Annotated in this window: 52 protein-coding genes and 1 pseudogene (2 of these 53 running past the window's edge); 38 read left to right on the top strand and 15 right to left on the bottom strand. The window is 56.8% G+C overall.

Going from position 1 to position 57,671, the window contains the following annotated elements:
• Positions 1–230 carry the 5' end (the start) of an AAA family ATPase gene (locus tag J7394_RS04260; protein WP_209251240.1) on the bottom strand. Its footprint begins 1,156 nt before the window's first position, so the window shows 230 of its 1,386 coding nt (coding positions 1–230); its start codon is at positions 228–230; the stop codon falls past the left edge of the window.
• Positions 231–810: 580 nt separating this feature from the next.
• On the opposite strand from J7394_RS04260, the gene J7394_RS04255 reads away from it, so the two are divergent.
• The 7 genes from J7394_RS04255 (at position 811) to J7394_RS04225 (ending at position 10,105) form a co-directional block, all read left to right on the top strand.
• Positions 811–2,073, top strand: coding sequence for a replication initiation protein (locus J7394_RS04255; RefSeq protein ID WP_209251183.1), 1,263 nt, complete (start codon positions 811–813; stop codon positions 2,071–2,073).
• 714 nt (positions 2,074–2,787) lie between these two features.
• A complete protein-coding gene (locus J7394_RS04250) occupies positions 2,788–3,918 on the top strand; it encodes a LacI family DNA-binding transcriptional regulator (protein ID WP_209251181.1) in 1,131 nt (376 codons plus the stop codon).
• Positions 3,919–3,939: 21 nt separating this feature from the next.
• Positions 3,940–5,295 carry an ABC transporter substrate-binding protein gene (locus J7394_RS04245; RefSeq protein ID WP_209251179.1) on the top strand — a complete coding sequence of 452 codons (1,356 nt, stop codon included), beginning with the start codon at positions 3,940–3,942 and terminating at the stop codon, positions 5,293–5,295.
• Between the two features lie 58 nt (positions 5,296–5,353).
• On the top strand, positions 5,354–6,589 hold the full coding sequence (locus J7394_RS04240; protein ID WP_209251177.1) for a carbohydrate ABC transporter permease: 1,236 nt from the start codon (positions 5,354–5,356) through the stop codon (positions 6,587–6,589).
• Positions 6,589–7,797: a carbohydrate ABC transporter permease gene (locus J7394_RS04235; RefSeq protein ID WP_209251176.1), complete on the top strand. Its 1,209-nt coding sequence runs from the start codon at positions 6,589–6,591 to the stop codon at positions 7,795–7,797. The genes J7394_RS04240 and J7394_RS04235 overlap by 1 nt, the downstream gene beginning before the upstream one ends.
• A 5-nt stretch (positions 7,798–7,802) precedes the next feature.
• Positions 7,803–9,050, top strand: coding sequence for a hypothetical protein (locus tag J7394_RS04230; protein WP_371811932.1), 1,248 nt, complete (start codon positions 7,803–7,805; stop codon positions 9,048–9,050).
• Positions 9,050–10,105: an ABC transporter ATP-binding protein gene (locus tag J7394_RS04225; RefSeq protein WP_209251174.1), complete on the top strand. Its 1,056-nt coding sequence runs from the start codon at positions 9,050–9,052 to the stop codon at positions 10,103–10,105. Before J7394_RS04230 ends, J7394_RS04225 begins: the two co-directional genes overlap by 1 nt.
• A 587-nt stretch (positions 10,106–10,692) precedes the next feature.
• Here the strand turns inward: J7394_RS04225 and J7394_RS22860 are convergent.
• The 4 genes from J7394_RS22860 to J7394_RS04205 form a co-directional block, all read right to left on the bottom strand.
• Positions 10,693–11,037: a hypothetical protein gene (locus J7394_RS22860; protein ID WP_247748034.1), complete on the bottom strand. Its 345-nt coding sequence runs from the start codon at positions 11,035–11,037 to the stop codon at positions 10,693–10,695.
• 323 nt (positions 11,038–11,360) lie between these two features.
• A complete protein-coding gene (locus tag J7394_RS04215) occupies positions 11,361–12,143 on the bottom strand; it encodes an ATP-binding cassette domain-containing protein (RefSeq protein WP_170429655.1) in 783 nt (260 codons plus the stop codon).
• Positions 12,143–13,213, bottom strand: coding sequence for an ABC transporter permease (locus tag J7394_RS04210; protein WP_209251173.1), 1,071 nt, complete (start codon positions 13,211–13,213; stop codon positions 12,143–12,145). The genes J7394_RS04215 and J7394_RS04210 overlap by 1 nt, the downstream gene beginning before the upstream one ends.
• A gap of 116 nt (positions 13,214–13,329) precedes the next feature.
• Positions 13,330–14,349, bottom strand: a complete 1,020-nt coding sequence (locus J7394_RS04205; RefSeq protein WP_209251172.1) for a sugar ABC transporter substrate-binding protein — start codon at positions 14,347–14,349, stop codon at positions 13,330–13,332.
• A 176-nt stretch (positions 14,350–14,525) separates the two neighbouring features.
• Between J7394_RS04205 and J7394_RS23110 the strand changes: the two are divergent.
• Positions 14,526–14,723: pseudogene (locus tag J7394_RS23110) on the top strand (winged helix-turn-helix domain-containing protein); the annotation flags it as partial.
• A 57-nt stretch (positions 14,724–14,780) separates the two neighbouring features.
• Positions 14,781–15,737: an ROK family protein gene (locus J7394_RS04200; protein WP_371811940.1), complete on the top strand. Its 957-nt coding sequence runs from the start codon at positions 14,781–14,783 to the stop codon at positions 15,735–15,737.
• Between the two features lie 392 nt (positions 15,738–16,129).
• Here J7394_RS04200 and J7394_RS04195 read toward each other — a convergent pair whose 3' ends face one another.
• Positions 16,130–17,371 (bottom strand): cytochrome-c peroxidase, encoded by a 1,242-nt coding sequence (locus J7394_RS04195; RefSeq protein ID WP_209251171.1) that lies wholly within the window; start codon positions 17,369–17,371, stop codon positions 16,130–16,132.
• A gap of 45 nt (positions 17,372–17,416) precedes the next feature.
• Here J7394_RS04195 and J7394_RS04190 point away from each other — a divergent pair, with 45 nt between their 5' ends.
• Positions 17,417–17,887, top strand: a complete 471-nt coding sequence (locus J7394_RS04190) for a tetratricopeptide repeat protein (protein WP_209251170.1) — start codon at positions 17,417–17,419, stop codon at positions 17,885–17,887.
• 4 nt (positions 17,888–17,891) lie between these two features.
• On the opposite strand, the gene J7394_RS04185 is transcribed toward J7394_RS04190, so the two are convergent.
• The 7 genes from J7394_RS04185 to J7394_RS04155 form a co-directional block, all read right to left on the bottom strand.
• Positions 17,892–18,596 (bottom strand): phytanoyl-CoA dioxygenase family protein, encoded by a 705-nt coding sequence (locus J7394_RS04185; RefSeq protein ID WP_209251169.1) that lies wholly within the window; start codon positions 18,594–18,596, stop codon positions 17,892–17,894.
• A 73-nt stretch (positions 18,597–18,669) separates the two neighbouring features.
• Positions 18,670–19,737, bottom strand: a complete 1,068-nt coding sequence (dctP, locus tag J7394_RS04180; protein ID WP_170523676.1) for a TRAP transporter substrate-binding protein DctP — start codon at positions 19,735–19,737, stop codon at positions 18,670–18,672.
• A gap of 24 nt (positions 19,738–19,761) precedes the next feature.
• Positions 19,762–21,051 (bottom strand): TRAP transporter large permease, encoded by a 1,290-nt coding sequence (locus tag J7394_RS04175; RefSeq protein WP_170526402.1) that lies wholly within the window; start codon positions 21,049–21,051, stop codon positions 19,762–19,764.
• Positions 21,052–21,639 carry a TRAP transporter small permease gene (locus J7394_RS04170; protein ID WP_209251168.1) on the bottom strand — a complete coding sequence of 196 codons (588 nt, stop codon included), beginning with the start codon at positions 21,637–21,639 and terminating at the stop codon, positions 21,052–21,054.
• Between the two features lie 53 nt (positions 21,640–21,692).
• On the bottom strand, positions 21,693–22,208 hold the full coding sequence (locus tag J7394_RS04165; protein ID WP_170487878.1) for a flavin reductase family protein: 516 nt from the start codon (positions 22,206–22,208) through the stop codon (positions 21,693–21,695).
• On the bottom strand, positions 22,208–23,098 hold the full coding sequence (locus J7394_RS04160; protein WP_209251167.1) for an aldo/keto reductase family oxidoreductase: 891 nt from the start codon (positions 23,096–23,098) through the stop codon (positions 22,208–22,210). Before J7394_RS04160 ends, J7394_RS04165 begins: the two co-directional genes overlap by 1 nt.
• Positions 23,098–24,252: an LLM class flavin-dependent oxidoreductase gene (locus J7394_RS04155; RefSeq protein ID WP_209251166.1), complete on the bottom strand. Its 1,155-nt coding sequence runs from the start codon at positions 24,250–24,252 to the stop codon at positions 23,098–23,100. Before J7394_RS04155 ends, J7394_RS04160 begins: the two co-directional genes overlap by 1 nt.
• A gap of 105 nt (positions 24,253–24,357) precedes the next feature.
• Here J7394_RS04155 and J7394_RS04150 point away from each other — a divergent pair, with 105 nt between their 5' ends.
• Entirely contained in the window at positions 24,358–25,068 is a 711-nt protein-coding gene (locus J7394_RS04150; RefSeq protein ID WP_209251165.1) for a GntR family transcriptional regulator, read from the top strand.
• Positions 25,069–25,080: 12 nt separating this feature from the next.
• Entirely contained in the window at positions 25,081–26,178 is a 1,098-nt protein-coding gene (locus J7394_RS04145; RefSeq protein ID WP_209251164.1) for a Gfo/Idh/MocA family protein, read from the top strand.
• 317 nt (positions 26,179–26,495) lie between these two features.
• Here the strand turns inward: J7394_RS04145 and J7394_RS04140 are convergent, their stop codons facing one another.
• Positions 26,496–27,173, bottom strand: coding sequence for a type 1 glutamine amidotransferase domain-containing protein (locus J7394_RS04140; protein WP_209251163.1), 678 nt, complete (start codon positions 27,171–27,173; stop codon positions 26,496–26,498).
• Between the two features lie 257 nt (positions 27,174–27,430).
• Between J7394_RS04140 and J7394_RS04135 the strand changes: the two genes are divergently transcribed.
• The 6 genes from J7394_RS04135 to J7394_RS04110 all read left to right on the top strand — a co-directional run bounded on the left by J7394_RS04135 (position 27,431) and on the right by J7394_RS04110 (position 32,039).
• On the top strand, positions 27,431–28,009 hold the full coding sequence (locus J7394_RS04135; RefSeq protein WP_209251162.1) for a TetR/AcrR family transcriptional regulator: 579 nt from the start codon (positions 27,431–27,433) through the stop codon (positions 28,007–28,009).
• Positions 28,010–28,301: 292 nt separating this feature from the next.
• A complete protein-coding gene (locus J7394_RS04130; protein WP_209251161.1) occupies positions 28,302–28,523 on the top strand; it encodes a hypothetical protein in 222 nt (73 codons plus the stop codon).
• Between the two features lie 212 nt (positions 28,524–28,735).
• Positions 28,736–29,371: a YdeI/OmpD-associated family protein gene (locus tag J7394_RS04125; RefSeq protein WP_209251160.1), complete on the top strand. Its 636-nt coding sequence runs from the start codon at positions 28,736–28,738 to the stop codon at positions 29,369–29,371.
• 67 nt (positions 29,372–29,438) lie between these two features.
• Positions 29,439–30,338, top strand: coding sequence for a histone deacetylase (locus tag J7394_RS04120; RefSeq protein ID WP_371811939.1), 900 nt, complete (start codon positions 29,439–29,441; stop codon positions 30,336–30,338).
• Between the two features lie 341 nt (positions 30,339–30,679).
• Complete coding sequence (locus J7394_RS04115) at positions 30,680–31,141, top strand: GNAT family N-acetyltransferase (protein ID WP_209251158.1); 462 nt, start codon at positions 30,680–30,682, stop codon at positions 31,139–31,141.
• A 526-nt stretch (positions 31,142–31,667) separates the two neighbouring features.
• Positions 31,668–32,039 carry a hypothetical protein gene (locus J7394_RS04110; protein WP_209251157.1) on the top strand — a complete coding sequence of 124 codons (372 nt, stop codon included), beginning with the start codon at positions 31,668–31,670 and terminating at the stop codon, positions 32,037–32,039.
• A gap of 275 nt (positions 32,040–32,314) precedes the next feature.
• Here J7394_RS04110 and J7394_RS04105 read toward each other — a convergent pair whose 3' ends face one another.
• Complete coding sequence (locus J7394_RS04105) at positions 32,315–34,279, bottom strand: CocE/NonD family hydrolase (protein ID WP_209251156.1); 1,965 nt, start codon at positions 34,277–34,279, stop codon at positions 32,315–32,317.
• Between the two features lie 164 nt (positions 34,280–34,443).
• Here J7394_RS04105 and J7394_RS04100 point away from each other — a divergent pair, with 164 nt between their 5' ends.
• The 20 genes from J7394_RS04100 to J7394_RS04000 all read left to right on the top strand — a co-directional run.
• A complete protein-coding gene (locus tag J7394_RS04100; protein WP_209251155.1) occupies positions 34,444–35,106 on the top strand; it encodes a helix-turn-helix domain-containing protein in 663 nt (220 codons plus the stop codon).
• Positions 35,103–37,142, top strand: coding sequence for an NADH:flavin oxidoreductase (locus J7394_RS04095; RefSeq protein WP_209251154.1), 2,040 nt, complete (start codon positions 35,103–35,105; stop codon positions 37,140–37,142). Before J7394_RS04100 ends, J7394_RS04095 begins: the two co-directional genes overlap by 4 nt.
• A 108-nt stretch (positions 37,143–37,250) precedes the next feature.
• Positions 37,251–37,943, top strand: a complete 693-nt coding sequence (locus tag J7394_RS23105; RefSeq protein ID WP_209251153.1) for an XRE family transcriptional regulator — start codon at positions 37,251–37,253, stop codon at positions 37,941–37,943.
• A 93-nt stretch (positions 37,944–38,036) separates the two neighbouring features.
• Positions 38,037–39,596: an ABC transporter substrate-binding protein gene (locus tag J7394_RS04085; protein WP_209251152.1), complete on the top strand. Its 1,560-nt coding sequence runs from the start codon at positions 38,037–38,039 to the stop codon at positions 39,594–39,596.
• Positions 39,597–39,647: 51 nt separating this feature from the next.
• Positions 39,648–40,592: an ABC transporter permease gene (locus tag J7394_RS04080; protein ID WP_209251151.1), complete on the top strand. Its 945-nt coding sequence runs from the start codon at positions 39,648–39,650 to the stop codon at positions 40,590–40,592.
• The gene (locus J7394_RS04075) at positions 40,573–41,451 is read left to right on the top strand and encodes an ABC transporter permease (protein WP_371811928.1); all 879 of its coding nucleotides are present in this window, start codon (positions 40,573–40,575) and stop codon (positions 41,449–41,451) included. Before J7394_RS04080 ends, J7394_RS04075 begins: the two co-directional genes overlap by 20 nt.
• A complete protein-coding gene (locus tag J7394_RS04070) occupies positions 41,451–42,437 on the top strand; it encodes an ABC transporter ATP-binding protein (protein ID WP_209251147.1) in 987 nt (328 codons plus the stop codon). The genes J7394_RS04075 and J7394_RS04070 overlap by 1 nt, the downstream gene beginning before the upstream one ends.
• The gene (locus tag J7394_RS04065; protein WP_209251145.1) at positions 42,434–43,435 is read left to right on the top strand and encodes an ABC transporter ATP-binding protein; all 1,002 of its coding nucleotides are present in this window, start codon (positions 42,434–42,436) and stop codon (positions 43,433–43,435) included. The genes J7394_RS04070 and J7394_RS04065 overlap by 4 nt, the downstream gene beginning before the upstream one ends.
• Positions 43,432–45,450, top strand: coding sequence for a CocE/NonD family hydrolase (locus tag J7394_RS04060; RefSeq protein ID WP_209251143.1), 2,019 nt, complete (start codon positions 43,432–43,434; stop codon positions 45,448–45,450). The genes J7394_RS04065 and J7394_RS04060 overlap by 4 nt, the downstream gene beginning before the upstream one ends.
• A gap of 44 nt (positions 45,451–45,494) precedes the next feature.
• Positions 45,495–46,349 carry an alpha/beta fold hydrolase gene (locus J7394_RS04055; protein ID WP_209251141.1) on the top strand — a complete coding sequence of 285 codons (855 nt, stop codon included), beginning with the start codon at positions 45,495–45,497 and terminating at the stop codon, positions 46,347–46,349.
• A 16-nt stretch (positions 46,350–46,365) separates the two neighbouring features.
• The gene (locus J7394_RS04050; protein WP_247748033.1) at positions 46,366–47,829 is read left to right on the top strand and encodes a M81 family metallopeptidase; all 1,464 of its coding nucleotides are present in this window, start codon (positions 46,366–46,368) and stop codon (positions 47,827–47,829) included.
• Between the two features lie 769 nt (positions 47,830–48,598).
• Positions 48,599–49,882: an amidohydrolase family protein gene (locus tag J7394_RS04040; RefSeq protein WP_209251139.1), complete on the top strand. Its 1,284-nt coding sequence runs from the start codon at positions 48,599–48,601 to the stop codon at positions 49,880–49,882.
• A 25-nt stretch (positions 49,883–49,907) separates the two neighbouring features.
• Positions 49,908–51,038: a substrate-binding domain-containing protein gene (locus tag J7394_RS04035; RefSeq protein WP_209251137.1), complete on the top strand. Its 1,131-nt coding sequence runs from the start codon at positions 49,908–49,910 to the stop codon at positions 51,036–51,038.
• A gap of 61 nt (positions 51,039–51,099) precedes the next feature.
• Positions 51,100–52,617 (top strand): sugar ABC transporter ATP-binding protein, encoded by a 1,518-nt coding sequence (locus J7394_RS04030; protein WP_209251135.1) that lies wholly within the window; start codon positions 51,100–51,102, stop codon positions 52,615–52,617.
• On the top strand, positions 52,614–53,558 hold the full coding sequence (locus J7394_RS04025; protein ID WP_209251134.1) for an ABC transporter permease: 945 nt from the start codon (positions 52,614–52,616) through the stop codon (positions 53,556–53,558). The genes J7394_RS04030 and J7394_RS04025 overlap by 4 nt, the downstream gene beginning before the upstream one ends.
• A complete protein-coding gene (locus J7394_RS04020) occupies positions 53,555–54,526 on the top strand; it encodes an ABC transporter permease (protein WP_209251132.1) in 972 nt (323 codons plus the stop codon). Before J7394_RS04025 ends, J7394_RS04020 begins: the two co-directional genes overlap by 4 nt.
• Before the next feature lie 14 nt (positions 54,527–54,540).
• The gene (locus tag J7394_RS04015; RefSeq protein WP_209251130.1) at positions 54,541–55,890 is read left to right on the top strand and encodes a substrate-binding domain-containing protein; all 1,350 of its coding nucleotides are present in this window, start codon (positions 54,541–54,543) and stop codon (positions 55,888–55,890) included.
• Positions 55,887–56,510, top strand: a complete 624-nt coding sequence (locus tag J7394_RS04010; protein WP_209251128.1) for a helix-turn-helix domain-containing protein — start codon at positions 55,887–55,889, stop codon at positions 56,508–56,510. The genes J7394_RS04015 and J7394_RS04010 overlap by 4 nt, the downstream gene beginning before the upstream one ends.
• 2 nt (positions 56,511–56,512) lie before the next feature.
• Positions 56,513–57,295 (top strand): alpha/beta hydrolase, encoded by a 783-nt coding sequence (locus J7394_RS04005; RefSeq protein WP_209251127.1) that lies wholly within the window; start codon positions 56,513–56,515, stop codon positions 57,293–57,295.
• On the top strand, positions 57,292–57,671 hold the 5' portion of the coding sequence (locus J7394_RS04000; protein WP_209251126.1) for a fumarylacetoacetate hydrolase family protein. It continues 769 nt past the right edge of the window; 380 of the gene's 1,149 nt are visible here — the first part of the coding sequence; the start codon lies at positions 57,292–57,294; the stop codon falls past the right edge of the window. Before J7394_RS04005 ends, J7394_RS04000 begins: the two co-directional genes overlap by 4 nt.

The following is a 57,671-nucleotide window of genomic DNA, read 5'->3' as shown; positions in this document are numbered from 1 at the left end:
GGAGCAACCGGAATTAGATATTTTGTGATTTCCCAAATTGAAAATCGGCGCAGTCGCTTCTCGCCATCCGGGGCATAGCCTCTGCGGGCAAGGTCTTCGCGTCCTTTTGCACAAAAAGCCGCTGCTTTTGCGAATCGAGATGTGCCGATAGGATTGGGCAACTTCGTCGCTGCGATTTCCGGATCGAGGTTCAAATATGGGGGCAGGGGAGGTTGGTTGGTTTTGCTCACTGTCGATGCCTCAGAAAATGTTCGTCTTTGCGACGTATATCGGGAAATGTAGCGAACATTGTTGGCGATGACTATCCTCTTCCCGTATTTTTTCCACAGTTGATTGTAGCTAGAAGCGGTTTCGTGGCGAAACCACTCAAAATCAAAGAAAATCGACACAAAAAACGTTTTAGTATTTTAGAAGTTTTAGAATCTTTACTGAGTAGAAATGTAGTGAAAACAATGAAATAGATACACTTGAGTGCCCACTTACGGTTCTAAAGGAACCATTTTACGGGATCAAAGGTATCTGTTTACGGTACATCAGGTGCCAAGGATCAGGAAGTAGGGGACTGATTCTCGGGATACTGAAAATCTGCGGAAAAGAGACACTAATTAGATGGGTTTTCTCGCTGAGGACCGGGGACGAAGTCGGGATCGGACTCGGATTGATTCAATTTCTGTGGATAACTTGCGTGCATGATTCTTAAGGTACCTGAATACGGGATTGCCTTCATCCTGTGTTTGGGTACCCAAAAACTATTGAAGAAAAGGTACCTTATGTGTCAGGCTTCTGCAAAATGAGCAGCCGGGCAGAATCATGCCGGATACACAATTGAACATGGATCAGCTTTCGGGCGCTTTGCGTCGAGAGACTGTTAAGAAAAATGTCGCAGCGATACACATCAGCGGCAAACTTTCTCTGTTACAGAGAAAGCTTTCGAATGTTTTGTTGATGAACGCCTATGATGCCCTGACGACCGCGCAGTCCCACACGATTGATGCGCGAACGCTTGCTATGATGGTTGGGTACAATTCCAACGACTTTGACACTCTTCGAGCCAGCCTGCGGGCATTGGCGGAAACAGTTGCGGAGTGGGACATGCTGGATGAGCAGGGGCGCCAGGAATGGGGCGTTTCATCCCTGCTGAGTTTTGCCAAACTGAAGGGAGGAGTTTGCGAGTATTCATACTCACCCGCCTTGGCGCAAAAACTGTACGATCCGAAGATCTATGCGCTGATCAACGTGCAGATACAGCGAAATTTCAGTTCCGGGCATGGGCTTGCTTTGTATGAAAACTGCTACCGATTTGTGCGGACAGGGTCGACTGGTTGGTGGCCCCTGGACGTGTTCCGTAAGCTGATGGGTGTTGATGGCAGCGACTACTACGCCAGTTTCAAACATCTCAACGCAAAGATCATCAAACCAGCGGTCACGGAGGTGAACAAAAGCTCGGATATTTTGATCGAGCCCGAGTTTCAAAAGAAAGGTCGAACCGTCACCGACATCCGTTTTCTGATCAAAGGCAATCCGCAAAAGGCGATGTTTGAGATCGACGATAGTGATGGGGTGCGCAATCTCGCAGTGTACAAAACGCTGAGGAAGCAGGGTGTGTCAGATCGCTTAGCGCGGCAATGGATCGCGGAGCACGGCGAAGATTATGTCCAGAAGAAGCTCGATTACGTAAAAGGGCAGGGCGGTGTAAAATCGACTGTCGGATACTTGTCGGCTGCTCTGCGGGATGACTACGAAGATCCGAAAGACATTCCAACACCAGAGCCCACTCCCGAAGCCATCGAGGCAGCGCGAAAACGGGTCGCAGAAAAAGCCTCAGAAGAAAAGGCATATGCTGCCCGAACAGCTGAAAGGCAGGCAAGGGCGCGCAAACTTGCCATCGTGGAAGACCTGGTTTCGCGGCGAAACCCTACACAACGAGATGCAGACAAGCGGTTGTTCTTAGCAGGTTTGGACAATGATCTAGACCGAGAGCATTTTCGATCTCATGGCTGGCGTTCAGGCTTGAACGCCACTGCTATCTTCGATTTCTGGGAAGATCTTGAGCCAGAGGCATTCAACGTTTGAATTTTGGCAACTGACGGAAACATAGGCCAGTTTCTGTAGTGGTCAAAATGTGCTAAAATAGACTGTTATGATTGGAGCGTGCCGCGAGTTAAGTGTGGTAGGAAGGTTCGCTTGCACGCCATTTTGGGATGCCTCCGACGTCACTGGAATCGATGCGCAGTTTAGCTTGCCAGGGGTTGTTTCGCAAACAACGTCTTCATAGAGAAGAGCGGTGCAAGTGCATCTGGCATTCGAGACGCGAACTGGATCCAGAAGCGGTTCGGCTGCTCAACCAACACCCAAACGAACAGGCCTAGATATCTCAACAACACAATCGAGCAAGATTACGGATTCATCAAACGGCGCGTGCGGTAAATTTGCGGGTTTAAGTCTTTCAGATCGGCTTCAGCCACACTGGATGAAATAGAGGTAGCCAACATGATCCGGGCGAAACAATTCTCTAGCGAAAAAATCTCCGGCTTTCGGGTATTCGCTGAAATCTAGGGATAGCAGAATCTACCATGGCGCTGGCTCTGGGCGATCAACTCATTCGCGTCATAGTCCAGGCACGCCTTGGTCGCACCAACGCGATTGGTTCCGACTTTACGACCAATCCTACCATGTGTTCTCTAAATGTTCCGGATTAGTCTCAATAACGTCCAAAAAATAGCCAAGCTGCACGTTTTTTAACTTTTTTGTTGCCGAAACCGGTTTCGGTACGAACAAATAGCATGAATGACCGCGAATCTTTCATATCCACCGCGTGACCAGTCAGGTAACGCAACCGTCACGGGCCGGGTGAAACTGGACGAATTGGCGGCGCATCTGGGTTTGTCCAAAAGCACGGTTTCACGCGCGCTCAACGGGTATCCAGATATTTCTTCGGCGACGCGCGCACGGGTTGAAAAAGCGGCTCGGGTGTTGGGATATCGACCGCTCAGCCATGCGCAGGCGATCCGAACAGGACAAGTTCGTGCGATAGCTATGGTTATCAACAGCGAGGAGCCGGATCAGCACAATCCCTTCTTGCAGGATTTTCTGGCCGGAGCTTGCGCAGCGGCAAGTAGCCTCGACTGGACCATGACAATTTCCACGGCGACCTCCGAAAAAGACACATTGAAGGTGCTGAGCCGCCTCTACGAGGAACGGAAGGCCGACGGATTCATTCTCCCGCGGACAGCGGTTAAGGATGCACGTATTGGCCTGCTGCGCAGTCTTGGTGTACCTCATATCCTGTATGGGCGCACCGGCTATGGACAACCAAACAACTGGGACGAGACTTCGTGGTTCGACATTGCCGGGGAAAGCGCGATGCGTAACGCCGTTTTGCGATTGAGCGATTTGGGGCATACACGCATAGGCTTTGTCGGCAGCGATCCCAAGTTCAACTACGCGCATTTACGCCGTGACGGTTATGCCGAAGGTTTGCACGCTGCTGGTCTGCCCTTGGATCCGGATCTGATCCAAGACGGTGCGCGCACGCGTGAAGATGGCGCGGCGCAGGGACGGGTGCTGATGGCCTTGGATCAACCTCCAACGGCGATTGTCTTTGCGACTGATCTGGCCGCGTTGGGCTTCTGCGCAGATGCGCAGGATCAGGGGTTCGAGATCGGGCGCGACATCTCGGTGATTGGGTACGACGGTATTCCGGAGTGCCGTTACGCGCGCCCTGCACTGACGACATTTTCCGTCGATTCTCGTGCGGCCGGCGAACGGCTGGCGACCCTACTGATAAGGCAAATCCGTGGCGAAGCGGCTGCAGACTTGCGAGAGCTGGCCGAGGCCAACCTGATCGAAGGTGACTCTGACGGGCCACCAAATCTGACGTCAAACGAATTGGCGCGTAAACTAAACCATCTGACGTGAACATAACCGGGGAGGACACCGATGAAACTAACACCCAAAGCTGCGAAGCTGATGCTTGGCTCGTCACTTGCGCTGGCGCTGACAGCGCTATCCGTGCAGGCCGATACGATCCGTTTTTGGACCACCGAGGAGCAACCTGAACGTCTGGCCAAACAGCAAGAGATGGCGGACCAGTTTAAAGCCGAAACCGGTACCACGGTTGAGGTGATCCCGGTCACCGAAAGCGATTTGGGCACGCGCGCGACGGCCGCCTTTGCTGCGGGCGACCTGCCGGACGTTGTCTATCATACGCTGCAATATGCCCTGCCTTGGGCCGAGGCCGGTATTCTTGACACCGAAGCCGCGACTGAAGTGATCGAAGAACTGGGCGCTGACACTTTTGCCCCCGGTGCCTTGGCGATGGCTGCATTCAACGACGAAACCGCCTCGGTTCCGGTTGATGGCTGGACCCAGATGGTCGTTTACCGCAAGGACCTGTTCGAAGAGGCCGGTCTGGAAGCCCCCAACAGCTTTGCCGATATTCAGGCCGCGCTTGAGGCCCTACACAACCCGCCGGAAATGTACGGCTTTGTCTCGGCGACCAAGGTTGACGAGAACTTCATGAGCCAGGTGCTGGAACATGTCTTCCTCGCCAATGGCGTCTCGCCCGTTGGCCCCGACGGGTTCCAGCCGCTGGACGAAGCCAAGACCACTGAGGTTCTGGATTTCTACAAAGCAATCTCCAAGGCGTCGCCTCCGGGTGAACTTTTCTGGAAGCAATCGCGCGAGCTGTATTTCGACGGCAAGGCCGCAATGATCATCTGGTCGCCTTTCATCCTTGACGAACTGGCCGGTCTGCGTGACAGCGCCCCGCCAACCATCAATGACGACCCGACCTCGCGCGATCTGGCCAGCAAGACTGGCATCGTGACCAAACTGTCCGGCCCGTCGAATCCCGATGGTGCGGCCTGGGGGGATGTACGGTACTTCGGCATCACCAACGACGCCGATACCGATGCGGCGATGGAGTTCGTGAAATTCGCCATGGACGACGGCTACACCCAGACGCTGGCAATCGCGCCTGAGGGCAAGTTCCCGGTCCGTCGTGGCAATGCCGACAACCCGACCGCGTTCTCGGAAGCCTGGTCAGAGCTGCCTGTTGGTGTCGACCGCAAAGCGCCCCTGGGTGATCTGTACGAACAATCCATGATCGACGAGATCGTCGGCGGTCTGGATGTGGCGCAGCGCTGGGGCGTGGCCGAAGGCCAACTGGCGCTGGCATCGAAGATGATCAACAGCCAGGCCATAAACCGCGTCGTTCGCCAGTATATTGACGACGAAATCGACGCGGCCGCAGCCATTGCGGCGATGAACGAAGAGTTGGCCAAGGTTCAATAACCACCCGGCACCTGCAGCGGCGTGCGCGCCGCTGCCCCTAAACCCTTCGAGGTAACCCATGACTTCGGCCTCCCCACCGACAGGAACCGGGGCGTTAGCCAAACGCGAGGCGCGTCTGGCTTGGACGCTGCTGGCTCCGACCATCATCAGTGTATCGCTGGTTGTGATCCTGCCATTGCTGGCGATCTTCTGGATCAGCTTTAAACCCTTCACCCTGTCTGACCTGCGCCCGCCTGCACCGGTCGTGCGTGAAAGTCTGCGCGGATCGGGTGATGATCTGCGGATCGAATACCGCCTGCGCAACTCCAGTCAGGATATTGCGATCGATGGCGTGACAGTCCGGGATGTCCTGCCCGATGGCGTGACGCCAATTGGCGACGTTGCAGCCCCCTGCGTGCTGAACGGGAAAGAGCTGTTCTGCGACTTTGGTACGCTGGAAGGCGGCCAACGCGAGCGCATTCGCGTTCCCGTTGCGGTCGATGGCGACCCGGACGCCTTCGAAGATCTGGTTGAATGGTCTGAACCAACAGTCACCGGCAGCGGCCCTAGTGTCCTGACAAATTTCGAGTTCAGCCTCGAGAACTTCGCCCGTGTGTTTGACGGCGACGAGTTTTGGGGCGTGCTTTGGGTCACCCTGTTCTACACTGTCTTCGGCACCATCGGCGCGCTGGTCATGGGCCTGTTCGCCGCCCTTTTGCTGAACAAAAGCTTCCAGGGGCAGGGCATTATCCGGGGTCTTTACCTGTTTCCCTACGTTGCCCCCGTCATCGCCGTGGCCTTTACCTGGGTCACGCTGTTCGACCCCTTCTCGGGCTCGGCCAATGCGCTGCTGGTGCAGATGGGGCTGAGCAGCGAGCCGATCAACTTCTTCGGGGAACGCCCACTGGCGTTGATCATGGTCACCGTCTTTGAAATCTGGCGTTACTTCCCGCTGTCCTTCCTGTTCATTCTGGCGCGGATGCAGTCCATCGATTCCAGCATGTACGAAGCGGCGGATATGGATGGGGCCTCACCGTTCCAGAAGTTCTGGCTGCTGAGCATCCCGCAATTGCTGGGCATCCTGTCGGTCCTGTTCCTTCTGCGCTTCATTTGGACGTTCAACAAGTTCGACGACATCTTCCTGCTGACCGGCGGTAACGCGGGCACCCGCACGCTGACTGTGAATGTCTATGAACAGGCCTTTGCGGTGTCGAACATTGGGGCAGGCGCGGCTGTGGCCGTGGTGATCCTGATGTGCCTGATCGCCTTCAGCTTTGTCTTCTTCAAATTCATCAGCCGTGAGGAGGGTCTGTGATGCGTCAAGGGTATATCACCGGCCCAATCCTGGGCGCGCTGTGGCTGGTGGTGATTGCTACCACCATCGCGGTCACAATGTCCTTCGCCACTGGTGCGGCCTTCCGTCCGCAGGTTCTGCTGAGCCTGATCTGGGGCGCGTTGGCCGGTTTGGCGTATGTCCGCTTTCCCGTTCGTCATGCCACGGCGCGTCTGGGCGTGTCGGCCCTGTTGGGTCTGACCTGCCTGACCGGTTTTGGCCCGGTTCTGATCGGCTCGGACACAACTCTGCTGGCGTTATCGGCCACCGTGGTTTCGATCGCCGTGGTGATGCATCTTTCGATGGCTGAAATCCTGAAAGAGCTGCCCTTTGGCGAACTGACCCGTCACGAGTTCGAAGACGCCGTGATCCGGTTCTGTACCGGTTTCGGCTATATCTTCTTCACGGCCATCGTGGTCATCCCCTTCTACGTGATGGTGATGACCAGCTTGAAATCGCAGCAGGCGCTGTTGCAGAACCCGCTGGATTTCTCGCTGGATCTGGATCAGGGTTGGGCGCTATTCCGCAGCTATACGGAACTGTTCCGCGACTTCAATTTCGGCTCGTACCTGTGGACATCCTTCTACGTCTCGGTTCTGACGGTCTTCATCACACTGGCCTTCAGCATTCCGGGGGCCTATGCGGTCGCGCGGTTCCGGTTCAAAGGGCAAAAGGCGTTCTCGCGCTCGATCCTGCTGATCTACATGGTGCCGATGATCGTTCTGGCGCTGCCGATCTATATCGCCTTTTCGCTGACCGGCCTGCGCAACTCGATCCTAGGCATCGTCATGATCTACCCGGTCACCACGATCCCGGTCGCGCTGTACATGCTGCAGGGGTATTTCCGTGGACTCCCGACCGAGGTGGAAGAGGCTGGCTTGATGGATGGTCTCTCGCGCTTGGCGGTGATCTGGAAGATCACCCTGCCGCTCAGCCTGCCGGCGCTGGCTTCGGTGTCGCTCTATGTCTTCATGATCGCCTGGAACGAATTCCTACTGGCCTTCATGCTGCTGGATGATCCCTCGAAATTCACTCTAACCCGAGGCGTCACAATGCTGAACTCCTCGGAAATCCCTCGCCAACACCTCATGGCTGGCGCGGTGATTGCCACTGTTCCAATCATGGCCCTGTTCCTGGGGCTTGAACGTTTCATGACCAAAGGCCTGACGGCTGGCTCGGTCAAAGGATGACAGAAATGAACCACTTTACTTCGCCGACAGAGTCAGCACGCAATATCCTGATCGCCAATGATCGGGGTGGCTATACGATCCCGACCAGCGGGCTCTATCCCTACCAATGGAACTGGGACAGCGCGATCGCCGCGCTGGGCTTTGCCGAGTTCGATATCGACCGCGCCTGGACTGAGCTTGTGACGCTGTTCTCGGGCCAGTGGGAGGACGGCATGGTCCCCCACATCCTGTTCCACAAAACGGATCCGGGCTATTTCCCAGGACCGGATGTCTGGGGCGGCATCGGGCCGATTGCCTCCTCTGGCGTAACCCAGCCACCGCTGGCGGCTACCATGGCCCGGCGGGTATGGGAGAAAGACCGCGCGGCTGGTGAAGCCCGCCTCCGCGCCCTGTTCCCCGCTATGCTGGCCTGGCATCGGTGGTTCATGACATGGCGTCTCGATGACCACGGCGCGGTTTGCACCACCCACCCTTGGGAGGCTGGGCGCGACAATGCACCGGACTGGGACGACGCAATGGCGAGCATTGATGCCTCAGACGTGGGCGAATACCAGCGTCGCGACACTAGCCACGTCAACAGCGCCGACAGGCCCACCAAATACGACTATGACCGCTACATCAAACTGGTCCAGATTGGACGTGAAGCGGGCTGGGATCAGCAGCAATTGATGGAGAAGAACCCGTTCCGCGTCGCCGATCCGACGATGAGTTTCACAACTCTACGCGCCGCCCGCGATCTGCTGGCGATAAGTGAGGAGTTGGGGATCAGTGCCGAAGGCCTCGGTGAAGACGTAGACCGGCTCGAGGCAGGCGCAAAGTCACTGTGGAACGAGGCTTTGGGCACCTTTGATTCACGAAATGCGCATACGGGCAAATGGGCTGAAAGCGTCTCAAATGCGAGCTATCTGTGTTGGTATGCAGGCATTGAATCTCAGCAAATGTTGGACCGTTTGAAAACTGTTTTGACCACGGTCCCGCACCCAATCCCTAGCTATGATCACAAATCGCCCAAGTTTGACGAACGCCGATATTGGCGTGGGCCAACATGGGCGTTCATGAACATGCTGACGGGGTTCGGTCTGAAGGATATGGGCCACGGAGTTGAGGCCGAAGCACTACGCCTGAAAACCGGTCGTCTGATCGCTGGCCAGGGCTTTGCCGAATATTACGACCCGATTACCGGCAGTCCTGCCGGGGGCAACTCGTTCACATGGACCGCTGCCGTCTGGCTGCATTGGGCAGGGAGGAACTGATGGGCAGCATTGAGCTCAATTCCGTCGAAAAATGGTTCGGCGAAGTGCAGGTGATCAAAGGCATCGACCTAAAGATCGAAGAGGGTGAGTTCGTAGTCTTCGTAGGCCCGTCGGGCTGTGGTAAATCGACCCTGTTGCGGATGATCGGTGGGCTCGAGGACATCTCGCGCGGGTCACTTTTGATCAATGGGGATGACGTCACCGACAATCCGCCCTCTAAGCGCGGGCTGACCATGGTGTTCCAGTCCTACGCTCTTTATCCTCACCTGACGGTAGCCGAAAACATGGGGTTCTCGCTGAAAGTGGCGGGCGTATCCAAGGGTGAAATCGCCGAACGCGTGGGTAAAGCCGCCGAGGTGCTCAAGCTGGAACCTTATTTGGAGCGCAAACCTAAAGACCTGTCCGGTGGCCAGCGTCAGCGCGTGGCGATCGGTCGGTCTATTGTGCGTGACCCCACCGCATTCCTGTTCGATGAACCGCTGTCCAACCTAGACGCCGCTCTTAGGGTCGAGATGCGGTATGAGATTGCCAAGCTTCACCAGAGCCTGAACCGCACCATGATCTATGTGACTCATGATCAGGTCGAAGCGATGACACTGGCTGATCGTATCGTGGTGCTGGAATTCGGCAAGATTGCACAGGTCGGGACTCCACGCGAACTATACGAACGCCCCGCCAACCTGTTCGTGGCGCAGTTCATCGGCAGTCCAAAAATGAACGTTATTCCCTGCACCGTGTCTGGCGATCAGTTTCAGCTGGAGAACGGTGGAGGCGGCCCGTTTGATCGGACTGGTACAGCCACGATGCTGGGCATCCGCCCGGAACATATCAGTGTGGTCGAACCTGGCTCGGGTCACAGCGACGGAAAGGTCGAGGTGGTCGAGTATCTTGGCGCCGATATGTTCGTTATCGTCGATTGCGGGTTTGAAGAGAAGGTGACGGTTCGCCTTGGCGGGGACACGCAGATCAAAGCCGGAGCGCAAATCGGCTTGTATTTTGCACCCGAGAAACTGCAATTTTTCGATGCGGCGGGGCAGACAATCAGTCCCCGATGAACGGGTGTGACACTTTTGAGGTGGCTAGGGATGTGTCGCAAACTTATGGAACAGCCAGAGCCAGCGACTTACTGGACGCGTCTATCCTGCGATCTCGGCAAATAGCCGAAAACCAGCCGATGTGGAGCTGGAGAATTGCCACTTCAGGATCATGTTGGGGATCTCAATACCGTCCAATGCAGCCGAGGCAGATCGGAACGCGTACATGTGCCGTGTGCAACACTTTTTAAGGCGATGATCCTGCTCGACCACGCTGTTCAAACACTTGGCCCTGACCGTTTGGGTTTTGGCTGAGCAACCAAACTGATTGTGGATTTTGTTCACTTCTCAAATGCGCGCATAGCCATCATTGGCGAATACTCAATGACCCACCTCTTGAGAGTGCCGTGGTCTGACTGCACGCCGTTTGCGGCCATGAAATACTCAATGCCACGCAGAATACGGCAGAAAGAACTACAGGATGTGGAAAACGCCAGACCACGCGTGTTTGCATGTAGGGTCTGATAGTTTGCGACGCTTCCGTTAGATTGCACCTCGACCCGCATGGAGTTGCTGCTAAAAAGGATGGGGGAAGCCTATGCCCGGGTTCAGAACACGTAGCGCATCCCGAATTCGGTGTAGTTCTGGCTCAATGTAAGATCGGCCTTCCGGCTGTCACGGATGACAAGTTCTGCGTTGGGCAGATCGTTGGTTTTCGCGCGTTGTAGCGCGGTTTCCGGGTCAAATCCGTGCTTAATCCAGCGCTGCCGCAATCTGCTTTCGAGTTCTTCCAATGTGGGGCTGACAAAAACCGTTGCGGTGAAAACATCCTCCAACGTCGTCCACGGGTCGCTTTTCATCAAAAGGTAGTTTCCTTCCACAACTACGATCGGAGTTTCAGGGTGAACCGCAATTGCATTGGCGATGGCAAGGTCCATTTGGCGGTCGAACATGGGATGAAAGACTTCATGTCGCGCGGATTGCAGTGCCTTAATTGCCTTACAAAACCCAACTGCATCAAAGGTTTCCGGTGCACCTTTTTTGGCCCGTAAGCCGCGTGTTTCCAAAACGCGATTGTCCAAATGGTAGCCATCCATGGGTACCAGCGTGGCCGAAGGAACCGCGGACCTCTGTTGCGCGTTCAGCGATTGCACGACGGCTTCCGCTAAGGTCGACTTTCCGGATGCAGGGGGGCCGGCGATTGCAACAATCGTCCGAACCCCAACCTGCCTCCGGGAGGAGATCATGTCGCAAACTTGCTTTGCATCCTGTTCGATCACGCTGCGTCCTCTTTTGGGGGTTCCTTGGCACCAGTCATGAAGGCCACGGCGTCGGACATCGTATAATCCTTGGGGTCGATCGTACAAAGACGTTTGCCTAACCGGTGCACATGGATGCGATCGGCGACTTCGAAGACATGTGGCATGTTGTGGCTAATCAGGATGATCGGAATGCCACGCGCCCTTACGTCCTGGATCAGCTCAAGCACTTTGCGGCTTTCCTTCACGCCCAAAGCCGCCGTCGGTTCGTCCATGATGATGAACTTGGTCGCAAAGGCAGCTGCGCGCGCAACGGCAACGCCTTGGCGCTGGCCGCCGGATAGTGTCTCTACCGCCTGATTGATTGACTGCACGGTCATCAGCCCAAGCTCTGTCAGTTTTTCGCGGGCGAACTTTTCCATGGCAGGCCGATCCAGCTGACGCATGTATTTGCCCATGAATCCCTGTTTGCGAATCTCGCGCCCCATGAACATGTTGTCTGCAATCGACAGGGCAGGGGACATGGCAAGCTGCTGATAGACGATCTCGATCCCCATATTCCGGGCATCGATCGGCGAGGTGAAGTTGACCTTTTTGCCTTCTATGAGGATCTCGCCTTCGTCAGGGATCGTGGCACCGCAGATCGCCTTGACGATGGATGACTTGCCCGCGCCGTTGTCTCCGATCACCGCAAGGATTTCGCCTTGCCGCAGTTCAAAATCGGAATGGTCGATGGCGGTAACGTGGCCATAGCGCTTCACGATCCCGCGGCCTTGGACGACTGGAGTTGTGTCTGACATTAGCCCGATACCTTTCTGATCCACTGGTCGACTGCGACGGCTGCGATGATGAGGAGTCCGATAAGCAGGAAGGTCCACTGTGCGTCCGCGCCCAGAAGCCTGAGCCCCAGAGTAAACACGCCGACGATGAGAGCCCCGAACAGGGACCCCAGAATGGAGCCTCGTCCACCGAACAATGATATACCACCAATCACAACCGCAGTGATGCTTTCGATATTGGCCAATTGACCGGATGTTGGGGAAACCGACCCGATGCGCCCGATCAGCGCCCAGCCCGCAAAAGCACAGATCAGACCGGACAACATATATACGGACATCAGCGTTTTGTGCACGTTCACACCAGATAGCTCTGCGGCCTCAGGGTCGTCCCCCACCGCATAGACATGCCTACCCCAGGCCGTGTGTTTGAGCGCGTAAGCCAGCACGAAAATCAGAACGAGCATGAATATCACGCCAACCGTGAAGGTCGCGCCACCGACGCTGAATTTTGTTCCAAAGAATTGCAGGAACGGGGCGTTGGCCTCAATATCCTGACTGCGAATTGTTTCGTTTGCGGAATACAGGAAGTTTGTCGCCAGAACGATCTGCCACATGCCGAGCGTGACAATAAATGGTGGCAGCTTTACGCGACTGACCAGCCATCCATTGAGAGCCCCGATCAGGGTTCCCATTGCCAGCCCGCACATCACCGCAATGGGCACGGGGATGCCATAGCGGAAGGTGAACTGACCCATAATGACGGATGAAAACACCATGATTGCACCGACGCTTAGGTCGATGCCGGCAGTCAGAATGACAAGGCTTTGTGCCGCGGCCACGATGCCGACGATCTGAACCTGCTGCAGGATCAGCGTCATCGCAAAGGGTGAAAAGAATTTTGATCCCAGTAGCAGGCCGAAAATTATGATCGCGCCAACCAGAACGATCAAGGGCACAAAGGATGGATTGACGTGGAGAAGATGCTGCAACTTCCCCAGAACACCACGCCGGTGATCTTCAAACTCCGCAACGGTTTCTGACGCGTTGGCGGCGGTTTCGAATTCCTGGGCGTTTTGGTTTGCTTCAGACATATCTCCCCCTTTTCGTGGCTGGCATCGCGTCCACGAAATCAGTGTACAGGAAGTTTCGGTTTGCTGGTGAAAGGATTGATGAGGCGCTGCGGCGCGCCTCACCTAAAGAGCTGTCTTTAGCCCCAGCAGAGATCCAGGCCTTCTGCGACCGACAGCGACTCAACCCCATCAACTGGCTGGTCGGTGATGAGCGCTACGCCCGTGTCATAGAAGTCTTTGCCAGGTGTGTTTTCCGGCTTCACGCCCTCTTCGGCCCATTTCTTCACGGCCTCAACACCAAGCGACGCCATCAATAGCGGGTACTGCTGGCTTGTCGCACCGATCACACCGGCTTCGACGTTTTGGACACCGGGGCATCCGCCGTCGACCGAAACGATCAGCACATCGTTTTCACGCCCGATGGATTTCAGCGCCTCATAAGCGCCCGCAGCGGCCGGTTCGTTGATCGTGTGAACAACGTTGATGGATGGATCCTTGGCCAAAAGGTTTTCCATCGCGCGGCGGCCGCCTTCTTCGTTGCCGTCGGTTACGTCGCTGCCGACCAGACGCGCATCGGTTTCGTCACCGATGACATTCGGGTCCGCCAGGTCCACACCGAACCCGTCGAGGAAACCCTGATTGCGCAGAACGTCCACCGTCGGCTGACTGACGTTCAGATCCAGTGTCGCGATCTTGGCATCTGCTGCAGCGTCGCCCATTTTGGCCTTCGCCCATTGACCGATCAGCAGACCAGCCTTGTAGTTGTCCGTGGCGAAAGTCGCGTCCGCCGAGTCAATCGGACTCAACGGCGTATCCAGCGCAATGACCAGAACGCCTGCATCACGGGCCTGTTTGACCGCGGGAACGATCGAGCTGGTGTCGGATGCCGTCAGCAGAATGCCTTTTGCGCCATCGAGAATGCAGGTCTCAATAGCCTGGACCTGAGTTTCATGGTCGCCGTCAACCTTGCCGGCAAACGCCTTGAGTGTCATGCCCAGCTCTTCTGCCTTGGCGGTCGCACCTTCTTTCATCTTAACGAAGAAGGGGTTGGTATCGGTCTTGGTAATCAGGCAGACGGTTTCCCCGGCAGCGTGCGCAGATGCGGCAGCCAAAGTCAGCGCTGTGGCGGATGCGGCAATCTTAAATAGACTTCTCATTTAGTCTCCTCCCAGAAAATTGTTGTGGCCCCGCGCGAATTAGCGACAAGGCGCGCCTCCATCCTCCAATGAAGGTCTTGCTCAAGAAACCGTGATTCTAGCCTCTGTGTCAATAAATAAATAAAGTTTATTTATTAATTTGGCGGCGCATCTTTTCATAAGAAAACAAGGTGTTTATGTTTAGGGTAATGGAAAGAGAGGCGCTAAAAATACTAACCGGCGGGGTAAGCCAAAGCGGTGTTCGTGATCACAACGAACGCCTGATTCTGACGGTTTTACAACGGCATGGACCTGCTGCCGGGGCCGATGTCGCGCGACTGACGGGCCTGTCGCCGCAGACCGTTTCGATCATTCTGCGTAAGCTCGCAAAGGATGAGATTCTCAAACGTGGGACGCCGTTGAAGGGCAAAGTTGGGAAACCTTCGATCCCCATGGAATTCAATCCCGAAGGCATCCTGTCGGTGGGAATGAAGATCGGTCGCCGCAGCGCCGATCTTCTTTTGATCGACTTCACCGGTAAGCCACGCCAACAGCTCTCGACGACTTATGACTACCCGCTGCCCGAAGCTGTGTTCGGTTTTTTGGAGGAAGGATTGCAAGAGCTTCTGGCCAAAGAGCCCCAGAAGCTTCGCGACCGTGTATGCGGGATCGGGATCGGTACACCGTTCGAGCTGTGGAAATGGCACGACCTGTCTGGGCTTGCCGCTCAGAAATTCAAATCCTGGAGAAACGTGAACTTTTTTTCCGAAGTGGCCAAGTTCAGCGACCTGCCGGTTTTTGTGGTCAATGACGCGACGGCCGCGTGTCACGCCGAACATCTCTATGGCCGCGGGGCCGAGTATCGGGACTATTTTTATTTCTTCATCGGCTCAATGATTGGCGGAGGCGTTGCCTTGAATGGCACCGTATTTGAGGGCAACCAAGGCAACGCCGGTGCCTTGGGCGCCATGCGGACAACGGGTCCGTTGGGTGAAAGCCAGCAACTGATTGACACTGCATCGCTGTTTCTGCTCGAGGACAGGCTGATAGAAGCGGGTATTGATCCGGTAATTTTGTGGAAGAAGCCGCAGGATTGGAGCAGCATTTCTCGCTATGTCGAACCCTGGATCGGTACCACGGCACAAGAACTGGCCAAGGCTGCGCTGTCTATTTGCGCGGTCATAGATTTTGAGGCGATTTTCATTGACGGTGCATTCCCACCTGAGATTCGGGAAGAGCTTGTTGCACGGGTTCGTCGTTACCTGGCCAATCAAGACAAACGCGGTTTAATTCCTCCGGTTGTTGAAGCTGCAGCTGTTGGAGAAAATGCCCGCGGTATCGGAGCGGCAAGCAGCCCAATTTTCCGCCAGTTTCTATTGAACACCAATGCTGGACTTTCTGGGATGTAGCCAAAGATCAAGGGCGCAAGTTCCTAGTCTGGAAAGAGCTACTGATCCTCAATCTGGAGACACTACAACAGCCGCTTGGATACATTTGCGGTGCGACACCAATTTAGACAGGCGCGCGTCGGCTTTGGGCCATCCTCCCGAGGCAGCCCTTTCCATTGGATAAATACGCTGTAGTCGATTCAACCGCCGCAACCAGCCCGCAGACGCAGTTTGAGGTATTGCTTGTTTAAATGGTTCTGAGCCGCGTGATACGGACCTTCCCAGAGGGTTTGCAGATGGAAGGGGCGCGGCTTGAGGTAGATAATTGCACTGAGTCATTTATCCCGAGATCTCCTCAAAAAGGACACCAATTTACGATTTCGCTGAGAGTGCCTATTCGATGGGAGGGATGGCTAAGGCAAAAAACCGTTCGGCACTCCGAACTTCAATGAATCTACGCTGATACCTGTCAATGAATGCAGAAAAGCAATCAGGTTTTGAATTTCCAACTCTGTGAGTTGGATCGGAACAATGTCACTTTTGTTGCGTTGACGTTCCATTTCATAGTCGTCCTCCCAAACTATGAAATCGGTTTTCTGCAACCAAGGCACCTCGGGCAATGCAGCCATTTCAGGACTCCAGTTGTCCAGGCTTGCCTGCGGATTCAAGTGATGGCGAATGACGCTTTCAAGATCGGGGAAGGCACCATTGTGACCGTAGGGCGCGGTCAGGGCAACGTTGCGCAACATAGGGGTGCGGAACCTATAGGCATCCTCTAGGCGGTTGCTTTCACCCATGCGGCCGACATCTCGGACGAAGGGATCCCACTGCCGGGTGCGGCCTGGTCCAAAGGGCGGCAAACCCAAAGCATGGAACTTCTGATCTGACATGAGAGGTCCGGCGTGGCAGCTTGAGCAGCGGGCTTTGCCGTAGAAAAGCTTCATCCCATCCAATTGGGCTGGCGAAAGGGCATTCGTGTCACCCGCGAGGTAGTGGTCAAACGGGCTGTCGGTGCTCCGCCACTCGATCGCCATGAAAGCGGCGAGAGCGTTGGCGACTTGCGTGATCGTGATGTCTTCTGTCGTCTCGACCTCATCAAACGCGGCGACGACGGCAGGGCCATAGCGTGGATCGGTGCGGACGCGTTTTGCCAGAATAGGCCAGCCTTTGTCCATCCGATCATGCACCGCGCCAGTGACCTCGTTCTCGGCCACATTGCCCGCCATCTCGAATTGTGAGGTCAAGGGAAACAGAGCCTGCGCTGCCAGTAGTGAATTCAGGCCCTCGGGCAGCCACTCCTGCGCTGGGGAATTGAAGCCGTTGCCGTAGACGTCTGAAATACTCAGTCTGCCGTCGTGAAAGACTGTGTGAATTTCCTTAGCCCCAAGGTTCCACAGGCCCGGAGAATTGCGAGGGATGCGTTTGCGTATTCTGTCTGCTCCGGTGCCGGGTGTGCGGTCCGGCCCCAAACCCCGTCCGCCTTCTCCTATGCCCAGTGACAACCCGTCCGAGGTGCCGAAATCCGGGTGGTGACAATGGGCGCAGCTGATGTTCTGGTTACCCGACAGGATCGGGTCGTAAAACAGTTGATGACCAACGGCAGCCTGTTCCATATCAAATGGGATAAAGTCATCATCGGTGAGCGGGCGCGGCAAATCTTGTGCCGCAGCGGCCCCAACCCAGAAGAGAGCAACCAACCCATGCGTCAGCTTGTTTTTGCCCTTTGCATATTTGCGTCTCCGGCTCTGGCGGAACTGGAGCAAGCCCGCGATATGATGGAAGCCGGACAGTTTGAAGCCGCGCGCAAGGAGCTTCTTCCAGCCGCGCGCTCGGGCAACGCCGAGGCTGAGGAGTTGATCGGCGTGATGTACGGGCTGGGTCTCGGGGTCGAGCAGGATTACGAGCGGGCCTTTGAATGGTATCTGCGCGCCTCGATGAAAGGCCACCCGGGGGCGCAGTCGGGCGTAGGCTGGTACTATGAATTGGGTCTGGGTATGCCTGCGCCCGATCTGGTGCGCGCATACATGTGGTACACGCTCAGCGCCATTGGCGGCGACCCCGACGCGGCGATCAGCCTTGAGGAAGTGGTCAAAAAAATGTCGCCGGAGCAGATCGAAAGAGCGCATGTTTTGGTCAATGATTACAAAGGGTGGATGTACCCTTTTAGGTAACAGGTCAAACCCGCAACGGTTTCGCAAACCGCTTCGGGGCGTTTGTATCAGGGTCGATAATTGGGCCTGAGGAGTATTGGCAAACAAAAGCCCGTCGCGGGCTGTCGGTTGTGTTAGCACCTGAACTGTGGAGCGTGAGGCTGGAAAATGCCACTATAGTGCCCGCCTTGCAGGTCATCGGAGTGCCTGTTTCCGTGCCGAAATATCCGTTGAGTTCGTTGCTGTCGTTCTGCCATTCGTGCGGGTCCAGTCCCGGTTCGGCGTCCAGGTCACGCGGCAGGATGTAGACGCACCCGTTCTCCTCGGTTGCATCGTCTACTGCGATCCAGATGGTCAGATAAGGTGTGTGGTCAAAGCCGACATAGGCCCCGTCCTGATGCCAAGCAAAACTCGCACCTTTGCCCGCGCCTTTGACGACAAACTGTTCGTTAAAAAGCATCGGTTCTTCGATCCCGCAAACACTGGTAATCTCGGCGATTTTTTTGCCCAGCAGGAAGTTCTCCAGCGACGGAAACTCGGCATGACGATGGCGCAGAAAGCGGCGTGCGTCTCCCAGCCCGATTTTGTGCACGTTGCCGCCGCCATCGTGGGCAGGCTCTTCCAGTAGCGTGTCGCAGGTGCTGCGCAGCATCTGCAGGTCTTCCGGGCTGAGTGCATTTTCGAACACGAGGTAACCTTGGCGGCGAAATGCATCGGTTTGGTCGAGCATAAGGGTTTCTCCGGCGAGGGGGGCAACCTTGCGCGCGACGGCGCCGCGCGCAAGGTTGTTGTGTCAGACCGCTCTACTGCGTTTCAGCTGCGCGTGTCGCGGCAATCTCGGCTTCGGCCTCAGCAACCGCTGCCGCCAAGGCGTCAAAGGCTGCTTCCCCGCCGTCTACATTGGCTTTGAACCAATCGTAAACAGGAGCGGCGGCTTCCTTGAATGCGGCCTTTTCTTCTGGTGTTGGCACATAGAGATCGCCGCCTTCGGCCACGAATTCCTCATAAGCCTGGATCGACTTGCGCTTGGGCGAGGCGAATGTAGCCTGCTGCAGTTGATAGAACCCATCGACGATGACATTGCGCAGCTCGGGCGGCATCGACATAAACTTCTCGTTGTTCATGAACCACAGCGCCCCCATATAGGCGTGCCCGTCCAGAGTGACGTATTTCAGACCGGCATCTGGGAACTTCATGCTCATGATGTCGGTGATGCCGTTCTTCGATCCTTCAACGACACCGGTTTGGAACGAGGTGAACAGTTCCGGCCACGGGATCGGCGTCGGAGCCGCGCCGAGTGCTTTCACCAGTTCCTGCGGCAGGTCTGCGACCACGGTCCGGATCTTTAACCCTTCCATGTCGCCTGGGCTTTGAATGCGGCGCTGGGTGTTGGCAAAGTTGCGCCAGCCCCCGGTGTTTCCGATGGTCATCAGACGCAGTGCGCCGCCCGAGTTCTCGGCGACCATTTCCTGCATCTTTGTTACGAAGGGCGAGCCATTGGCCAGCGCGGCTTCGGCGACGCGGTCATCTGACATCAGATAGGGCAGGTCCAGCACCTGAACGAAAGGGAAGATGCCCGATGTGCCGCCTGAGGTCTGGATGACGATATCGATCTGACCCTCTGCTACACCTTGCAGGCATTCCGCGCCGTTCGAACACAGCTGCGTTCCGATGAACAGCTCGACTTCAATCGCGCCGTTCGAGGCGGCCTCGACATAGTTCTTGAAAACGATCAGACCGTCATAGTCTTCGTCATTTTCGTTCGAGTTGGCGGTGGCGCGCAGCGTATAGTCGGCGGCCGTGGCGGCCATGGCGGATGCTGCCACAAGCGATGTGGCCACCGCTGCGGTTTTGATGAAGTCTCTGAGCATGCGTTTCCTCCCTGTGGAACTCAGTTAGTTTGCAAATCCCGTTATCCTCGGGATCGTCATGGATAGTGCGGGGATATAGGTGATCAGGAAGATCACTATGATTTCAACGGCTAGGAACGGCAGAATCGCCTTGGCGATGGTCTCGACCCGCTCGCGCGATACGGCGGCGGCCACGAACAGCACCAAGCCCATTGGCGGGGTGGCGAGGCCGACTGTCAGGTTGACGCTCATGATTATGGCGAAGTGGATCGGGTCGACGCCGAGACTTGTGAAGATGGGTCCAAGGATCGGGCCAAGGATAATGATTGCGGGGCCGGCATCCAGAAACATGCCGACGATGAACAGCAGAAGGTTGATCAGGAACAGCAGGATCAGCGGGTTTTCCGACAGGCTGAGGATCAGCGAGGCCAGCTGTTCCGGCGCGTGGCTGAGGCTGACAACCGTCTTGAACGCCATCGCCGCGCCGACCAGCAGAAGGACGACTGCCGACGTCATGCCTGCATTGCTGAGAACCTCGGGGACCTCTTTCCAAGTAAGCGTGCGCAGCACGAAGAAGCCGATGATGAAGGCGTAGCCCACGGCGACGGCGGCGGCCTCGGTCGGCGTGAAGATGCCGCCCAGAATGCCGCCCAGAATGATCACTGGCGTCATCAGCGGGAAGAAGGCTTTCAGGCTAGCCTGACGTCGCTCGGGCCAGGTGTATTTTCGGCTGGCAACGGGGAAGTCGTAGCGGTCTGCCATGAGTTTGATCATCAGCATCAGGCCAACACCCACCATCACGCCCGGCACGATGCCCGCTAAGAACAGCGCGGCGACGCTTTCGCCCATGACATAGGCGTAGATGATCATGATGCCCGAAGGTGGGATAATCGGTCCGATCACCGAACTGGCCGCCGTGATCGCAGCAGCGAATTTGCGGGTATATCCCTGCTTCTCCATCGCTGGGATTAGCATCGACCCAAGCGCCGAGGTGTCCGCCACAGCGGACCCCGAGAGGCCCGCAAAGAGTATTGAACTCAGCACGTTCACATGCGCAAGGCCGCCCCGCAGGTGGCCCATCAGGGCCTGGCTGAACTCGACCAAGCGGATTGTGATGCCGCCACGGTTCATCAACTCTCCGGCGAGCATGAAGAAGGGGATCGCCATCAGCGGGAAGCTGTCCATACCGTTATAGACATTGCGATAGAGCAGCGTGATGTCGTTGGTCTGTCCGTTCAGCCACAGCAGGATGCCAGGCGCGGCCAGAAGGGCGAAAAAGACCGGCAGGCCGATCAGTAGGAAAACCAAGAAGGTGGGCAGGAACCAGATCAGCATTTATTCGGCCCCCACTGCCGCATCAGGAATTTCAGGCAACAGGTGACCCCCGCCGAGCAGAGTGATGAAGGATCGCAGGATCAATTCGATATTCACTGAGATCAGCAGGATGACCCCAACAAGCAGCGAGGCCATCATCCAACTGCGTGGGATGCGGTACCATTCGTCGAACCCGAGTGAGGTGGGTAGGTATAGCGCAGCGGTGGCGAATCTACCTCCAAAGCCAGTGACCTCGGACCAGCCGATATTGACGGCAACCAGCAGGACAGCGAGCGAAATCAGCAGCAGGAACAGGTTTAGCGTTTGGCCGATTATGCGAGGTAGGAAACGTTCCAGCATGTCGATGGCCACAAAGCCGCCTCGCCGGAACGCGGTGGGGGCCATAAGCCCGGTCATCCAGAGCATGCAAAACCGGGCAGCCTCATCCGGCCAAGGCAAAGCATTGCCTAGCACGTATCGGAAGAACACCTGTATCAGGATTGCGATCACCATGAGTGCAATCGCAACGACGCCAACCGCGCGGCCCAGACGCAGCACGGTTTCGTTCACGAATGCAATCGGCGCAAGCACCGATGCCAGTCCGCTCATGCGGATCCTCCCTTGTTCAGCCGCGGGTATGTCCCGCGGTCGTCAAATCGCGCTTAGTGCTGCGCGAATTGGCCGAGTTTCCCGGCGTAAAAGGTCAGCGCGTCTCCATCCGCCATGCTGGCCTTAAGAACCTTTCCCACCACAATAACGTGATCGCCCGCATCGTGATACGCGTGTTGTTCACATTCGAACCGCGCCAAGCAGTCCGGCAGGATCGGCGTTCCGTTTTCGCACCGCTCATGCTCGATATCGCGCAGCGCAAAGGCGTCTTTCGAGCAGCCAAAGCACAGCTCGGCCTGTTCCGAGGACAGCACATGCACGCTGAAATGGCGGGCTTTGTGGAAATACGGGAAACGTCGCGAGTTGCGGTCGCCAGCCCACATGATTAAGGGCGGGTCCAATGACAGGGATGAAAAGCTGTTGGCCGTAATGCAGACCGGCCCGTCCGCGCTGTCGCAGGTGACGATCGTTACGCCGGTCGCAAAACGCCCGAAAGCGTCGCGCAGAGTGCGGGTGTCGTCTTTATGCGGCACGAAGGTGTGGGTCATGTCCTTTGAGATTGCATTCATCACGGTACCTCATGCCCCAGCGCCGCCTCATAGAGGCGGTACCAGCTTTCGCGATCCAGTTTGACTTTCAAAGCGTCCGACGCGCGTTTGATCCGATCCAGGTTGTTGGTACCCAGAACTGGCAGGATGTTGGCCGGATGCGCCAACAAGAAGGCCACGGCAACCGCAGCGCGATCCACGCCGAACTCGGCTGCGATTTCGTCCGCTACAACGCCCACCGGCGGGTTTCCGGCCATCAACAAGCCTCCACCCAGCGGCGACCACGCCATGATCGGGTGCCCATGCTGCTGATGAAATGCCAGATCGCCGTTGGTGAAGGGGCTGATCTCACCCAGAGACACCTCGATCTGGTTGGTGACCAGTAGGGTTTTCATGGCCGATTGCAGCAGGGACCAATCCCAAGGCCGGAAGTTCGACACGCCGACCGCGCCGACCTTGCCGCTGGCGACGACCTCGTCCAGAGCCGCTCCGGTCTCATGGTGGTCCATCATGGGATCTGGACGGTGGATCAGAAGCAGATCGATATGGTCAATCGCCATTTCAGACAAAGACGTATCCACCGATTTCACGATATGCGCGCGCGAGGTGTCATAGTATTTCACCTTGGCGTCCGCGTAACGGCCACAGGGCGCGACGATGTCGCATTTGGTGACGATCTCCATCCGCTGACGCAGACCGGGATTGGCGCGCAGGGCATTGCCCAGAACCGCCTCGGCTCCGTAGTCGCCATAGATATCGGCCTGATCGAAGGTGGTGACACCCTGATCCAGACAGGCCTGGATCTTGGCTTCGACATGCGCCGCCGATGTGTCTGCGTCGTCGCCCAAGCGCCACATGCCATAGACAAGGCGGCTCATTTCCAGCGAGTCAGAAAGTTTCACACGTTGCATCAGCGACGAACTCCGTTGCCCAGCGGGGTCGCCGGGGTAGTTGCAGGCACGCGCCCATAAGCCTCGGGCAGCGAACAGGTTTTCAGGTTGGGCAGAACACGGCTGCCGAAATGGCGGGCTTCGTCTATGTGAGGGTAGCCTGAGAAAATGAAGGCCCGGATGCCCATCTTCTGATATTCTTCGATCTTGGACATAACCTGATCGGTCGAACCGACCAAAGCGGCTCCGCAGCCCGAACGCGCACGGCCAACGCCGGTCCATAGACCCGGTTCAACATAACCATATTCATCCGCCAGATCGCGGTTCTTGGCCTGATGCGCAACACCGAGAGAGGTCGAGTCAAGCGCCCGCTCCCGGATTGCACGACCATATTCGTCATCCAGTTTCGAAACGATGTAATCCGCATATTCCTGCGCTTCTGCCTCGGTATCCCGAACGATCATGTGAACACGCAAACCGTAGTCCAGCGTGCGGTTGTAGTTCTCGGCGACCGCATGAACGGCCTTCATCCGCTCAGCCAGTTGGTCCTTGGTCTCGGGCCACATCAGGTAGACATCACAATGTTCGCCGCACAGGTCTAGCGCAGAGGGGGAATAACCACCGAAATAGAGCAGCGGCCCTCCAACCTGGTATGGCTTGGCCGGGTCAGTGGTCAGACCTGAGAAGTTATAGACCTCGCCTGCGTGATTGATCTCATCCTGTGTCCAAGCCTGTTTCAGGATCTCTACCACTTCGCGCGAGCGCTGATAGCGGAACGCGCTGTCGGCTTTTTCACCGGGAAAGTCGGAGGAAATGATATTGACCGTCAACCGCCCCTTCAGCATGTGATCCAGCGTTGCAATGGTGCGGGCCAGCATGATCGGTTGCATCTCGCCACAGCGTACAGCGGCCAGCAGGTTGATCCGGTCGGTGATTGGGGCGCAGCCCGCGACAAAGCTCAGCGTGTCCTGACCGACCTGATAGGAGGACGGGCATAGGATATTGCGGAACCCCTGCGCTTCGGCCTCTTTCACGATGCCAGAACAATGCTCCCAGCTTGACCGCAGGTCGCCATCGGGCACGCCAAGGAACTGGTAATCATCGGAACACAGCGCGGCAAACCACGAAACTTCGGCCGCATCCAGATCGGGGGATGTGATGGGGACGATGCTCATTTGATTCACGCTCCGTACATCTTTGACTTTCCTCTTGCGTAGCAATCGCTTTGATGTAGATCAATAGTGTATCAATTTTTCCTGCGACCGAGTGAAGTGTCCTCCGTGCCTGCCTCCAGCCGAAACCCAAACGCCCTGCCAGTATATATTCAAATCGCGGAACTCCTGATCCGCGACGTTGCGGCTGGGCGCCTTATCGATGGCGAGCGATTGCCACCCGAGCGAGAGATGGCAGCGGAACTGAATGTCTCGGTTGGAACGCTCCGAAAATCGCTCTCTGAGCTAGAAAAAAAGGGGATGTTGGAGCGTATCCAGGGCTCAGGCAACTACATCCGCGAGACCGGTACACAAAACAGCGTCTATGCAATGTTCAGGCTGGAACTACCTGAAGGGGGTGGCCTGCCACGTGCGGATGTCCTGTCAGTTGACCATCTGAAGAAGCCAGCCAATCTGCCAAAATTCGGGGCTTCTGATGCCGGTTCGCGCGTCCGGCGCATGCGCTACCTGAATGATACAATAATCGCAGTCGAGGAAATTTGGCTCGACGAATCAGCGGGCCTGATCGACCAGAGCCTGCTGTCCGACTCACTCTACCGCTACTATCAGCGCCAATTGGGCTTTTGGATCGCAAGGGCCGAAGACAGAGTCGCGGTCCAACCGCTACCGGACTGGACACCTCCTGACTTCACCAAACCAGCGGGCCAATCGGTAGGCTACATCGAGCGGTTCAGCTGGTCGGAAAACGCCGAACCCGTTGAATTCTCAAAAACATGGTTCGACCCAGATCGGGCCAACTACGTACAACGCTTGAAGTAAAAGGAATCGCACATGACCCGGACCATCAATTACGGGCTGATTGGATGCGGCATGATGGGGCAAGAGCACCTGCACAACATCGGATTGCTGGAGGGCACCAATGTGGCAGCAATCTTTGAGCCCGATCCAGAGATGGCAAAAGCTGCCAAGGCAATTGCGCCAACGGCAGCAATGGTGGATTCCGTGCAAGAGCTTCTGGCGATTGAAGAACTGGACTGCGTCGTCATTGTTAGCCCAAACCATCTTCATGTGGACCAGATTTGCGAAATTGCGGAAACACGTCCGCTACCGCTTTTGGTAGAAAAGCCACTATTCACCGACCCGCAAGACGTGGCCCGACTCGAGAAGTTGCAGCGCAACTACCCCTGCCCGATTTGGGTTGCGATGGAATACCGGTACATGCCCCCAGTTGCTGCTCTGATCGAGAAGGCTCAGGTGACAGGTGGTATAAAAATGCTATCGATCCGCGAGCATCGTTTTCCGTTCCTGGACAAGGTCGGCCACTGGAACCGCTTCAACCGCAATACTGGCGGTACTTTTGTCGAAAAATGCTGCCACTTCTTCGACCTCATGCGTCTGATATTGCAATCCGACCCGGTGCGCATAACCGCAAGTGGTGGTCAGGCGGTGAACCATTTGGACGAGAGTTACGACGGTCAAACCCCCGATATTCTGGATCACGGCTATGTTCTTGTCGATTTTGCCTCGGGTGCGCGCGCGATGCTGGAACTGTGCATGTTCGCCGAAGGCTCTCGCTATCAAGAAGAAATATCAGTCGTCGGACCAGACACTAAAATCGAGGCTCTGGTTCCAGGACCGGTGCGCTTTTGGCAGGATCACTTGGGCGCCCCTCCGCCTCCGCGCGTAATCATTAGTCCGCGCAACCCCAAAGGTCCCGTATCAATGGACGTTCCAGTGGACCCGAACCTATTGGCGGCTGGAGATCATAATGGGTCGACCTACTATCAGCACAAAGGGTTCTTGGCCGTGCTTCGTGGCGAAAAAGCTAAGCCGGACGTGAGTTTGAACGACGGCCTCTGGGCCGTCAGGATGGGACAAGCGGCGCAACAGGCGATAGACACGGGCGAAACGGTGTATATGGTCGATTGATCAGGATCATGAATATTTTGCAGCCGCCAAGAGGCCTATAGATTGATGCTACGCCGTGTCTGCCATCGCATGCTTTGGAACACGTGTGTTTGATTGGTTTAGGAAGATCAAACTCGCCGCAACTTCATTCCAGGCCGCGTGCTATCGAGGCAGCAAGCGCGGTTTCTGGATTGACCCGATTTGCGCCGTTTTCTCTGCCTCTGATGATGGTGTCAGCCCGAGCAAAAATGCCCGACGTTTGAAACCAATTGTTTGGCGGAGAGAGCAGGGACATGGTTGTCCCATGCGCCGTCTCTCCGCATGAAAACCGGCTCAGGTCAGGCTAGTTTTGCAAGAACCTTTTCAGCAGCCCCTTCGGAGGAGGCTGGGTTTTGACCGGTGATCAAATGTCCATCAACGACCACATGTGACATCCAGTCGTCGCCAGAGGTGAAGGTGGCCCCATTGCTTTGCAGCATGTCTTCGACCAGGAACGGCACGACGTCTGTCAGCCCGACCGCCGCTTCTTCGGAGTTGGTAAAGCCAGTCACCGTTTTGCCACTCACCAACGGTTGCCCGTCTACACCTTTGACATGTTTCAACACGCCGAGGGCATGGCACACGAGGCCGACAGGTTTTTCAACGGCATGGAATGCTTCGATAAGGCTCGTGGATTTTGCATCTTCCGCCAAATCCCATAGCGGACCGTGACCGCCGGGATAGAAAACGGCGTCATAGTCCTCTGCCGATACGTCCGACAGTTTTGTCGTTTGTGCCAGCTTTGCCTTGGCTTCCTCATCCGCATTGAAGCGATGTGTTGCGTCTGTCAGAAAGCCCTCTTCAGCACTTTTAGGGTCAAGCGGTGGTTGTCCGCCTCGTGGAGAGGCCAACGTGATCTCGGCGCCCGCATCTTTGAAGATGTAGTACGGCGCCGCCAGTTCCTCGAGCCAGAAACCAGTTTTGAAACCGGTATCACCAAGTTGGTCATGGGAGGTAAGAACCATCAGGATCTTCATGTGAGGGGTATCCTATTTTGAGCATCAGAGACGGTCACCGCAGTCCAAGGAGCGCAGTGCCTTTTGGATCAACCATGCGGCTGAATACCAAGCATCTAGGATTGAATAGACCGGTCGTCTACTTACCGGATCACTATTTGTGCTATGACGCTGCGTCCACTAATTTATATTTCTTTGATACCAAGTTCTGCGTTGAAATAGAGTAGACCAGATGTCTATTTCTCAACAGAGCGCACTTTACCGAGGAGGCACGGAGCATGAACAAGCGTTCAGAGATTCTGTCGGCTGGTCAGACGCTGATTGGTCAAAAAGGATTTAGCGCCGTTGGTCTGGCAGAAATTCTCAAGTCTGCGGGTGTGCCAAAGGGATCATTCTACCATTTCTTTGCCTCCAAAGACGCTTATGGCGTTGCGATGCTGGACAGCTATTTTGAATCCTACCACGCCGAAATGGATCAGGTGTTTGCCAAGCCCGGGCTAACCGCGGCAGAACGGCTGATGCTGTATTTCGCCAATTGGCGCGAAAACCAGACCTTGAACGGGTGTGAAGGGCGTTGTCTGGCTGTGAAGCTGGGGGCCGAAGTATCGGATTTTTCCGAACCTATGCGCGCTGCTCTGAACGCTGGAACAAAAGGGATCGTTGCGCGCCTTACCGCCGCGATTGACGCGGGCAACGCGGATGGGTCCCTGAAAGCCATGGGTGACTGCCGCGCGTTGGCTTTGAACTTGTACTCTTTGTGGGTTGGGGCAAGCGTGATGGTCAAAATCTCGCGCACAGAGGACCCGTTTGTCTTTGCGCTTGCTCAAACGCGTAAAACCCTCGGGATAGGGGCGTAGTCGCGGAAGCAGGACGCGAGGCCTTCTGGCGGCTCAACCAAGACTATGTTCTGCGCGGCGTCGCGGAACACGGCGTCTGTCTTGAGAATGTCGTAGTCGTCGTGGGTGAGGGGCAAATCCCCCGCGCATCGAATTTCAGCTGACCGGCTTCATCAACCCGATCCTCCATTTATGCGTCCCTATCGCCGGCGAAAGCCAATATGAAAAAGCAAATACAATTCCGCTTGTATACTGCACATGCACCTTGTTGAACGCCAAATTGCAGCGGACGTTTCTAGAGGATTTTTCGCTCATGAGCCAAGACCTCGTTCAGATTGCAGATGAGCTAAGGAAATGCTCACAATGCCTTATGCACGGTGATTGGGACAACTTCCTACCGCACCTTTTGATCAACTACACGCGCGGCTTTGTCTTCTCGGCGACTAGCGACAAAGACAATCCGATAACCATCGACGATTGCCAGAGAGGTATTGAGTGGATTCTGGTTCGCGCATCAGGTGATGCAGACCGGTAGCGGAAATTCGAGCACCTTCAGCGAAAGCCCGCTTGGTCCCACACAGTAGAAACTTGGCTAATTTCTACAGGCAAACGCTTCCGACCGACCTTCCAGCTACAGTCCAGGGCAAGTTGCATCTCCATAAGGCAGCTCGCATCCCAGAGCGAACATCGAACACCTCTAAGCAATCAGTATTCAAACAATCATTTCGACAGCTGAGGAAGGTATCTGTGGCTGATGAGTTTTCGTTTGTAGGACGTTTCGAGCCTTTGGACTGTGGCCAGAGCACCTACACGGTTTTGCCTATTCCACATGAAATCGCTGCCGCATTCAAAAAATCGGGGGCAAAACGCGTGGAGGTCGAATTGAATGATCATCCTTTCAACATGGCTCTTGCGAAATCCTCAGTCATATCTGAGGCCTTTGTGTGCACGAGAAAGGCTGTTCTTCGTTCAGCTCGGATATCACCCAGTGAGGATATCGACGTCCGCCTGCACAAAGCTGATCCAAACTTCTTAGAAATGCCATACGACGTGATTTCGGCCGTTCGCGCTGCAAATCTCAGTGACACCTGGTCTGCATTGACACCTGGCAAGACACGCGGCCTCGTTCTTGCCGCTAACACGGCAGAGCGAGCAGAAACACGCGTGAAACGCATTGCTCAGTTGATCAGCTTTGTCGCGAGAGTCATGCAACAGATGCGCCTGACCATTGTGGTGTTGAGTGTTGAACCCAGTTGTTGCGACAACCTGTATTTTTTCGGCCGTTTCGAACGAAAGACATGTCTTCACACTCGCATCAGATATCAACTGTCGCCTTCCTGTGCATTCATCCACTATTTTGAACGCAAGGCCATCGGCGGCTGACGTTGCTGATCTGTCGAGAGGTCGGCTATGCTTTGGCGCGTTCCCTGAGTTACAATTCACCCAAGTCATGAGATTTTATGCTCCTCACACATCCTCCCTTACCTTGCCGTCCGGACATCGGTTTCCGAAAGGCAAGTACGAAATGCTTCGCACACAATTGCTGAAGGACAGTATTCTTCAGGAGGCGCAGATTGCGGAGTCCTTGCCAGCCAGCGATGCCTCAATACTGCGCGCGCACGCTGCCGGTTTTGTCGCGCAGTTTGAAAGCGGAGAACTGGAAGAAAAGGCCATCAAACGGATTGGTTTCCCGTGGAGCCCAGAACTTGTGCTACGTGTTCGTGCCACGGTCGGTGGCGCAATTGCCGCTGCTGAGACCGCTCTGGAGAGCGGTATCTCGGGGCAACTCGCCGGCGGAACGCATCATGCTCATCCAACGTTTGGATCCGGTTATTGCGTTTACAACGATCAAGCCGTCGCGGCGCTCCACTTGCTTGCGGTTGGTAAGGTTGAAAGGGTTGCAATCGTCGATCTTGATGTCCATCAGGGCGACGGCAGCGCTGCAGTCTTTGCCGAAAATCCATCGGTTTTCGTCTTTTCGATGCACGGCGCAAAGAACTTTCCGTTCCGCAAGTTTCCTGCGGATCTCGATGTCGCACTGCCGGACGGCACCGGCGACGAGGATTACCTTCGCGCCCTAACCGATCACTTGCCGGCTGTGTTCGAATTTCGTCCCGACCTCATTCTATACCAGGCAGGTGTTGATCCGCTGGCAGAAGACAAGCTAGGGCGGCTTGCGCTAACCCATGATGGCCTCATCCAGCGCGATCAGGCGGTGCTTCACGCCTGCAAAGGCCGCGGCATCCCGGTCTCAATGGCAATCGGCGGTGGCTACGCCGATCCCATTGAGGCTTCCGTCAAGGCCTATTCCAACACCTATCGGGTCGCAAAGCAACTTCACCGGTTTTAATGACTGTCATAGTCTCCGTGACTTGTAGTCTTCGCTGTATTTCGATGGTCCGTTCTGAGCCCAATCCCACTTCGTCTTGCTCGTGAGTTACCGCACTGATATTCTGTTTTCACGCTTGGTACAAAAGCTAGGCGATGGAGATTTTATGTCTACGATTGCGGGAAACCGCTAAGCCCTGAACGGCAGGGCGACCAAGCCAAATAGAATCTGCGCCAATTTGGTAGGGATTCTTTTTGCGAGGCTCGTGAACACTCAAACTACAATCACCAATCCATGAGCTTTGCACGCGTCACGTCAAGCGTCTTTGCTTGATTGATTGCACGAAGAAAGACGAAGAACTAATGAAAATACGACCAACAAAGCAAGACGATGTCGGGGCCTTGCAGGAGGTGCTTCGCGGTACGGAGCTTTTTCCTAGTGAATTGCTCCCTGACATGGTGGACGCATCTTTATCTGACGGCAAAAGCTCTGATATTTGGCTGACATGCGAAGCAAACGGTAAGGCCGTCGGCTTCTGCTACGCAGTCCCAGAGGAATTGGCCGAAGGCGCATGGAACATGCTCGCGATCGCAATTCTGCCAACAGAGCAGGGCAACGGTTTTGGCGGTGCCATCGTTAAGCATCTTGAGGTCGAACTCAAAGAGCGTGGACAGCGCATCTTGTTAGCCGACACTTCAGGCACAGACGAGTTTGCGCAAACCCGAGAGTTTTATCGCAAGAACGGCTACAGCGAGGAAGCCCGTATCAGGGATTTCTGGGCGGCGGGGGATGACAAGGTCGTCTTCTGGAAGTCACTTGACTAAGCTTTGTTGGCTGGTGCTGGCCTGTCTTCAGGCAGGTCGGTTTCATTTGTTTGCTCTACTTGGCAACGGCAGCAAATTCCGCTTTAGAGACTTCGGACGGACAGATCCTCACCGAAATCCCGGTGATCATTCTATATTTGGACAAACATGCGCCCGAGAAAAACCTTCTAACGGAGGGTGAGTAACAGCGACTTCGATCACTTGATTGGTTACATTTCCTAGCCACTGAAATTCACAAGAGTTTCAGCCCCCTATATCGACCCGATACACCACGCTCATTTCTTGAAGTAGGTCGTCGGCATTCGACGAAGCGTATCGCAGTCATCGAAGCTTCGCTGCAAATCCGCCGCATAATTACGCGAACCGGATGAGCCAGATCCTCTCTTAGGTCAGACGGCCAACTGGTCCAAAACTCCAAACGACGGACAGCTTGCACTTGGATATGCGCTCTTACGGAACGGAGATACTTTAGGTTCAAGAGAACAGGCTGAGATTGAAAGTGGCAATCTCTACGGATCGCTAGCAGGTGATGCCGCTCTTCTCAAAACTGTCCGTCGTCAGGGATTTTGGGACAGGTGACACCGATTGCAGCGCACCTTCAAATCAAGCTTTCTGCGCTGCCGAATTTATTGATATCGCCGCAGCTGTTCTGAAGAACGACATTGCACGTGCTTCGGAGCTCCTGGCTGGAAAACACCTTGACGGGGGCTACTGGTTACACTTGTTGCGTGCGTCAGCATTTCCGCACATCGGAGATACTGGAGAAGGAAAGCGAAGCCTCGCTTTCCTGGAAAAGAACTATCCAAACTATAAGCAAACCGCCCCAATGACTATCAGCGGTTTCTTCCCTGATCGCGCTATATCGGATCACTTGCTGGACGGGCTCTCTCGCTATTGATCAAGTATCGAAGTGCTGGCATTAACCAAAAGGAATTGTTTTGCGGAAGTCTTTTTCTGTAATAATCTGTGTTTTCTTTCTCATTTTCCACTCCTCAGTGGTTACCATGAGCCAAGAACACTCTCTTTTTTATGCCGCTATTTGGACCTATTGGTGCTGACGTCAGACAGAGAGCCGGCGGCAAGCGATACAAAAAGAGTTTGCCCGGACCCAAGTGGATTCAGATCCGACAAAGAAGAAGTGCTGAAACTGACAGTGAATTGGCTGGCGAATTGTTACAAAATGCGCCATTGCCGCGTTGCGAAGGGCTGATAGTTCCATGCCACATCCAACCCGGCATCCGCCGTAGTGCGGTCGTCTGTGGTTCTGGCAGTCAATGCGACCGAAACCTCAGCAATTCCGTCAGGCCGCTCGAAAACCATCCTGTGACATATGCTTGTCTGTTGCTCGACGCCATCTGAAGTGTCCAGACTGTGCTTCATGCTGGTTTCATAGCTGAAAATGGTTTCTGTCTGGGCAAAGGTCGTCCTCAGAAGCGGCTGATGCCAGCCCATCTCGATGCAGTTCCCTTTGGTCTGCGTCCAGCGTGTCAAAGCGGCAGGCGCATGGGTGGAATGCCGCTTCTGCACGGGCAGGTCTTGGGCTGTGGGCAGTGGCGTGGACAGGTCAGCGGGCGCATCGGGTAAAACAGGCAAACGCAGCGATGCCTGGTTTATCTGTATATCCAAGGCCGATGATTTCGCGTGAATGAGAGGCCAGTAAGAGGAGGACAAAGCCAGTCGCAGGCTGTGTCCCTTGCGCACGCGATAGGCCGTCGAATGAAGCCGGATGTCCGCATTGAATTCGCCTGTTTTCGCCGCTGACGGGGTGCGATCCAAATTCTCATCAAGCGCCAGGTTTCGAACCCCATAGCTTACACGTGCAGCGACCCCATCCGGGGCCACATCGCTAAGTCTGGCGATGATCTGCCCCGGATTGTCGCCGGTCTCGCCGCGCAGAGTCAGTGTAACCGAACCATAGATAATGACGTCTTGGGCCAAAGGCGCCGTTTCGAACACCAATGACCTGGCATCGTCTCCGGTTTGGTCAAGTGGCAGCCCGCTGGGGCGGCCAAAATACCCCGTGTCCCCGGCGGTTTGCCCGACGGTCGGGTCTGCGGGAACACTCCATGGTGCAGGGCCGTCGCTGGATTTAAGCGTGGACAAGTCCCAGTCCTGCGGTTCGCTCTCCTGCGAGGCTGGCCCGCTTTGCACCCATGCCCCGGATCTTTGGGCCAAACTGTCGCCCGGTGTATCGAATTCGCGCATCCAGACCCTCAAGCGCGGCCATTCCGGCGTGTGGGGTTGATCCGATTTCAACCAATGATCCCACCACTCCAGCGCCAGCTTTTGAAAGCCGATGGCAGGCCCAGGGCTCCCGTGGTCGGGATAATGATGCCCCCACGGACCAACGACCCCCCAGACCAGATCGGGGCGGGCATCAACCAATGACATGACGGAATTAGAATAGCGATCGCTCCATCCGCCGACTGATAGGATCGGAACCGAAAGGGCGTCGGCGGTATGAATAACCGAACCATGGCGCCAAAAGTCACCACGCCCCTCCTCACGCAGCCAGTTCTCCAAAGGGAATGTCAGACTGCCGATCCGTTCTTTCCAAAACGATTTCCATTCCGGTCCGACATTCAACGACGGCGGAGATGCTAGGATAGAGGGCAGCGTCGCGCCCCATTCGAAGGTATCCGAAAGAATGCAACCGCCCATATAGTGGATATCGTCCTCGAACCGGTCATGCGTGGCGCAGACGGCTATTGTGGCCTTCAAGGGCGCTGGCGCATTGACACTTGCCTGAAGGGATGCCGTCCCGCCCCAAGACGTGCCAAACATGCCCACGCGGCCATTGCACCAGGGTTGCGCAGCCAGCCATTCGATCACTTGCCGCGCATCGTTCAGTTCCGCCAGAGCGTACATATCCGGCATGTGCCCTTCGCTATCCCCTGATCCCCGCATATCCACCCGAATACAGGCATAACCATGGGCGGCAAAATAGGGATGGTTCCTCTCATCCCGCGCGCGAACCATGTCGGTCTTGCGATAGGGAATATACTCCAGAATGGCGGGCACAGGCGCTTGAGTCACAGGGCGCCACAACCGTGCGGCCAGCCGCACGCCATCGGGCATTTCGATCCACAGATGATCCGTCTCTGAGACGTCGAATGGGTATTCTGGCTGGTCTGTCATAGTGATCTGCCGCGTGCGTTTGGTGTTTTTCCCACTTCTGCAAATCCAGATCGAACTTGCAACAATTTCGTAAAATTCAGATTAAAATAGAATTTGACTTTAAAATTCTATTCTGGTTTGAATTTTTTAGAGTTTGGACGCTCAAGTCATTTTCGGAGAGCCGCATGCCATCTGACAACGTCGTCGCTTTGCCTTCTGCAATATCCTCGCTGGGCAGTGAGGTTCGGCAGCTGCGCAAAGCCCGCCAGCTCACGCTCAAACAGCTGAGCGAAGAGGCGGGCATCTCGCTCAGCCACGTGTCGGCGATCGAGCGCGGGGTCTCCAAGCCTTCGGTCGATGTATTGCAAGCTATCGCTAGCGCACTCAGCGTCACGCCAGGTTGGTTTTTTGCTCGCCGCGCCGGAGCCGGGCCGATGGAACAGGCCTTTGTGGTACGTGCCCAGAATCGTCGGGCGCTGAATACGCTATACGGTCAGGACGCGGCTGAGTTGGGCTATACCGATCACCTGCTGTCCAGCTCAATTGGCGGGCAGTTCTATATGGGCATGGCGGTCTATGCACCGCATTCGGAACGCCCCGAAGACCCTTTGCAAAAGCACGAAGGCGAAGAGCACGGGCTGGTTCTGGAGGGCGAGCTGGAAATGCAGATCGGGGATGAGTTCATCACCCTGCGCGCCGGGGACAGCTACAGCTTTGACGCACGTATCCCGCACCATGCTCGCAACCGAACCGATCAGGTATGCCGGTTGATTTGGGCTGTCTCACCGGTCGTCATTCCAAAAGATGTCGTCGCACCGCAGGCGTCTGACCGGGAAACCTCGTCATGAGCCGTGACGTCCTGCTGCAACCCTATCAACTGAAGCACCTGACCCTGAAAAACAGGATCATGACCACAAGTCATGAGCCCGCCTATCCAGAAGACGGAATGCCAAAAGAACGCTATCGCGCCTATCACGAAATGCGGGCGAAAGCGGGCGTTGCCATGACGATGACTGCGGGTTCTGCCACCGTCAGCCGTGACAGCCCGCCGGTGTTTAACAATATCCTTGCCTACAAGGATGAAGTCGTGCGCTGGATGGGCGAACTGACCGACGCCTGCCACGCCCATGGCTGCGCGGTGATGATCCAACTGACCCATCTGGGGCGGCGCACCGGTTGGAACAAAGGCGATTGGCTGCCCTCTGTTTCCCCTTCGCATTACCGCGAACCCGCGCATCGGGCCTTTCCGAAGAAGATGGAAGATTTCGATATCGAGCGGATCGTGACCGACTACGCCGATGCTGCCGAACGCATGCAAGCCGCCGGATTGGACGGGGTCGAATTGCAGGCCTATGGGCATCTTCTAGATCAGTTCTGGTCGCCGCTGACCAACACGATGGACGCGCCATTCGGAGGTGGCCTCGAAAACCGACTTCGCTTTGGCTCTATGGTTTTGGATGCGATCCGTGACCGCGTCGGTCCCGAATTCATCGTTGGTGTTCGGTACACCGCTGATGAGGTCGAAAAAGGCGGCATTACCGAGGAAGAAGGGCTCGAGATCGCGCGCAGGCTGCGCGACAGCGGTCAGGTGGATTTCCTGAATGTCATTCGTGGGCGCATTCACACTGACCCCGCCATGACGGACGTGATCCCTGTGCAGGGCATGAAAAGCGCGCCGCATCTGGATTTCGCCGGGCGGGTGCGGGCCGAAACGGGCATGCCGACCTTCCATGCTTCACGCATACCTGACGTTGCGACGGCGAGACATTCGGTGTCCTCGGGGCTTTTGGATATGGTGGGGATGACCCGCGCGCATATGGCCGACCCGATGATCGTGTCCAAGATCCAGGCCGGGCAAGAAGATGACATACGGCCTTGCGTTGGGGCAACCTACTGCCTCGACCGCATCTATCAGGCAGGCGAAGCATTATGCATCCATAACCCCGCTACCGGGCGTGAATTGTCGATGCCCCATGTCATCCCTGCCGCTGAAACGCGTCGGAATGCGGTCATCGTCGGCGCAGGCCCCGGCGGGCTGGAGGCGGCCCGCGTCGCCGCTGAGCGTGGCCATAACGTCACCGTACTGGAGGCCGCCCCCGAACCCGGCGGGCAAGTGCGCCTGACCTCGCAATCCAAGCGCCGGGCCGAGATGATCGGGATCATCGACTGGCGCATGGCGCAATGTGCTGCGCGGGACGTTCAGTTTCAGTTCAACACATATGCCGAATCCAGTGACGTGACCGCGCTGTCACCGGATATGGTCGTGATTGCGACCGGGGGCTTGCCGAATACAACGATCCTCGATTCGGGCAATGAGCTGGCGGTGTCCGCCTGGGATATACTGTCCGGCGACGTGCAGCCGGGCGAAAACGTGCTGATCTATGACGATGCAGGAGATCACCCGGCCCTGATGGTCGCCGAGGTCATCGCCGCCTCCGGCGCACGGGTTGAAATCATGACCCGTGACCGCAGCTTTGCGCCCGAGGTTATGGCAATGAATCTGGTGCCCTATATGCGGTCCCTGCAGAAAACCGGAGCCGTGTTCACTGTCACCCGAACCCTGCAAGCGATCGAAAAATCAGGCAATCAGCTCAAAGCCTATATCGGCACCGACTATTCTGATCTGGTCGAAAAAAGGGAATATGATCAGGTGGTTGTCAATCAAGGCACGCAGCCTCTGGACGATCTGTATTTCGATCTCAAACCTCTGTCGCGCAATCGTGGGGCGGTGGATCAGGGTGCGCTTGTTTCCGGCACAGGCGACCTGTTTCCGAAACCCAATCCCAATGGGGAATTTGACCTGTATCGCATCGGTGACGCCGTATCGGCACGCAACATTCACGCATCAATTTACGACGCCCTGCGTATGGGCATCCGATGGTAGCAAGCGCAGAGAGGCAACGCCAAAACGAGAAAAAATTATGATTTTTCTTGCGAAGAAGAAAAATTAACGTAGCATTTCCGAAACACCCAGCGAGCGTAGGGAGGATTCGTGAGCCAGGGCGCATCGAAAAAACACACCCGCACAGCCAGCGAAGAGGGCCTTGCAGCCTTCGGTGCCGAGGTGCGTCAGCTGCGCAAAGCCCGCCAGATGACACTGGCTGAGCTTGCAAACAGCAGCGGTGTTTCGATCAGCCATCTCAGCGCGATTGAGCGCGGCACCGTCAGCGCCTCGCTCAACAAGATTTCACGCATCGCCGATGCCCTTGGTGTTCCCGAGGAATGGTTTTTCAACCACCGCCCCGGCTCCGGCCCGCTTGAGCGTGCCTATGTCGTGCGTCAATCCAACCGTCGAAATCTGAACCTGCTTTACGACGAACCCATCGAGCAATCTGGCTATGCGGATCAGTTGCTATCAAGTTCAATTGGCGGTGGGTTTTGTTTGGGCGTCTCAGATTACCGCCCCTATTCCGAACAGGTCGTAGACCAGTACTTCTCGCGCGATGGTGAGATGCATGGTGTCGTTCTGGACGGTGAGCTGGAACTGGTGCTCGAGGACGAAACCGTCACCTTGCGCACTGGGGACAGTTTCAGCTTTCCCGGAGAAATTCTGCACGTCCTGCGCAACGTAACCGATCAACCCGCGCGCATGATCTGGGTGAACTCACCCGTCATCATCCCAAGATTCTCAGCACTTGGCGCTGATGAGCAACTGCCACAGTCAAACAAGAAAAAGAACGGATAACGCCTGCTGGCACCTGAAGTCGCGGGCGCGCCTGCCCGCAAGCAACCTAACCGGACAGATGCCCGGACACGAAGACAAACAGGGAGTAAGCAAATGAGTTCGATTTTCAAAGGGTACGTTTCCCGACGCTCCGTTCTGGCCGGTGCTGGTGCATTGGGCGCGGCCAGCCTCGCATTTCCGCATATGGCTGTTAGTGCCGATGGCTCGGTCCTGACCATCCGGTCCTATAGCGATCTACAGGTGCTGGACCCAGCCTTCTGGCTCGCGCTGCCCGAGGCCGATATCATGCGGTCGATCTATGCCCCGCTGGTGTCAAACCAACAAGGCGATGAATGGAACTGGCGGCCGGTTGCTGTCGAAAGCATCGAACAGTTGGACGACCTGACCATTGCATTCAAACTGCGCGACAATATCGGTTTCACGGACGGCTTCGGCCAGATGACCGCCGATGACGTCAAATTCTCGATTGAGCGTATCGCGGATCCGGCCAACGAAAGCCCCTATGCCGGCGATTGGAGCGCTTTGAAAGAGGTTGAAGTCAAGGACAACCTCTCGGGCCTGATTCACCTGAAAAACAAGTTCGTGCCGCTTTGGACGACCACACTGCCGACGCCAGCCTCTTGTATCGTTTCGCGCAAGGCGGTCGAAGAAATCGGCGGCAAGATTGGCTCTGAGCCGGTGGCACAATCCGGTCAGTACATCCTGACCGAATGGGTTCCCAAGCAGAAAACCGTTCTGAAGCGTAACCCGGACTGGGCCTATGAGCCGGGCGGTTATGAAGAAATCCACATTTTGCCCATCGAGGACCCCTCGACCGCCGAGCTAGGTTTTGAATCGGGCGATCTGGACTATACTTGGACGTCGGTATCCTCGCTGCCGCGTCTCAAGGAAAACCCGCCTGCGGGATCGGTTGTCGAGGAAAAACCCTCGCTGGCTTATGTCTGGCTGGGCATGAACCAGGACAACGAAGCGCTGAAAGACGTGCGCATCCGCCGTGCCATTCAGCACGCGATTGACCGGCAGACTGTGGTTGACGCGGCCTATTTCGGCGCAGCGGCCGTGGGCAACGGCATCATCGCCCCCGGTTTGCCCGGCAGCCGGGACAGCGTGACTTATGACTACGACCCCGAAAAAGCCCGTGAGTTGCTGGCCGAAGCCGGTGCGGAAGGCATGACCGTCACGCTGGACATCCTGAACCAGTCCGAGCGTCTGACGGCGGCGCAGGTCATTCAGGCTAATCTGGCTGAGGTCGGCATCACCTGCGAGATCAAGCAGAATGACAGTGGTACATTCTGGACGCTGGGCTCGAAGGACGGCGACTATTTCATGAACCTTCAGCTGGTGCTCAGCCGGTTCTCGATGAACCCTGACCCAAGCTGGGCGACCGTCTGGTTCACACCGGAACAGGTTGGCGTCTGGAACTGGGAGCGCTTTAACAACGAAGAATACAAGGCCCTGCACGAAGAAGGCCTGGTCGAAAGCGATCCGGCCAAGCGCGATGAGATCTACAAGAAGATGCAGGGTCTCATGGATGAAAGCGGCTGCTACGTCTTCCTGACGCATGAGGTTGTTGGCCTGATCCACAAGGATACGGTTAATCCGGGCCTCAAGCCGAATGGCGAGCCACTTCTGCCGCTGTTCAAACCCGCCTGATCCACGCAAACGGGCGGCGCACTACCGCCCGCACGCCTATAGGGGGCGCGTATGCTGAGCTATTTTATCAAACGGCTTGGGCTGGCTGCTGCGATCGTGTCGGTCGCCATGTTCCTGCTGTTTTGCATGATCTACCTGATCCCCGGCGACCCGGCCTCGGTTGCATTGGGACCTCGGGCGACCGAGGAAATGCGCGCTGCCCTGCGCGAGAAAATGGGGTTGAACCAGCCAGTTCTGGTTCAGTTCTGGAACTTCTACATTGGGGCATGGACAGGTGATCTGGGCGACGAAGTTCTGTCAGGCCGCCCCGTCACTACGGTCGTTTTCGAACAACTGCCCTATACGCTGGCCCTGATCTTCGGCGGCATCACGTGGTCGGTTGCTCTTGGCATTCCGCTGGGCTGCTGGGCGGCGGTCAGCCGCGGCAGCTGGGCCGACCGGATCGTTGGCATCCTGTCCGTTGCAGTGATCGCGGTGCCCTCCTTCGTGATCGCGATTTATGCGCTGCTGATCTTTGCCGTCGAACTGCGCTGGCTGCCAGCCATTGGCGCTGGTGAACCCGGTAATCTCGGCGATCAACTTACCCATCTGATCCTTCCGTCTCTGGCCGTTGGTCTAGGCTGGGTCGGTTACATCGCCCGCATGGTGCGCGCGTCAATGCTCGAAGTACTTGAGGCCAGCCATATCCGCACCGCACGTGCGTTTGGCTTGCCCGATCGAACAATCACCTACCGCTACGCTCTGTCGATTGCGATCCTGCCCACGGTCACGTTGCTGGGCGTGGGTATTGGTCAGATGCTCTCATCGGCGGTCTTTGCCGAGATCGTCTTCGCCCGCCCTGGTGTCGGCAAGCTGGTCTATGACGCCATCCTGACCCGCAACTTCCCCATCGTGACAGGCACCGTTCTGATCACCACCGTCCTGTTCGTTCTGCTCAACCTGTTGGCAGACCTCATTATCGGAGCTTTGGATCCCCGTGTCAGAAGCAGTTTCTAATCCCGCCCCCGGGCGCATGGCCGAGCTGTGGCGCCCGATCCGCAAAATCCTTCGAGAGCCTCTGGGCGCTTTAGGATTGTTCCTGGTGCTGTTCGTGATCTTTGGCGCTGTCTTTGCCGATCTGCTCACCAGTTGGGACCCGACCAAGATCAACCCGCGTGACCGGTTCCAAGGCCCAAGCACACAGCATCTGATGGGCACAGATCAACTGGGCCGAGACCTGTTTGCCAGGGTGCTGCATGGCGGGCGGATCGCGCTGTTTGTAGCTCTGGTCTCCACCGCTGTGTCGCTGGTGATCGGTATCGTGCTGGGCTTGATCGCGGGCTACGGGCCACGTTGGCTGGACAACCTGATGATCCTGCTCTTCGACGCAATGAAAAGCTTTCCGACCGTGATGCTTGCCCTTGCGCTGGTGACGCTAATGGGCCCGTCGCTGACCGCCGTGATGGTTGTTGTCGTTCTGGTCACTGTACCCGGTTATGCGCGAATTATCCGAACCCAGACCATTGCACTGAAAACCTTGGAATATGTCACCGCTGCGCAAAGCATGGGGGCGTCTTCGGCGCGTATCCTGCGGGTGCACGTTCTGCCAAACGTGATCGGCCCTTTGGTTATTCTCGCATCGATGGACATCCCTGTCGTCATCGGCATCGAAGCAGGTATGAGCTTTCTGGGCCTCGGCGTGCGGCCTCCGACCCCAAGCTGGGGCTCGATCCTGAATGACGGTTTCACCAATATACGAGACACCGCCTGGATCGCTATTGCAGGCGGTGTGCCGATCATCATCACAACGCTGGGCTTTACTTTCCTGGGTGAGACGCTGCGGGACGTGTTCGATCCTCGGCTGAAAGGACGCTGATGACCACGCTGCGCATAGACAATCTGAATGTCAGCTTCTCAACCGAGGCCGGGCCGCTGCACGCCTTGAAAAACGTCAGCTTCGATGTGCCCGAAAATCGGATCGTTGGCATCGTGGGCGAATCTGGCTGCGGCAAGTCAACGTTGATCAACGCCATTCTGGGGCTGCTGGCTGACAATGGCAGCATCGACGGTGGCTCGATATCGTTCGAAGGGCAGGATGAACTGACCACTTTGCCCCCATCACGCATGCGAGATTTGCGTGGTCCGCGGATCGCAACTGTGTTTCAGGACCCGATGGGCGCGCTGAACCCCGTGATATCGGTCGGCAAGCAGATGCTGAATATCCAGTATCGCTCGTCCTTGCCAAAAGAGGAAAAGCTGAACCGTGCGGTCGAGATGCTGGAATTAGTGCGTATTCCCGACGCACGTGCTGCCTTGGCGCGCTATCCGCATCAGTTCTCGGGCGGGATGAAACAACGGATAGCTATCGCCATGGCCTTGATGATGGAGCCTGCCCTACTCATCGCGGACGAACCTACAACTGCGCTGGATGCGACGCTTGAAGTGACAACGATCGAGCTGCTCAAGGATTTGCAGCAAAAAATCGGCTGCTCGGTCATGTTTATCTCGCACCATCTGGGTGTGATCGCCGAGCTGTGTGATGACGTGGTGGTCATGTATGCGGGCGAAGTCGTGGAGCGCGGCACCGTCCGGCAGATTTTCCAGGACCCGCGCCACCCCTATACGGCGCGGCTGCTGGAATGCGACCCGGCACGGCAAAGCGAGCGCACCCGTCATCTGCCGACTATCCCCGGAGAAATCCCCGATCTGCGCGCGCGACCCACTGGCTGTATTTTTGCCAACCGCTGCGACCGCGTGAGGGACGCTTGCTTGGCACCGCCACCCGACAAGGATATCGGCGACGGCCATATCGCCCGCTGCTTTGTCGCAGATACCCCAGCTGAAACCGGAGTGACGGCATGAGCAGCGATCCCATCCTCAAGGTCGAAGATGTTCAGGTTTCTTTTCCGGTCGGAGGGCTGGGACGCAAAAGCGCAATCCTAGGCGTGGCCGGGGTCAGCTTTGAGGTCAACCGGGGCGAAACCTTTGCCCTGGTCGGCGAAAGTGGCTCCGGCAAAACGACGCTTGCGCGCGCCGTGAACGGTTTGCAGGAGATTAGCGCCGGTGCCATCACTTTTGAGGACCAGCGCATCGACGAACTGGACCGAAAAGCGATGAAACCTGTTCGCAAACGTATGTCGATGATGTTTCAGGACCCAGTGGGCTCCCTCTCGCCCCGTATGACCGTGGGCGATCTGGTGACGGAACCGTTCCGCATCCACGGCATCGAAGGCCGCAACTTGCGGGAAGAAGCCGCGCGTCTGCTGACTTTGGTAGGGTTGCCGACCAGTTTCGCTTCGCGTTTTCCGCATCAGTTGTCTGGTGGGCAGGCCCGACGGGTCGGCGTGGCGAGGGCCATTGCGCTAGACCCGGCGTTGATCATCGCCGACGAACCCACTGCTGGTCTGGATGTGTCGGTACAAGGCGAAGTCCTCAACCTGCTAAACGACCTTCGCGAGCGGTTGGGCCTGGCGATGGTGATCATCACGCACAACCTGCACGTGGTGCACCACGTGGCGGATAGAACTGCGGTCATGTATCTCGGCCGTTTTGTCGAGGCAGGCGACACCGAACAGGTGTTCAGTTCACCTCAACACCCCTATACGGCGGCGCTTCTGTCGGCCAATCCTGAACCCGACCCAGACAAAACCCATGACAGGATCACCCTTCCTGCCGAAGTTCCCTCGCTGTTGGCGCGACCCGCGGGATGCGAGTTCCACACCCGCTGCCCATGGGCGCAATCAAGATGCAGTGTGGATGCGCCGGAACGGCAGGTCACAGACGGACGCGCAGTTGCCTGTCATTTCCCCCTTGAACCCGGCGCCCGCCCACCGGAAATGGAAGAACAGGCCGCATCATGAGTGAAATCGAGGTCATTGAAACCGTCTGGATTCCCATGCCCGACGGGACAAAGCTCGCCGCTCGGCTTTGGCTGCCTGAAACGGCCAGAACTTCACCACTGCCCTGCATTCTGGAATACATTCCCTACCGGCGTCGAGATCGCACGCGCATGAGGGATGAGAGCATGCATCCTTATTTTGCAGCCGCAGGGTACGCCTCTATCCGAGTGGATATTCGCGGGTACGGCGACAGTGAAGGTGTGGCCGAAGACGAATACTCGCATCAGGAAATCCAAGACGGCCATGACATCATTCAATGGATTGCCGCTCAGGAGTGGTGCGATGGGAATGTCGGAATGTTCGGCAAAAGCTGGGGGGCATACAATGCCTTTCAGGTCGCTGCGACGCGACCTCCGGCGCTGAAAGCCATTGCGCCGGTGATGGGCACGGATGATCGTTGGCGCGAGGACATTCACTTCTATGGTGGGTGTCTGGCCAATGACAATTTCTGGTGGGGCTCAATCATGCAGCTCTACAATGCGATGCCGCCCGACCCCGAGATCGTCGGCGTCGATCGCTGGAAAGACATGTGGCGAGAGCGGCTCACAGGCGCGAAATTCTGGCCTGCCATGTGGCTGGAACACCAAACCCATGACGAAATGTGGCGGCGCGGATCGATCTGCGAGAACTACGCGGATGTTGAGGTTCCGGTGTATTTTTTCGGCGGCTGGATGGACCTGTACCGGGACACGCCCTTCCGCATTGTCGAGCACCTGAAAGGCCCCGTGAAAATCCTGATGGGACCCTGGGCGCATCTTTACCCGCATGAAGGCGTCCCCGGACCAAAGGCCGATTTTGTCGGTGAGGTGATCCGTTTTTGGGATCATTGGCTCAAGGTGAAAGACACCGGCCTGATGGATGAACCCCCGCTGCGGTTTTTCCTGCAAGACAGTGCGGCCCCCTCGGGCACCCATCTGCAACGCACTGGACGCTGGGTCGAAGAACCCTCCTGGCCGTCGCCCAACGTGTCCGAGCAGACGCTCTGGCTGAACGACCAGACTCTGGACGAAACGGAACAGACCGGGCCCGCGATGTCGATTTGCTCGCCGCAGACATTCGGTGCGGCTGCAGGCGATATGTGCTCGTTCGCGATCCCCGGTGATATGGCTGCGGATTGCAGGATCGACGCCGGGGGTGCTTTGCAGTTCAAAGGGGCGCCCCTTAACGAACCGATGGACCTGTTGGGCCAGCCCAGTCTTGACCTCACGGTGTCCGCCGACCAGACACAGGGATTTGTCGCCGCGTTGCTGGTGGATGAAGCCCCGGATGGCGCGCAAACGCTAATCGCGCGGGGTTTTTGCAACCTCAACCATCGCGACAGCAACACTCAACCTACGCCGATCACGCCCGGTGAAGATATGACCGTTAAGGTTCCTATATATGGGACCGGCTACCGGGTACCAGCAGGTCACCGCATCACGTTGCAAATCGCCTCGGCTTATTGGCCCGTCCTGTGGCCTGCGCCCCAGCCTGTGACGCTGACGATTAAACCCGGTACGTCGCGACTAAACCTGCCGGTCCGAACTTCACCAATCGACGCGCCCGAGCCGCGTCCGCTGCCGGAACCTACCGCCCCGGACGTCCCCCCTCGAAAAACGCATGTGCGCGATGGGTCCATGGAACGCTCGGTCCACACCGACCTGACGAATGGCGAGATGACCCACCGTTTCTTTCTGGATGGCGGTGTATTTGGCCCGATCGGGGATTTCCGCCTCGATGACATCGGAACGGTATTGAGCGACGTGTCAGACCGGCGCTACACGATCCACCCAAGCGATCCCTTGTCCGCCGTCGCCACCATGGAGCAAACGGCCGGTTTCGACCGGGAAGACTGGTCCGCAAAGATCTGGACCTACTCCGAACAACGGGCAACGGCGACCGAGTTTCACCTGACCTCACGCCTCAAGGCCTGGTCGGGCGAAGAACTCATTTTCGAAGAAGAAGAAACGCACATCATTCCCCGCAACGGAATGTGAAGAAACACACTATATTTTGCCCTTGTGGCCAGAGGAGCACCCCAATGTCAGCCTTCCCCGAATTTGGGCCGAGAGCCGAGACACATCAATTGACCATCGGCGGCGTCACCATGCGGGTCGTGGTCGAAGGGGATGGGCCGCCAATCGTGTTCGTCCCCGGCGGCGATCAGACGGCCGAGGCCTATTCCGAGCAATTCTCGCGTCTGTCAGATAACTTTAGATGCATCACTTATGATCCCCGGGGAGCGGGTGACACGCAGTCGCCCCCTCCACCTTGGACCATGCATGATTACGCAGCGGATTGCGCGGCGGTGATTGACGCTTTTGCCGGCGGGCAAGCTACCGTATGCGGTCTGTCGCTGGGCGGGCTGGTCACGCAGCAAACCGCGATAGACTTCCCAGACAATGTGCGACTAGCCATTCCGATGGGAACTTCGGCGTATATTGACGGGTTCACGCGCGACTGGATGCAGGCCGAGATCGACCTGCGCAAGGATGGCATCACCCTGCCTGACTATTTCTTGGCGCCGCACTATGCCGTTTACGCATTCCCGGCCAAGGCGTTGCACGAGCCCGAACTTTGGGAGCAGCTCAAGGCATCCTACACCGAGCGTTTTCGGGATCGCGACCCGCAGGCAACAATTGATCAGTGGGAAGCCTGTTTGGAATTCGACTGCCGCGAGGGGTTAAAAACCTGCCCGGTCCCGATACATGTCATCGCCTTTTCCGAGGATGTTCAAACTGCTCCGGTCATGTGCAAGGTGGTTTCTGATCTTGCGCCGAACGGCGTGTTTCACGAAATTCCCGGCCTCGGCCATGTTTCGATGACCCGGCACAAACCGGATATCGTGGCGGCAAAACTGCGTGAGATTTTGACCGCCGAATTGGTGCAGCAATAAGCGGCTGAAGGGTCTAATGAGAATTGCAATCGCAGGATTTCAGCACGAGACCAACACCTTCGTCGACACACCGACACAGCTGAGCGACTTTGAACAGGCCGACAGCTGGCCGGAATTGCTTTGTGGCCAAGACGTTCTGAACACCACACGGGGCATGAACCTACCTATAGCCGGTTTCGCAAAAACTGCCTTGGCGGATGAGGTCGAGTTGCGCCCCATCCTGTGGTGCGCTGCTGAACCGGGCGGCAATGTTGCGGATCACGCTTTTGACACCATTGCCGAACGCATCACCACAGCACTGGCGGACATGACGCAGTTGGATGGGGTCTACCTGGACTTGCATGGTGCCATGGTCACAGAGTCCTGGGATGATGGCGAGGGAGAGCTGTTGTCACGGATCAGGCAGGTCATCGGGCCGGACCTACCGCTTGTTGCAAGCCTTGATATGCACGCCAATATCTCGAGGCGAATGGTGGATCTGTCGGATGCGATGACCATTTTCCGCACCTATCCGCATCTGGACATGGCAAACACAGGCGCGCGGGCCTTTCGAATGATGCGCGACATCTGCACAAATGGCCCGCCTGCAAAAGCGTGGCGCCAAGGTGAGTATCTGATCCCGCTGCACAGTCAGTATACCAGAGTTGACCCTGCCAAAACGCTCTACAACGCGCTGGATGCCTTTGATGGGCCGGGCGCGCGACTGGTAGAACTCGCTGTGGGATTTACTGCAGCTGATACCGCTGATTGTGGACCGTCTGTTTTGGCCTACAGCGCGTCTCAGGCCGAGGCAGACGCAATGGCGTCCCAGTTTTTCGCCAAGCTCCAGGCAGCTGAAAAGCAGTTCGATACCTCCTTGCTAAGCTCAAAAGAAGCCATTGAAACCGCACAGCGTGCAAGCGGCAGACGGCCCGTTGTAATCGCGGATGTGCAGGACAATCCGGGGGCTGGAGCGTCGTCCGACACGACAGGATTGCTACGTGAGCTTGTGCATCAGAATGCGCCGCTAGCCATACTCGGGCTCCTGCATGATCCGCAGCTTGCCGCCAAGGCTCACGAATTGGGCAAAGGTGCCGAGTTCGAGGCTGAGATTGGCGGCAAAAGCCCCGGCGACGCCCCCTACAGGGCTCAGGTGCGAATACATCACCTGAGTGACGGTCAATGCCGCTATACGGGTGAAATGTACGGCGGTGGTGTTGCAACGCTCGGCCCGTCGGTCGCATTGCAGATAACCGGAACGCAGATCCATGTCCTTGTCACCAGCATTCGAAATCAATGTCTGGATCTGGCGCAAATACGTTTGTTCAATCTGGAACCGGAAGATGCGCGGATACTATGTGTCAAAAGCACGGCCCATTTCCGCGCCGATTTTGAGCCCATCGCTCAGGAGGTCTTGATATGCGCCGCGCCGGGGCAATTTCCATGTGAGCTCGCGGATGTCAGCTATACAAAACTGCGCCCTGGGGTTCGTAAAATCTAAAGATGATGGCGGATCTGTTGCAAAGATCTTGCTATTGACGCTCACGAACGCAGAGGGTGAATAGCGGCCGGAGTATTTCAGCCGAAAGAAAGTTCATGCTTTCGCAGCTTCGGAACAAACCTGCCTCCACCACATTCTTTGCCCGGACTTTGGAGGACAACTGCCTTCCGAGAAAGTACGTTGTCGACAAAAGAGGAGCTAACACGGCTGGCATCCAGGCCATAAACAAAATGTTGAAAGGCTTTGGTTGCCTAGTCCCAAGTGAAATGGTCTGGCGGGAATACTTGAACACCTTTGTGGAACACGATCGCCATTTCATCAAAAGACGAACCCGCCTGATGCTGGGACTCAAAGCCTTCGCATCAGCATGAGCAGCGTTGAACGGAATAGAAGTGGCGCACGTGATCCTAAAAGGCCAAATCACGTACGGGCTCTGTCCGTTGCGCCAGTTCGCGGAACTTGCCTCTTAAACTTGTTGCTACAGCGCGTTCTCTTTATCCAACCAAAACTTCGCAACAGAACCACCTCGACCCTAGTACAACTCTTCTTGATGGCGATCGTTTGCTGCAGACGAATTGCTTCCAACATTCAGACGGTGAGACAGGACTTACTCTACTATGTTTCGGGAAATTCAGCCACTTTAGTCCATAAATTGGCGTAGTCCAATATATGGGTTTCCAGAGGGATTTGGGGCCTGCCTAATAGTGAGGATTTAATGCAGGTTTTTCTCGACCGCAGCGATTGAGTTCCAGCGGGTTGGGAGGAAAACATGTCACAAATCACTATTAAGGGCGCGCAGATTTGGGATGGCGTGTCAGAAACGTGCTATCCCGGTGCAGTCACGATTACGGGAAACAAGATTTCCGCAATCACCAAAGGCGAAGACGCTTCGTCAGACGTGTCGGGTGAAGTCATTGACGGCACGGGCCACACGCTGATGCCGGGCATGGTCGAAGGTCATTGCCATCCCAGCTTTACCGGGGTTGGCGAGCCATGGGAGCTTGGTCAGCTTTGCCCCGAGCAGCATATGTTGCTGACGGCGCAGAACCTACGCTTGCTGCTCAGTCACGGGTTTACGTCGATCTTCGAAGCAGCCTCGGCCAAACCAATGCTAGGTGTCACGGCACGCGACGCGATTAACGAGGGTTTGCTAGATGGGCCACGTATGCGCGCCTCAAGCCCCGAGATCACCACCACCGCCGGTTTGGGGGATGAACGCAAACGGCACATCTACCAGGAGAGCTTTGGTCTGGTTGCCGATGGCCCAATCGAGATGCGGCGCGTAGCGCGCGAATGCGTGCGCGATAACGTCGACAACATGAAGATCAATATCTCGGGGGATGAGTTCGTATCCTTTGCGCGGGCCGAAATCACACCACTGGAAGATGATGAACTGGCGGCTTTCATAGCTGTTGCCAAGAAGTACGGTAAAACTGTTGCAGCTCACGCGCGTTCTTCTGAGTCGGTCAAAATGGCTGTGCGTCATGGCGTCGATTGCATCTATCACTGCGATTTCGCGGATGAAGAAGCATTGGACATGCTGGAAGAGGCCAAGGATCGCGTCATCCTCGGCCCCGCTTTTGGACTGGTCCACAACGCCACCCGCGAGGGAGATGCCGTCGGTCTCACCAAAGAAGTGGCCGAGCAAATGAACCTATTTCGCAAGTTCGATGCCACCTGCGCCACCTATCACGAAATCCGCAAACGCGGGCTGCGTGTGGCGGTCGGCGGGGACTATGGTTTTGCCATCACGCCGATGGGGCAAAACGCCCGTGATCTGGAGCACTTCGTGCGCTACTTCGGCTATTCGCCTGTCGAGGCGCTGCGCTGTGCCACAAACGTTGGCGCGCAACTGATGCAGATGGAGGATCAAATCGGTCAGGTGAAAGAGGGCTTCTTGGCCGACCTGCTGCTGGTCAAGGGCGACGTCACGCAGGATGTCAGCCTGGTTCAGCATCAGGACAATCTGTCGATGATCATGAAGGACGGGGTGATGTTCAAAGACCCCCGGACCGGCATCAATGCAGGCGGTTTGATCCGCGCTGCCGAATAAAATCAATACGTTAGGGAGGAAACGCATGCGTATTTTGAAAACCGCGGCCGCCGCCGCGACTCTGGGGCTGTTTGCCGGATCGGCGATGGCGGAAGGATATCAAGGGGTGCCGCGCACCTTTCTGTGGAACCCGGGCGCGTCGGAAATCTATGACGCCGCCGAGTACAAGAAAGAGGGGCCTTATACGATCGGGTTCTCGAACGCCTCAATCTCGAACCCGTGGCGTGTGGCGATGTTGCATGGCATCGAAGCGGCAGCGGAACGCAATGCCGACAAGCTGAACCGTTTCATCATTACCGACGCAAATGACGATCCCAGCAAGCAGGCTGCCGACGTGCAGGATCTGATCGCGCAGGGCGTCGATATCCTGCTGATCTCGCCTGCAACGGCCGAGGCGATGGACCCGGTCATTCGCCGCGCCAAACGTCAGGGCATCCCGGTAGTTCTGGTCGACCGCTCGGTACCATCGGATGAAAACTTCATCAGCTTCGTAACTGCATCTGACCAAGCACTTGGCCGCATCTCTGCGCAGTGGTTGGCTGAAAAGCTGGGCGGCAAAGGCAAAGTTGTCATGCTTGGCGGTCTGGCCGGGGCATCGCCTGCCGAAGCCCGCATTCAGGCAGCCATGGAAGTGTTCAACCAGTTCCCCGAGCTTGAGGTGCTGGAAACCCAATATACAAGTTGGTCGCCTGCCAATGGCAAGACCATCATGTCAGCGCTGATCCAAAAATACGGAGATGAGATTTCGGGTGTCTGGGCGGACTCGGGCCTGCAAGGTTCGGGCTCGATCGAAGCCTTTCTGGCCGCTGGATATGAGGCGGGTTCCATCCCGCCACACACAGGTGGTGACTTCAACGCGATGTATCAGCTTTCGGTGAACAACGATGTTCCGATGATCGGCATCGATTATCCGCCAGCCATGGGCGCACGTGCCTTTGAGGTTCTGTTTGACGTGCTCGACGGAAAAGGCATCCCGAAGCGGATCGAGGTGAACCAGCAGGTAGTTGTGTCTGAAGGGCACGAAACCCCATCCGTGCAGGCCGACGTGTTCGTCGCAGACTACGCGCTGATGGATAAGCCCGGCTCGGTGATCATGTCCTCTGGCGTCGGGGCCGACTACGATCCGGCCACCTTCTCGGCGGTCTATCCCAAGTAAACGGGATCAACTCAGGCAGGGGCGGCATCGCATCGCCCCGCCACCACGGGAGGAGAGAACAATGGCACAGCCATATCTGGCCGCGCGCGGCCTCAGCAAGTCATTTGGCCCCAATGAAGTGCTCAAGGGGATCGAGTTCGAAGTCCATGGTCATCACTCCGTCGCACTTTGTGGTGAGAATGGAGCCGGGAAATCGACCCTGATCAAACTGCTGACTGGGCTCTACACCCCAACTGGAGGGCATGTAGAGTTCGAAGGGAAGGAAGCGGGCTGGTCCGATCCGCGCCAGAGCCTCACCGCCGGGATTGCGGTTGTGCATCAGGAATTCTCGGTGCTGGGTGCGCTGTCAATTGCAGAGAACATCTACTTGGGCGCCGAGCCGCGTACCAAGTTGGGCCTGATCGACCGCAAGGCGCTGAAACAGAATGCGCAGGTTTTACTCGATGATCTGGGGATTTCTTTGAACCCCGATGATCTGGTCGAAACCCTGTCCGTTGCTGACAAGCAGATGGTCGAGATCGCCAAAGCGCTGCGCGTCGAAGCCAAGGTTCTGATCCTGGATGAACCCACGGCCGTGCTGAGCCAGAACGAGACCAAGCACCTGTTCCGCATCATCAATGACTTGCGGGAACGGGGGATGGGGCTGGTTTATGTCTCGCACCGTCTGGATGAGATTTTCGAGATTTGCACCGATATCACGGTGATCAAGGACGGGGTCGTAACCTCGAAAGGGCCGACCACAGATTACACACATGACAGCGTGATTGCTGCCATGGTGGGGCGCGAGCTAGGTGACCTCTTCCCGCACAAGGCCGCGCACCCAACGGCGGGTGAGAAGGTGTTGGAGGTGGAGAACCTTGTGGTGGCTCCGCACCTTCCGCCTGCCAATCTGGATGTCCATGCAGGCGAGATCGTCGGACTCGCCGGTCTGGTCGGCTCAGGCCGAACGGAACTGGCGCTGGCCCTGTTCGGGGCGGAGCCTTCGAGCGGTAATGTGACCCTGATGGGTGAACCGATGCCGCACCGTGATCCGGCGGGTTGTATCGAGGCGGGTATTCTGATGCTGACAGAGTCTCGCAAGGATGATGGTTTGTTCCTGAACTCGTCCGTCGCGCGGAACTTTGCGGCGACGACGCCGGGTTTTGGCGTACATCACAACGCCATCCCACCGGGGCATGAGGAACGTCGCGCGGCAGTTCTGAAAGAACGCCGGGGCGTAGTTGTTGACCATGTGGGTCTGCCAATCTCAGCCCTATCAGGTGGCAACCAGCAAAAGGTCCTGATCGCGCGCTTGCTCGAAAACCGGCCTAAGCTGCTGATCCTTGATGAGCCGACGCGCGGCGTCGATGTCGGTGCAAAATCCGAGATCTATAAGACCCTGCGTGAGTTGGCGGATGAAGGTATGGCCCTGCTGGTTATCTCTTCGGAGTTGATTGAGATCGTAGGGCTTTGTGACCGCGTGCATGTCATGCGCGACGGTGAACTGGCGAAAGAACTGGTCGGGGACGAGATCACCGAAGAGGCGATCATCACAGTCGCCGCTGCCGAAACATCAACCCATCACGGAGTAGCGGCATGAGCACGATCGCCCGCGCCACGCGCGCCCAGCCCGTTCATCTGGTAGTGGTCGCCCTGATTGCCATAGTCTTTGTGATTGGTATGACGTCCTCGGATCGTTTTGCAACCCCGCTCAACATGGCCAACGTGCAGGACCAGATGGTTGCTTTGGCGATTGTCGCCCTGGCGCAGACCATCGTGATCCTGTCCGGCGGCATCGACCTCAGCTATGCCGGGGCATTGAGTTTCCTCTGCGTGGTTTTTGCCGCCATTGCCGGAGATACAACGGGGACTTTGTTGTTGGCGATGGCTGCCGTGGTCGCGCTTGGCATCCTGATCGGCATGGTCAACGGAGGGATCACGGCCTATATCGGCGTGCACCCCCTGATCACCACGCTCGGCACCTCGACAATTCTTGCAGGTGCTGCGTTGTTGATCACGCGACAGCCATCGGGTTCGGTACCCTTGTTCTTCGAGGATTTTACCTATGGTCGACTGGGCGTGATGCCCTTCGGCATGGTGTTTGTCATCGCGCTGTATCTGCTGATCGGTTTCATGCTATGGCGCACGACGTTTGGTACCCGCATCTACGCCATCGGCGACAATGAGGCCGCCGCTGCCGTCTCGGGCCTACCGGTGAAACAGACCAAGGTGGCGATCTATGCCCTGTCTGGTCTGCTATGCGCCGTAGCGGCGATGTACATGACGGGGCGTTTTGGCGTCGGAGATCCGCGCGCGGGAGTCGGGTTCGATCTGCGCTCGATCACACCGGTGATTGTCGGCGGGACGTTGTTGGCCGGAGGCAAGGGCGGCGTTCTGGGAACCGCTCTGGCGGTGATCCTGCTGGCGTTTCTGGCCAACGTTCTGAATTTCATGAACATCTCAAGCTACTACCAGTGGATTGCCGAAGGTCTGATCATCATCGCCGCCGTTTCATTCTTTGCAGGAAAGAGCAAGTCATGACCGCGACAGCCACCAACCCCGCAAGCACCAAACCCAACCGCAACACCGTTCGCGCGACACAACGCCGAGAGTTGCTGATCCTATTGGGCTTTCTCGCCGTGATCTGGGCGGTGACAACTGCCTTGTCGCCAAGGTTTTTGACCCCGGCAAACCTGAAGGACATTCTGATCCAGGCCGCACCTTTGGGCTTTGTTGTAATTGGTCAGATGATCGTCATCATCGTCCGAGGGCTTGACCTGTCTGTTGCCTCGATCATGGCGACTGTTGCGGTTCTTTCGACCTCGCAGATTGATTCAACGCCGGTGATCTTCATCGTGGGCTTGCTGTTGGGCGCGTTCATAGGTGCAATTAACGGCTACCTTGTTGCCTATCGAAAAGTGACTCCGTTCCTTGCTACTCTCGCCACCATGATCGTGCTTCAAGGTGTGCGCTTTGCCTACACCAAAGGCGCGCCGGGCGGGACATTGCCGGACACGTTCCGTTGGCTCGCAACGGGCGATATTTTTGGTGTCCCTGTTGCGCTGATCGCACTGGCTATCGTGGGTTTCGGAATGCACTGGCTTCTGGAAAGAACCGTCTTTGGCCGTCGCCTGAAACTCTACGGAGACAGCCCGGACGCAGCGTACATGACCGGCGCGCCGACCCGCCTGTTGGTTGTTATGGCCTTTGTCATCTCGGGCGTGCTGGCTGCCATCGCAGGGCTGTTCCTTGTTGGCTATGTCGGTATTGTCGATAACTGGACCGGGCGCGGGTATGAACTGGATAGTATCGCAGCAGCTGTAATCGGCGGCGCGGCACTGTCGGGTGGCAAAGGCTCGGTGCCTGGCGTGTTACTGGCAGCGCTGATCCTGGTATCTTTGTTCAACATCGTCGTCATCCTTGGCCTGTCGATCGAGTTGCAGTTGGTGATTAAGGGTACGCTGATTATCCTCGCCGCAGCCGTTTACATGAAACGGTCGCAGAGCTGATCGGGAAGGCGTTCATGTCTCAGGATGACAAATCAAACGTGCAACGCATCGCGGCGATTCTGAAAGGGTTCGACGCCAGCAATACACCGCGCCGCACGTATGACATCCTTGAGGATTTGGGTGTTACCCGTTCCACCGGTTTTGGATTGTTGCGGGCGATGGTCGCCGCAGGTTGGTTGGAACGGTTTGATCACGGGTTTCTAAGGCTTGGGCCGAAAGCCCGCCAGATGATCTTTGCCGCGCTTGAAGTTCCCGAAACGACCGAAGGCAAGAAACTCCTCGCCCGGCCTGACCTATCAGGAGCCGAGATGCCAGAGAATACCCCAGATCTGGAATGGGATCCTGCGCTCGTCCGGACGGTCGATGCCGGCCGGTATCAGCGCCCGGCCCCGTATCGGATCGGTTTTTCCAACGCGTCAACCAGCAACGCCTGGCGTCGCGCAATGTTGCAAAGCCTGTTCTACGCGGAACGGATCGCGCAACCTCAGATCGACGGGCTTATCGTGCTGGACGCGCAGGATGACCCGACCTTGCAACTGCAACAGATCGACGAGCTTGTGGCAAAGGGGATCGACCTGCTGTTGATCTCGATCACTTCGGTCAATGATACGGCGCTGAGTGATCGGCTGGGAGAACTCGCCGCACAAGGTCTGCCGATCGTTGCCGTCGACCGGCGACCCAATGATCGGTCGTCGCTTGTGTCCTTCGTAACCGCCTCGGACCACCGGATCGGACGGATCAGTGCCCAGTGGATGGCCGAGCTTTTGTCGGGTCAGGGCCGGGTCTGGATGCTCAGCGGTCTGGACGGGGCGAGCCCAGCCCTGCGCCGGCAACAGGCCGCATTGGCCGTGTTTTCCGAATTCCCCGGAATTCAGGTCGAAAACGTCAGCTACACAGATTGGACTGAGGCAGGTGGATATGAAGCCGTCGACAGGGTGCTGGCCGAGGCGCAGCGGCCCCCGGATGGGGTCTGGTGTGACAGCGGTTTGCAAGGGGTAGGTTCAGTTAAGCGTTTCCTGGATGGCGGCTGCGATGTCCCTGCCCATACCGGCGGAGATCTGAACGAGATGTATAAACTGTGCCTACATCACAAGGTACCTATGGCAGCGCTGGACTACCCAGCCAGTATGGGCGCACGGGCGCTAGGGCTGGCGCTGGATATCCTCGGCGGAAATACTGTTCCGCAGCGTGTAGAAGAGCCCGTTCAGATCGTGTTGCCGCGAGGATTGGAAACGCCCTCGGTCAAGGCTGATAGCTGGGCCGAACTACATGTCGCCTGGGATTTTCCGGATGACGCCATCCTCTCGCAGGGCCCAGCCTTGCGCCAAGAAAAACGATCCGTCAAAGGGAGTGCTACAGCATGACCCAATCCGCCTATGAACGCGCAATTGACACCTTCCAGGCCGTTCTGAACGCACCCGCACATGAGGCGCATGGTTCTCCGGCAGAGTTGATCCGGGCGGCAGGGCTGCCTGCCAGCAGTGGATACCGGCACACCGCGACGCTTGAAGCAGAAGGAATGCTACGTCGGGACGCGCAGGGCTGTTACTTGCCCGGCATGTCTGCCATCCGGATTGGTTTGCAAGGATTCGGGGTCGGCCGCCTGGCGCCCTTGGTTCAACCTATTCTATTACAACTACGCCAAAACACGCAGCTGACATCGTTTCTGGCCATGGCACAGGATTTGGACCTTCATATGGGCCCTCATTCGATTGGGCGTGAGACACGCGGGACGACTCTTCAACGGTCCTACGGGTTCGAGACCATCCCGAGTTTCAACATCGGAGAGGTTACGGAAATCAGTCTGCGTTGGTTCGAAGGCCGCGTCGCCCGCTGCACCAATGTCGCCCTGATCCCAGTCGAAAGCACGGCCACCAGCATTGCCGTTATCGGCCTTGTCCTGGATGCCACACGCGGTGCTACCGATTTACAGACCCGTGCATTGCGGCAGGCCTACGGGCAAATCGCCAAGGAAGAGGTTTAGAGATGCAGGCCTTTTGGGACCGCCAACTCAAATTCTCAGAGGTCATTCCCGGTTTTACCCATGCTTTGGATCGTATGGCGCAAGACAGCGACGCGGTGGCTCAGGGGCGCTCTTTTACAAGAGCGGCCTATGGAGATCATCCGCGCCAATGGGTGGAATGGACCGAAGGCAAAGGTTCGAACTCGGTTTTGCCGGTCATCATTCACGGTGGCTATTGGCGGGCGCTGCAGGCCGAAGCGCATCGTTTCATGGTGCCCGCGTTTCTGTCAGCGGGGGCAAACGTGGCCAATGTCGAATACCGCCTTATGCCCGAGGTTCGATTGGCCGATGTCGTGGAAGACGCCAAAACGGCTTTGCATTTGCTGGCGCGGGCCTATCCCGCGGCGCGGTTCGTCTTGATTGGCCATTCCGCAGGCGCGCATCTGGCGTTATCTGCCCTGACCGATGACGCTCTGGCCACACGAACGCTGGGTGTTCTGTCGCTGAGTGGCATTTATGATCTGGCCCCTGTGCGCCTGTCTTTTCTGCAAGAGGAGCTGGCCCTGACGGTTGACGAGGTTGCGGAATTCACGTTGTCCCCGCAAACAAACCGGCCGCCTGTCCTTTACGTCAATGGCAGCACCGAAACCCCGGAATACCTGCGGGGCGGGGCACTGATGTCGCAATCCGAAAACGCTGGTTGGCATGTGATCGACGGCGCGGACCACATGTCGCTGACATGGGCCGCTTGCGACCAAGCCGACGAGCTTATGTCCAAACTCTATTCACTGGGAAACAGCAAATGACTCTGAACCTGCCCGAAATCGGAACATTCGTCGGTCGGATCTGGCTGCCGCAGGCACAAGGCCCCGCGGTGGTGACGCGGCGAAGCGACCGTCTTGTCGATATCACCTCGTCAGACACCCCAACGATGCAGGCACTTTTGGAGCAGCACGATCCGGCTGCTGTGGTACAGGCTGCAAACGGCACGGATATCGGCAGCGTCGACCAGATCACAGCCAACTCAACCGAAACACCTGACCCGTCCAAGCCCTATTTCCTCGCACCCTCGGACCTGCAACCGATCAAAGCCTGTGGTGTGACCTTCGTGTCGTCGATGCTGGAACGTGTAATCGAAGAGAAAGCAAAAGGCGATCCGGCCAAAGCCGATGCAATCCGGGC

The sequence above is a fragment of the Ruegeria sp. R13_0 genome (assembly GCF_017743995.1).
Classification (GTDB): Bacteria; Pseudomonadota; Alphaproteobacteria; order Rhodobacterales; family Rhodobacteraceae; genus Ruegeria.
This window is presented reverse-complemented; position numbering and strand designations above follow the sequence as displayed.

Coding starts and splice junctions, on each gene's coding strand:
- J7394_RS04015 (WP_209251130.1), top strand. CDS start 54,541: ATGTCTCAGGATGACAAATCAAACGTGCAACGCATCGCGGCGATTCTG.
- J7394_RS04250 (WP_209251181.1), top strand. CDS start 2,788: ATGACCGCGAATCTTTCATATCCACCGCGTGACCAGTCAGGTAACGCA.
- J7394_RS04245 (WP_209251179.1), top strand. CDS start 3,940: ATGAAACTAACACCCAAAGCTGCGAAGCTGATGCTTGGCTCGTCACTT.
- J7394_RS04005 (WP_209251127.1), top strand. CDS start 56,513: ATGCAGGCCTTTTGGGACCGCCAACTCAAATTCTCAGAGGTCATTCCC.
- J7394_RS04050 (WP_247748033.1), top strand. CDS start 46,366: ATGAGAATTGCAATCGCAGGATTTCAGCACGAGACCAACACCTTCGTC.
- J7394_RS04030 (WP_209251135.1), top strand. CDS start 51,100: ATGGCACAGCCATATCTGGCCGCGCGCGGCCTCAGCAAGTCATTTGGC.
- J7394_RS04255 (WP_209251183.1), top strand. CDS start 811: ATGCCGGATACACAATTGAACATGGATCAGCTTTCGGGCGCTTTGCGT.
- J7394_RS04205 (WP_209251172.1), bottom strand. CDS start 14,349: ATGAGAAGTCTATTTAAGATTGCCGCATCCGCCACAGCGCTGACTTTG.
- J7394_RS04210 (WP_209251173.1), bottom strand. CDS start 13,213: ATGTCTGAAGCAAACCAAAACGCCCAGGAATTCGAAACCGCCGCCAAC.
- J7394_RS04175 (WP_170526402.1), bottom strand. CDS start 21,051: ATGCTGATCTGGTTCCTGCCCACCTTCTTGGTTTTCCTACTGATCGGC.
- J7394_RS04225 (WP_209251174.1), top strand. CDS start 9,050: ATGGGCAGCATTGAGCTCAATTCCGTCGAAAAATGGTTCGGCGAAGTG.
- J7394_RS04160 (WP_209251167.1), bottom strand. CDS start 23,098: ATGCAACGTGTGAAACTTTCTGACTCGCTGGAAATGAGCCGCCTTGTC.
- J7394_RS04130 (WP_209251161.1), top strand. CDS start 28,302: ATGAGCCAAGACCTCGTTCAGATTGCAGATGAGCTAAGGAAATGCTCA.
- J7394_RS04100 (WP_209251155.1), top strand. CDS start 34,444: ATGCCATCTGACAACGTCGTCGCTTTGCCTTCTGCAATATCCTCGCTG.
- J7394_RS04080 (WP_209251151.1), top strand. CDS start 39,648: ATGCTGAGCTATTTTATCAAACGGCTTGGGCTGGCTGCTGCGATCGTG.
- J7394_RS04185 (WP_209251169.1), bottom strand. CDS start 18,596: ATGCTCGACCAAACCGATGCATTTCGCCGCCAAGGTTACCTCGTGTTC.
- J7394_RS04010 (WP_209251128.1), top strand. CDS start 55,887: ATGACCCAATCCGCCTATGAACGCGCAATTGACACCTTCCAGGCCGTT.
- J7394_RS04115 (WP_209251158.1), top strand. CDS start 30,680: ATGAAAATACGACCAACAAAGCAAGACGATGTCGGGGCCTTGCAGGAG.
- J7394_RS04105 (WP_209251156.1), bottom strand. CDS start 34,279: ATGACAGACCAGCCAGAATACCCATTCGACGTCTCAGAGACGGATCAT.
- J7394_RS04200 (WP_371811940.1), top strand. CDS start 14,781: ATGGAATTCAATCCCGAAGGCATCCTGTCGGTGGGAATGAAGATCGGT.
- J7394_RS04170 (WP_209251168.1), bottom strand. CDS start 21,639: ATGAGCGGACTGGCATCGGTGCTTGCGCCGATTGCATTCGTGAACGAA.
- J7394_RS04145 (WP_209251164.1), top strand. CDS start 25,081: ATGACCCGGACCATCAATTACGGGCTGATTGGATGCGGCATGATGGGG.
- J7394_RS04120 (WP_371811939.1), top strand. CDS start 29,439: ATGAGATTTTATGCTCCTCACACATCCTCCCTTACCTTGCCGTCCGGA.
- J7394_RS22860 (WP_247748034.1), bottom strand. CDS start 11,037: ATGTTCGACCGCCAAATGGACCTTGCCATCGCCAATGCAATTGCGGTT.
- J7394_RS04040 (WP_209251139.1), top strand. CDS start 48,599: ATGTCACAAATCACTATTAAGGGCGCGCAGATTTGGGATGGCGTGTCA.
- J7394_RS04070 (WP_209251147.1), top strand. CDS start 41,451: ATGACCACGCTGCGCATAGACAATCTGAATGTCAGCTTCTCAACCGAG.
- J7394_RS04165 (WP_170487878.1), bottom strand. CDS start 22,208: ATGAATGCAATCTCAAAGGACATGACCCACACCTTCGTGCCGCATAAA.
- J7394_RS04230 (WP_371811932.1), top strand. CDS start 7,803: ATGAACCACTTTACTTCGCCGACAGAGTCAGCACGCAATATCCTGATC.
- J7394_RS04240 (WP_209251177.1), top strand. CDS start 5,354: ATGACTTCGGCCTCCCCACCGACAGGAACCGGGGCGTTAGCCAAACGC.
- J7394_RS04025 (WP_209251134.1), top strand. CDS start 52,614: ATGAGCACGATCGCCCGCGCCACGCGCGCCCAGCCCGTTCATCTGGTA.
- J7394_RS04155 (WP_209251166.1), bottom strand. CDS start 24,252: ATGAGCATCGTCCCCATCACATCCCCCGATCTGGATGCGGCCGAAGTT.
- J7394_RS04060 (WP_209251143.1), top strand. CDS start 43,432: ATGAGTGAAATCGAGGTCATTGAAACCGTCTGGATTCCCATGCCCGAC.
- J7394_RS04235 (WP_209251176.1), top strand. CDS start 6,589: ATGCGTCAAGGGTATATCACCGGCCCAATCCTGGGCGCGCTGTGGCTG.
- J7394_RS04035 (WP_209251137.1), top strand. CDS start 49,908: ATGCGTATTTTGAAAACCGCGGCCGCCGCCGCGACTCTGGGGCTGTTT.
- J7394_RS04190 (WP_209251170.1), top strand. CDS start 17,417: ATGCGTCAGCTTGTTTTTGCCCTTTGCATATTTGCGTCTCCGGCTCTG.
- J7394_RS04135 (WP_209251162.1), top strand. CDS start 27,431: ATGAACAAGCGTTCAGAGATTCTGTCGGCTGGTCAGACGCTGATTGGT.
- J7394_RS04140 (WP_209251163.1), bottom strand. CDS start 27,173: ATGAAGATCCTGATGGTTCTTACCTCCCATGACCAACTTGGTGATACC.
- J7394_RS04020 (WP_209251132.1), top strand. CDS start 53,555: ATGACCGCGACAGCCACCAACCCCGCAAGCACCAAACCCAACCGCAAC.
- J7394_RS04215 (WP_170429655.1), bottom strand. CDS start 12,143: ATGTCAGACACAACTCCAGTCGTCCAAGGCCGCGGGATCGTGAAGCGC.
- dctP (WP_170523676.1), bottom strand. CDS start 19,737: ATGCTCAGAGACTTCATCAAAACCGCAGCGGTGGCCACATCGCTTGTG.
- J7394_RS04095 (WP_209251154.1), top strand. CDS start 35,103: ATGAGCCGTGACGTCCTGCTGCAACCCTATCAACTGAAGCACCTGACC.
- J7394_RS04085 (WP_209251152.1), top strand. CDS start 38,037: ATGAGTTCGATTTTCAAAGGGTACGTTTCCCGACGCTCCGTTCTGGCC.
- J7394_RS04055 (WP_209251141.1), top strand. CDS start 45,495: ATGTCAGCCTTCCCCGAATTTGGGCCGAGAGCCGAGACACATCAATTG.
- J7394_RS04065 (WP_209251145.1), top strand. CDS start 42,434: ATGAGCAGCGATCCCATCCTCAAGGTCGAAGATGTTCAGGTTTCTTTT.